Consider the following 57,671-nt stretch of genomic DNA (forward strand, 5'->3'; position numbering starts at 1 on the left):
ACGCTGGTCGCTGGACGTGGACCCGGTGGACTTGTATTGAATGGACCGCAAGCCTGCCCCCCGGTGGGAGCAGGCTCACACAGGGGATCGCGTGCATCCAGGCCAGCAAGAATAGTCACCACACAACCCCAACCGACCCGCTACAGTTGGCAAGCTCGTCCGGGCCACGGATAATGCCCAGTTTTTCCACCAGCGCATCGAAGCGCCGCCGCGCCTGCGGTTGAAAGAGAAGACCATGAAAGACACCATTCGCCAGCTCATCCAGCAAGCCATCACCCAACTCGTCACTGAAGGTGTGCTGCCAGAAGGCCTGTCGCCGGCGATTCAGGTCGAAAACACCCGCGACAAGACCCACGGCGACTTTGCCAGCAACATCGCCATGATGCTGGCCAAGCCGGCCGGCATGAAGCCGCGGGACCTGGCCGAGAAAATCATCGCCGCGCTGCCGGCCGACGAGAACGTCTCCAAGGCGGAGATCGCCGGTCCCGGGTTCATCAATTTCTTCCAGAACACCCAGGCCCTGGCTTCGCGCCTGGACGCGGCCCTGGCCGACGAACGCATCGGGGTTCGCAAGGCCGGCCCGCTGCAGCGCACCGTGGTGGACCTGTCGGCCCCCAACCTCGCCAAGGAAATGCACGTCGGCCACCTGCGTTCCACCATCATCGGCGACGGCGTGGCCCGGGTACTGGAATTCCTCGGCGACACCGTGATTCGCCAGAACCATGTCGGCGACTGGGGCACCCAGTTCGGCATGCTGATGGCCTACCTGCAGGAAAACCCCATCACCAGCGATGAACTGTCGGACCTGGAGAACTTCTACCGCGCCGCCAAGCAACGCTTCGACGAATCCCCCGAGTTCGCCGACCGCGCCCGCGGCCTGGTGGTCAAGTTGCAGGCCGGCGACGCCGAGTGCCTGGCGCTGTGGACCCGGTTCAAGGACATCTCCCTGTCCCACTGCCAGAAAATCTACGAGTTGCTGAACGTCAAGCTGACCATGGCCGACGTCATGGGCGAAAGCGCCTACAACGACGACCTGATCAACGTGGTCAATGACCTCAAGGCCAAGGGCATGCTGGTGGAAAGCAACGGCGCCCAGTGCGTGTTCCTCGACCAGTTCAAGACTGCCGACGGCGAACCGCTGCCGGTGATCATCGTCAAGGCCGACGGCGGCTACCTGTACGCCACCACCGACCTGGCCGCCGTACGCTACCGCAACAGCGTGCTCAAGGCCGATCGGGTGTTGTACTTCGTCGACCAGCGCCAGGCCCTGCACTTCCAGCAAGTGTTCGAAGTGGCACGCCAGGCCGGTTTCGTGGCCCGGCCGATGGAAATGGAGCACATGGGCTTCGGCACCATGAACGGCGCCGATGGCCGCCCTTTCAAGACTCGCGACGGCGGCACGGTGAAGCTGATCGACCTGCTGACCGAAGCCCAGGAACGCGCCTATACCCTGGTCAAGGGCAAGAACCCGGACCTGGCCGAGGATGAGCTGCGCAAGATCGCCAAGGTGGTGGGCATCGACGCGGTGAAATACGCCGACCTGTCCAAGCACCGCACCAGCGACTACAGCTTCAACTTCGACCTGATGCTCAACTTCGAAGGCAACACCGCGCCATACCTGCTGTACGCCTACACCCGTGTGGCGGGCGTGTTCCGCAAGCTCGGCAAAGGCCTCGACGAAGTGGACGGGCGGATCGTGCTCCAGGCCCCACAGGAGCAGGAGCTGGCGGCGAAGCTGGCGCAGTTCGGCGAAGTGCTCAACAACGTCGCCGACAAGGGCACGCCACACACCCTGTGCGCTTATCTGTACGATGTGGCCGGCCTGTTCTCCAGCTTCTACGAGAACTGCCCGATCCTCAACGCCGACACCCCCGAGCAAATGCAAAGCCGCCTGCGTCTTGCCGCGCTGACCGCGCGCACGCTCAAGCAGGGCCTGGAACTGCTGGGCCTGGAAACCCTGGAGCGCATGTAAGTTGGCCGCCAAGAAAAAACCTGCACCCAAGCGCGGCGCCAGTCGTTACCAGCCCCCGGCCAAGAAGCCGATTCCGGGCTGGTTGTGGATGGCCATCGGCCTGACCGTTGGCGCTTTCATAGTGTTCCTGATGAAGCTGGAGCCGGGCCAGGGCGATGACGTCAAGCGCGTCCGCCAGGAGCAACAGAAAGCCACGCGCATCGCCGAGGCCAACAAGACCCCGCCGAGCCCGACGCAACCGGTGAAGCCCAAGTACGACTTCTACACCCTGCTGCCGGAATCGGAAGTCATCGTGCCGCCCGAGGCGGTGCCGGAGAAAACCCTGCCGACTCCGCAAGTACCCGCCACGCCGGTGACACCGGCCGAAGCGGCGAAGATCGACACCGCCCGTGCCCAGGCGGCCCTGGCCGGCATTACGCCGCCACCGGCCCCACCCGTGCAGAAAGCGGCCCCGGTGACGAAGTTCTTTCTGCAGGCTGGCTCCTTCCGCAAGGAAGCCGATGCCGACAAGGTGCGGGCACAGATCATCCTGCTGGGCCAGTCCGTGTCGGTGGAGTCCGGCACGGTGAAGGACGAGACCTGGTACCGGGTGCTGGTCGGCCCGTTCAGCAATCGCGAAGAGCTGACCAAGGCGCAGAAACAGCTGGCTGGCAGTGGTTTCAGCAACCTGTTGTTACAACAACGCCAGAGCCGCTGATCGCACACGGTGGCCACCCGAGCGACCCACTGTGGCGAGGGGATGAGCGAAACGCACCGCTCATCCCCTCTGGGCCCCCACGGTTGAAAAAAACCATACCACCCCCATATGAGTTTTCATCCGGGCATTTTCGCCCCGCTGCGTGGAGACTCTTCCCTTGACCACCATCGTTTCAGTCCGCCGTGATGGCAAAGTCGTCATGGGTGGCGACGGCCAGGTTTCACTGGGCAACACCGTGATGAAAGGCAACGCGAAGAAAGTCCGTCGCCTGTACCACGGCCAGGTCATCGCCGGTTTTGCCGGGGCCACCGCCGACGCTTTCACCCTGTTCGAGCGCTTCGAAGGCCAGCTTGAAAAACATCAGGGCCACCTGATTCGTGCCGCCGTCGAACTGGCCAAGGAATGGCGCACCGACCGCTCCCTGAGTCGCCTCGAAGCGATGCTCGCGGTTGCCAACAAGGACGCCTCGCTGATCATCACCGGCAACGGCGACGTGGTCGAACCCGAAGACGGCCTGATCGCCATGGGCTCCGGCGGTGCCTACGCCCAGGCGGCCGCCAGCGCACTGCTGAAAAAGACCGACCTGTCGGCCCGGGAGATCGTCGAGACTGCCTTGAGCATCGCCGGCGACATCTGTGTCTTCACCAACCATACCCAGACCATTGAGGAGCAGGATCTCGCGCAATAAGCCTGTTCCGGCCCAGCGCCACGGCTCATTCCTGCTCGAGGACCGTCAATTACCATGTCCATGACTCCCCGCGAAATCGTCCACGAACTCAACCGTCACATCATCGGCCAGGACGATGCCAAGCGCGCCGTAGCCATCGCCTTGCGCAATCGCTGGCGCCGGATGCAGCTGCCCGAAGAGCTGCGCGTCGAAGTGACCCCCAAGAACATCCTGATGATCGGCCCGACCGGCGTCGGCAAGACCGAGATCGCCCGCCGCCTGGCCAAGCTCGCCAACGCGCCGTTCATCAAGGTCGAAGCCACCAAGTTCACCGAAGTCGGCTATGTCGGCCGCGACGTCGAGTCGATCATCCGCGACCTGGCCGATGCCGCCATCAAGCTGTTGCGCGAACAGGAAATCACCAAGGTGCGCCACCGCGCCGAAGATGCCGCCGAAGAGCGCATTCTCGATGCGCTGCTGCCGCCGGCGCGCATGGGCTTCAACGCCGACTCCGCCGCGACCCAGGATTCCAACACCCGCCAACTGTTCCGCAAGCGCCTGCGCGAAGGCCAGTTGGACGACAAGGAAATCGAGATCGAAGTCGCCGAAATGGCCGGCGTCGATATCTCCGCGCCGCCAGGCATGGAAGAGATGACCAACCAGCTGCAGAGCCTGTTCGCCAATATGGGCAAGGGCAAGCGCAAGAGCCGCAAGCTCAAGGTCAAGGAAGCGCTGAAGCTGGTACGCGATGAAGAGGCCAGCCGCCTGGTCAACGAAGACGAACTGAAAGCCAAGGCCCTGGAAGCAGTCGAGCAGCACGGCATCGTATTCATCGACGAGATCGACAAGGTCGCCAAGCGCGGCAATGTCGGCGGCGCCGATGTATCCCGCGAAGGCGTGCAGCGCGACCTGCTGCCGCTGATCGAAGGCTGCACGGTCAACACCAAGCTGGGCATGGTCAAGACCGACCACATCCTGTTCATCGCCTCCGGCGCGTTCCACCTGAGCAAGCCGAGCGACCTCGTACCGGAGCTGCAGGGTCGCCTGCCGATCCGTGTGGAGCTCAAGGCCCTGTCGCCGGAAGACTTCGAGCGCATCCTGAGCGAGCCCCATGCATCACTGACCGAACAGTACTGCGCGCTGCTCAAGACCGAAGGCTTGAACATCGAATTCGCGCCGGAAGGCATCAAGCGCCTGGCGCAGATCGCCTGGCAGGTCAACGAGAAGACCGAGAACATCGGTGCCCGTCGCCTGCACACGCTGCTGGAACGCCTGCTCGAGGAGGTTTCTTTCAGCGCCGGCGACCTGGCCAGCGCCCACAACGAAGCGCCGATCCGCATCGACGCCGAGTACGTCAACAGCCACCTGGGCGAACTGGCGCAGAACGAAGACCTGTCGCGGTATATCCTGTAAGCCACCGACAGATGTCCGGCGCCAGTGAGAGCGAGCTTGCTCGCGATGGCGGCATAACATTCAACCCATGAGTTGACTGTCAAACCGTTATCGCGAGCAGGCTCGCTCCCATATGGACCGTGTCGCTTTTGCAGATCAAGGCATCCTTCCGAGACGGATCACAGGCCATGACCAAACTCCCCACCGCCATCAACCTGCACAAAGCCTCCAAGACCCTGACGCTCAGATACGCGCCGGACGAGGAGTACCACCTGCCCGCCGAATTCCTGCGGGTGCACTCGCCTTCCGCCGAGGTCCAGGGCCACGGCAAACCCATCCTGCAATATGGCAAGCTCAACGTTGCCCTGACCAAGGTCGAGCCGGCCGGCCAGTACGCACTGAAACTGACCTTCGACGACGGCCATGACAGCGGACTGTTCACCTGGGACTACCTGTACCAGCTGGCGGTGCGCCAGGAAGACCTGTGGAACGATTATCTGGCCGAACTCAAGGCGGCCGGAAAAACCCGCGACCCGAACGAGTCCGTCGTCAAACTGATGCTCTAGCTCAAGGGCTGGCGCTTTAGGGCGCATTTTCTAGACTCATCTGCTTGAATCCCCCCGCGGCGAGGTCAATGACTGGCCTGCTTGCGAAAAAAATCAAACTCGGGTAACCAATGGACCTGGCAAGTTCCCTGCAAAGGAACTGGGGAGTTCCTTTGCATATGCTTCCTCATTGAGATCGATGCGGAATTAACGGTCACCCGAGCAGCGTACCCACCATGGGCTGTGCGGCTTTTACGGCATGGTCCGGGTACTCGTCTGACAATGGAGCGTCGTAGATGAGCAACAAAAACAACGATGACCTGAAGAACCAGGCCTCGGAAAATACCCTGGGCCTGAATCCCGTCGTCGGCTTGCGCAGAAAAGACCTGCTGGCCTCCGCCAGAATGGTGCTGACCCAGACCCTCAAGCAACCGCTGCACAGCGCCCGGCACGTCGCCCATTTCGGCGCCGAGCTCAAGAAGGTGCTGTTCGGCCAATCCGAGCTGCAGCCTTCGAGCGATGACCGTCGCTTCACCGATCCGGCCTGGAGCCAGAATCCCCTCTACAAGCGTTATCTGCAGACCTACCTGGCATGGCGCAAGGAGCTGCACGCCTGGATCGATGACAGCAACCTCCCGCCCCAGGACATCAGCCGCGGGCATTTCGTGATCAACCTCATGACCGAAGCCATGGCGCCCACCAATACCGCGGCCAACCCGGCGGCGGTCAAGCGCTTCTTCGAAACCGGCGGCAAGAGCCTGCTGGACGGCCTGTCCCACCTGGCCAAGGATCTGGTACACAACGGCGGGATGCCGAGCCAGGTCGACATGGGCGCATTCGAGGTGGGCAAGAGCCTGGGCGTGACCGAAGGCGCCGTGGTGTTCCGCAACGATGTGCTGGAGCTGATCCAGTACCGCCCCATCACCGAGCAAGTCCATGAGCGACCGCTGCTGGTGGTGCCGCCGCAGATCAACAAGTTCTATGTCTTCGACCTCAGCCCGGACAAGAGCCTGGCGCGCTTCTGCCTGCGCAGCAATGTGCAGACCTTCATCGTCAGCTGGCGCAACCCCACCAAGGAACAGCGCGAATGGGGCCTGTCCACCTACATCGAGGCCCTCAAGGAAGCAGTGGATGTGGTCACGGCCATCACCGGCAGCAAGGACGTGAACATGCTGGGCGCCTGCTCCGGCGGCATCACCTGCACCGCCTTGCTGGGCCATTACGCCGCACTCGGCGAGAAGAAGGTCAACGCCCTGACCCTGCTGGTGAGCGTACTCGACACCACCCTGGACACCGACGTGGCGCTGTTCGTCGACGAGCAGACCCTGGAGACCGCCAAGCGCCACTCCTATCAGGCCGGCGTGCTCGAAGGCCGCGACATGGCCAAGGTCTTCGCCTGGATGCGCCCCAACGACCTGATCTGGAACTACTGGGTCAACAACTACCTGCTGGGCAACGAACCACCGGTATTCGACATCCTGTTCTGGAACAACGACACCACGAGGCTCCCGGCGGCGTTCCATGGCGACCTCATCGAGATGTTCAAGACCAACCCGTTGACCCGGCCCAATGCACTGGAAGTGTGCGGCACGCCGATCGACCTCAAGCAGGTCACGTCCGACATCTTCGCCCTGGCCGGAACCAACGACCACATCACCCCGTGGAAATCCTGCTACAAGTCGGCGCAGCTGTTCGGCGGCAAGGTGGATTTCGTGCTGTCGAGCAGCGGCCATATCCAGAGCATCCTCAACCCGCCGGGCAACCCCAAGTCACGCTACATGACCAGCGAGGACATGCCGGCCAAGGCCGAGGACTGGCAGGAAAACTCCACCAAGCACACCGACTCCTGGTGGCTGCACTGGCAGGCCTGGCAGGCCGAACGCTCGGGCAAGCTGAAGAAGGCACCCAGCGTGCTGGGCAACAAGACCTATCCGGCGGGTGAAGCGGCGCCTGGCACGTATGTGCACGAGCGGTGATGGAGGCAACTCGTCTGCTGCGGGGGTGGGATGGCTCACGAATATATCCCGCCAGCCGACACTGAATGCAAGGCCCACAGCACTGGCGAACATAGAACCCATGTTCACAGCGCCCCCCTGTGGGAGCGAGCTTGCTCGCTCCCACAGGGATCCGGGAAAAAATGAATGACAGTGACCCAACCCACAGGGCTTGAAGCATGCCGCAACCGTACATCTTCCGTACCGTCGATCTGGATGGCCAGACCTTGCGCACCGCGGTACGTCCCGGCAAGCCTCACTTGACGCCTCTGCTGATTTTCAACGGCATCGGGGCCAACCTGGAGCTGGTATTTCCGTTTATCGAGGCCCTGGATCCGGACCTGGAGGTCATCGCCTTCGACGTCCCCGGAGTGGGTGGGTCGTCGACGCCCAGCCGCCCGTATCGCTTCCCGGGCCTGGCAAAGCTCGCCGCGCGGATGCTCGACTATCTCGACTACGGGCAGGTGAGCGTGGTCGGTGTGTCCTGGGGCGGAGCCCTGGCCCAGCAGTTCGCCCACGATTATCCGGAGCGCTGCAAAAAGCTGATCCTGGCGGCCACCGCCGCCGGGGCGGTGATGGTGCCCGGCAAACCGAAGGTGCTGTGGATGATGGCAAGTCCGCGTCGCTACGTTCAGCCATCGCACGTGTTGCGCATCGCCCCGCTGATCTACGGCGGCTCGTTCCGCCGCGACCCGCACCTGGCCACCAGCCATGCGGCCAGGGTCCGCTCGGCGGGCAAGCTCGGTTATTACTGGCAACTGTTCGCCGGCCTGGGCTGGACCAGTATCCACTGGCTGCACAAGATCCATCAGCCGACCCTGGTCCTGGCCGGCGACGACGACCCACTGATCCCTTTGATCAACATGCGCCTGCTGGCCTGGCGCATCCCCAATGCCCAGTTGCACATCATCGATGACGGCCATCTGTTCCTGATTACCCGGGCCGAGGCCGTGGCGCCCATCATCATGAAGTTTCTGCAGGAAGAACGTCAGCGGGCGGTCATGCATCCGCATCCCTCGCCGCACGGTGGCGGCTGACACCGCCTGTCGCGCGAGGCAGGACGCCGAAGCGCGCAACTTCCGAAACAGCGGCTATGTTGTCTGGTTCGGAGTGTTTGTTTTCGGGCTTTGCATGACGGGTTGCGCAAGCACTTTTCATCCAGAGCCTCAGCCTGATGACGAAGGAGTTGACTGATGCGCGACAAGCCGACGAAAGATTCGATGCCCGTCCCCGCCAACTTCATGAACGCACAAAGTGCGGTCACCGGCCTGCGGGGCAGGGACCTGCTGTCTACCTTGCGCAGCGTCGCCGCCCATGGCCTGCGCAACCCGGTGCACAGTGCCCGGCACGCATTGAAGCTGGGCGGTCAGCTGGGACGCGTCCTGCTGGGGGAAACCCTGCACCCCACCAGCCCGCACGACAAACGCTTCGCCGATCCCACCTGGCAGCTCAACCCTTTCTATCGCCGGAGCCTGCAGGCCTACCTGAGCTGGCAGAAACAGGTGAAGAGCTGGATCGACGAATGCGACATGAGCGCCGATGACCGCGCCCGCGCTCACTTCGCCTTCGCCCTGCTCAACGATGCCGTGTCTCCTTCCAACACCTTGCTCAACCCGCTGGCCGTCAAGGAGTTCTTCAACTCCGGCGGCAACAGCCTGGTGCGTGGCATCAGCCATCTGTTCGACGACCTGCTGCACAATGACGGGATGCCCCGGCAAATCAGCCCCCATGCCTTCGAAGTGGGCAAGACCCTGGCGAACACGCAGGGCGCGGTGGTGTTTCGAAACGAGATGCTGGAGCTGATCCAGTACCGGCCCATGAGCGAAAAGCAATACGCCAAGCCATTGCTGATCGTGCCGCCCCAGATCAACAAGTTCTACATCTTCGACCTGAGCCCTTCCAACAGCCTCGTCCAGTACGCACTGAAAAACGATCTGCAGGTGTTCATCATCAGTTGGCGCAACCCCGACGTGCGTCACCGCGAATGGGGCCTGTCCAGTTATGTCGAGGCGACGGAAGAAGCGATGAACGCCTGCCGGGCGATCACCGGCGCCCGCGACGTCAACCTGATGGGTGCGTGCGCCGGCGGGCTGATCATCGCGGCCCTGCAAGGCCATCTGCAAGCCAAGCGCCAACTGCGCCGGGTCGCCAGCGCCACATACCTGGTCAGCTTGCTGGACAGTGCGATCGACAGCCCGGCCACGCTGTTCATCGACGAGCAGACCCTCGAAGCCGCCAAGCGCCGCTCCTACCAGAAGGGTGTGCTCGATGGCCGGGACATGGCCCGGGTATTCGCCTGGATGCGTCCCAACGACCTGATCTGGAACTACTTCGTCAACAACTACCTGCTGGGCAAGGAGCCGCCGGCCTTCGACATTCTCTACTGGAACAACGACTCCACACGGCTACCGGCGGCCTATCACGGCGACCTGCTGGATTTCTTCAAGCACAACCCGCTGACCCGCCCCGGCGGGCTCGAAGTGTGCGGTACGCCGATCGACCTGCAGAAGGTGACCGTGGACAGCTTCAGCGTGGCCGGTATCAACGACCACATCACGCCCTGGGATGCGGTGTATCGCTCGACGCTGCTGTTGGGCGGTGAGCGCCGCTTCGTGCTGTCCAACAGCGGCCATATCCAGAGCATCATCAACCCGCCCGGCAGCCCCAAGGCCAACTACGTCGAGAATCCGAAACTGAGCGGCGATCCACGGGCCTGGTACTACGATGCAAAACACGTCGAGGGCAGCTGGTGGCCTCAGTGGCTGGGCTGGATCCAGGAGCGCTCCGGGGCCCGACGGGAAACCCAGATGACCTTGGGCAATGCGAATTACCCGCCTATGGACGCGGCGCCAGGCACCTATGTACGTGTGCGCTGAAGGCCACGACGTGCGGCCTGCTCATCGGCCGTGGCAACCCATCGACAAGAGGACCGGATGAAGACCCATGATCGCATCCTTGAATGCGCCCTGCAGTTGTTCAACGACAAGGGCGAGCCGAACGTTTCCACCCTGGAAATCGCCAATGAGCTGGGTATCAGCCCTGGCAACCTCTACTACCACTTCCATGGCAAGGAGCCTCTGGTGCTGGGGCTCTTCGAGCGTTTCCAGGCCGAACTGTCCCCGCTGCTGAATCCACCCGCCGATGCGCAACTGGCACCGGAAGACTACTGGTTGTTCCTGCACCTGATCGTCGAGCGCCTGGCCCAGTACCGGTTCCTGTTCCAGGACCTGTCGAACCTGGCCGGCCGCCTGCCGAAACTGGCCAAGGGCATCCGCCAGTTGCTCAATGCACTGAAACGAACCCTGGCTTCCCTGCTGGCACAGCTCAAGGCACAGGGCCTGCTGGTCAGCGATACCCAGGCCCTTGGACAACTGGTGGAACAGATCACCCTGACCTTGCTGTTCTCGCTGGACTACCAGCGGATACTGGATCGCGAGGGCGAGGTCCGGCTGGTGGTCTACCAGATCATGATGCTGGTAGCACCGCACCTGCCGCCGTCGGCCAAGGTGGCGACCGAACGGTTGGCGTTGCGCTATCTCGAAGACCACGAATGACACCTGTGGGAGCAAGCCCGCTCAGCGCCGCTCCCCATCTGCCAAGCAAACAAAAACGCCCGACCTGAACAGGCCGGGCGTTTCGTTGTGTCCTGCAATCAGGACTGACTGGTAGGCGTCGATGGAGCCGGCGCTGGAGTCGGGGTGGCGACCGGGGCTGGAGCCGAGGCCGAGTTCGCCGTGCTCGCGACGCTTGCCGGAGCTGCAGGCTTGGCGACCGCTGTTGGCGCCTTGGGGGCGGCAGCTTTTGGCGTGGCCGGTTTTTTCGCTGCGGTTTTTTTCGCCGCGGCGGGTTTCGCGGCTGCTTTCACCGCCGGCTTGGCGGCAGGCTTGGCTGCGGGTTTGGCAGCAGGTTTCGCAGCCGCTGTTTTAGTCGCAGGTTTAGTCGCAGGCTTGGCTGCCGCTTTGGCTGCTGGCTTGGCCGCTACCGGTTTGGCCGCTGCCTTGGCTGCAGGCTTGGCCGCGGCGGTTTTGGTCGCGGGTTTGGCTGCTGCTTTCACCGCAGGCTTGGCAGCGGTTTTTGCCGCAGCCTTGACCAGTGGCTTGGCTGCCGTCTTGGCAGCCGGCTTGGCCGCAGCAGTCTTGGAGGCCACCGGAGCGACCTTGGCCCCGGTGAGTTTTTCGATTTGCTTGGTCAGGGCATCGACCTTGCTGTGCAACGCCTTGACTTCACTGTTGCTCGGCACGCCCAGGCGGGAGATCGCACTGTTCAGGCGCTTGTCGAAAGCCCCTTCCAGCTCGTCCCACTTGCCCAGCGCACGATCCTTCACGCCGCTCATTCGCGACTTGGCGGACCCGGCAGAGTCCTTGGCCGCATCGACCTGTTTGGCGACCGCCGTCTTGGTGAGTTTTTCGGCCTTCTCGCCGTCCTTAACCAGGGACTCGAAGAGTTTGCTGCCGTCAGTGTCGATCTTCGAGTACACGCCTAAACCAGCAAGCCAGATCTTGCGGGAATATTTTTCAATCTTCCCGGCCCACGAGCTGCTTTCTTTTTCGGTGATTTTTTTGCCAGCCATCCCGTTCTCCTTAATGTTTACGCGCCACACGTTCGAGCAATGCCGTCAGCTCATCGAGCTTGGCAGAGAGTGCCTCAACGTCATGTTTAGACGGAATGCCGATGCGATTCAAGGCACTTGCAACACGGGCGTCGAATACCTTTTCGACTTTATCGAGCTGAACTTCAACCCTGGCCTTGAAAGTATTTGCTTCGGCCTTGGCTTCGTTCAGTTCGCTATTGGCTGCCTGAAGTTTCCCGGCGATGTTCTTTTTACCTTTGGTTTCAACAACTTCACCCGCCTTGATCAGCTCCTGGAAGTACTCGCTACCTTCCTGTCCGACTTTGACATAGGCGCCCAGGCCAGCCAGCCAGATCTTGCGCGCATAGGTTTTCACGTCGCTCAGGGTGGAAGATTCGATGTCGGTTTTTTTCTTCAGAACAACTTTGGCCATGGTGCACCTCACTGGAAAACAGATGGGATGAACGGCCCGCTGGGGGTCGGGCTCAGGGCAAAGGTAGTGACAATAATTAGAAACGGCACCCTAACAACGGAACACAAATCCGGATGACGATGATTTCCCTGTGAGAGCGAACCTGCTGGCGATGGCGCAGTGTCAGCCAAACTTGATGTGACTGGCAATGCAATCGCAAGCAAGCTCGCTCCCGCTGGGTGGGGTGGTGAATTTCAACTTTGCATTCACCGCCCTTTCGGTCGATCAAGCCAACGCCTTATCCAGCGCCTTTTCGATTTCGCTCTTGATCGTGCCGCTCACGGCCGACATCAACATGCCCAGTTCCACATCGACGCGGATCGAATCCTCGCCTACATGCACTTCGCCCTTGACCCCGGAGCGCTTGAGTTTCAGGGTATCGCCTTCCCACTGCGGTTCCAGTCCATAGCTGTCGGACAACTTCTGCGCCAGCTTGTCGGCTTTCTCTCGTGCCGCTTCCTTGCCCAGGCCATGGGCACGTTCAACCGTTATACGGGCCATCGGATGACTCCTGTTTTATCGGGACTTGCCGGTAAGCTTCTGACCCTGACTGCGTCAAAACGTCCCGGCGGTGGTTCATCTTACCTTCAGCCTTGCCAAGACAAAGCCCTTCACCGGGGATTAGAATGTCCCGCATTCTTTTTTGGTGACAGCAATATGACTGATCAGCGCAAAGGCAGCGATGCCGAACCCACCACTCACTTCGGCTTCAAGAACGTGCCGGAAAGCCAGAAGGCGGAAAAAGTCGCTGAGGTTTTCCACTCGGTAGCCGCCAAATATGACTTGATGAACGACCTGCTCTCCGGCGGCATGCATCGTCTGTGGAAGCGTTTCGCGATCGAACTGTCGGGGGTGCGCAGCGGCAACCGCGTGCTGGATATCGCCGGCGGCACGGGTGACCTGACGAAGAAGTTCTCCCACATCGTCGGCCCGACCGGCCAGGTGGTGCTCGCCGACATCAACGAATCCATGCTCAAGGTCGGCCGCGACCGCCTGCTGGACCTGGGTGTGGCCGGCAACGTCGAATTCGTCCAGGCCGACGCCGAGAAGCTGCCGTTCCCCGACAACCATTTCGACTGCGTGACCATCGCCTTCGGCCTGCGCAACGTCACCCACAAGGAAGACGCCCTGCGCTCGATGCTGCGCGTGCTCAAGCCCGGCGGTCGCCTGCTGGTGCTGGAGTTCTCCAAGCCGACCAACGCGTTGATGTCCAAGGCCTACGACGCTTACTCGTTCGCCTTCATGCCGCTGATGGGCAAGCTGATCACCAACGACGCGGAAAGCTATCGCTACCTGGCCGAATCGATCCGCATGCACCCGGACCAGGAAACCCTGAAGTCAATGATGGTCGAGGCCGGTTTCGACCGCGTGACCTATCACAACATGACTTCGGGCATCGTGGCCCTGCACCGCGGTATCAAGCCCTGATGCTGCTCACCGGCCTGCTCGCCAGCGTCGAACTCGGCATCAACCGGGTCCTGCGCCTGGACAGCACGGCGCTGGCGCGCCTGACGCACCTGAGCGGCAGGGTGATCGCCGTGGACTGCCGCAGCCCGGCCTTGCGGCTGTTCATCCTGCCCAGCGACGAAGGCCTGATGCTCGCCGCCCACTGGGAAGCCGAGGCGGACTGCACCCTGCGCGCCCCGGCATCGAGCCTGCTGAACCTGGCCTTGAGCAAGGACAAGACAGCGGTGCTGCACAGCCCCGACGTGGAGCTGGACGGCGACAGTGGCGTGCTGCTGGAACTGGCGAAGATTCTCCAGGACCTGGAACTGGACTGGGAATACGAACTGTCCCGCTGGCTCGGCCCGGTGGCCACGCAATTGCTCGGCAGCCACCTGCGCAGCCGCACCCGCTGGTACCGCCAGGGCTTTGCCAGCCTGGGGCAGAATCTGAGCGAATACCTGGCCGAGGAATCGCGTACGCTTGTTGGCCGCCGCGAAGCCGAAGCCCGTTTTAGTGAACTGGACCGGATCAAACTCGATCTGGACCGACTCGAGGCGCGTTTCGAGCGCCTTTCCCGATCCCTTGAACCCAAGCGATAACGCATGAAGCTGCTTGCCGTCCGCCGTCTGTTGCGCATCCAGCGCGTCGTGATCCGCTACCGCCTCGATGACCTGCTGTTCGCCCTGCCGCTGCCCTGGTTCCTGCTGGCACTGCGTTTCGTGCTGCCCTGGCGTTGGTTTCCCCGTCGCACGCTGGAGCTGAGTCGCGGTGCGCGCCTGCGCCTGGCCTTGCAGGACCTGGGGCCGATCTTCATCAAGTTCGGCCAGATCCTTTCCACCCGGCGCGACCTGCTGCCCGAGGACATCGCTGACGAACTCATGCTGCTGCAGGATCGCGTACCACCGTTCGATTCCAAACTGTCGGTGGCGCTGATCGAGGAGCAACTGGGCAGGAAGGTCAGCGAAGTGTTCAGTCGCTTCGACGTCGAACCGCTGGCCTCGGCGTCAGTGGCCCAGGTCCATGCCGCGCAGCTCAAGAGCGGTGAAGAGGTGGTGGTCAAGGTCATCCGCCCGGGTCTCAAGCCGATCATTGCCCAAGACCTGGCGTGGCTGTTCATCCTCGCCCGCGCCGCCGAGCGGCTGTCGGCCGATGCGCGCCTGCTGCATCCGGTGGACGTGGTCCAGGACTACGAGAAAACCATCTACGACGAACTCGACCTGCTGCGCGAGGCCGCCAACGCCAGCCAGTTGCGGCGCAACTTCGAAGGCTCGCCGTTGCTCTACGTGCCGCAGGTCTACTGGGACTGGTGCCGCCCGAAAGTGCTGGTGATGGAGCGCATCTACGGGATCCAGGTGACCGACCTGGCGACCCTGGCCGACCAGCGCACCGACATGAAGCTTCTGGCCGAACGCGGCGTGGAAATCTTCTTCACCCAGGTGTTCCGCGACAGTTTTTTCCATGCCGACATGCACCCGGGCAACATCTTCGTCAGCACTGTGCAGCCCTGGAGCCCGCAGTACATTGCCATCGACTGCGGCATCGTCGGCAGCCTGACACCCGAAGACCAGGATTACCTGGCCCGCAACCTCTTCGCGTTCTTCAAGCGTGACTACCGCCGCGTCGCCCAGTTGCACATCGACTCCGGCTGGGTACCGGCCGAGACCAAGCTCAACGAATTCGAAGCGGCGATCCGTACCGTGTGCGAGCCGATCTTCGAAAAACCGTTAAAAGATATTTCATTCGGTCAGGTGCTGATGCGCCTGTTCCAGACCGCGCGTCGCTTCAACATGGAGGTCCAGCCGCAACTGGTACTGCTGCAGAAAACCCTGTTGAACATCGAAGGCCTCGGTCGCCAGCTGTACCCGGACCTCGACCTGTGGAACACCGCCCAGCCTTTCCTGGAACGCTGGATGCGCGAACGCGTCAGTCCCAAGACCTTGCTGGGCAACGTGCAGAGCCAGTTCGAGCAGATCCCGCACCTGGCCAACATGACCCGAGACCTGCTCGAGCGCATGTCCCAACCCCATGCCCAGGATCCATCGCCCCCCTGGAAACGACGCAAGGACGACTGGTTCCTGCGCCTGCTCGGTGCCGCGCACCTGGGTGGCGGCGCGGTGGTGGCGGCCGGTGGACCACTGAGCGAGCTGGGGCATTGGCCCGCCATTGTCATGATGGTGGTCGGTCTGTATCTGGTCGTTCGCCGATAGCAGGAATCAGCCGCAAGCTTTAAGCTGCAAGCCACAAGCTCCATACATACATAAATCTGCTTTTTACTTGCAGCTTGAAGCGCAAAGCTTGCCGCTGCCGTCAGGACCAACGATGAAAAACTGGCAGGACGAGATCAAATGGGACGCCGAAGGCCTCGTGCCGGCCATCGCCCAGGATCACAAGACCGGACGCGTGCTGATGATGGCCTGGATGAACCGCGAGGCACTGGCCCTGACCGCTGCCGAGAACCGCGCCATCTATTGGTCACGTTCCCGTGGCAAGCTGTGGCGCAAGGGTGAAGAGTCCGGGCATGTGCAGCACCTGCATGAGATGCGCCTGGACTGCGACGGCGACGTCATCATCCTGATGGTCGAGCAGGTCGGTGAGATTGCCTGCCACACCGGCCGTCAAAGCTGCTTCTATCGCGTCTTCGAGAACGGCGACTGGAAAACCGTCGACCCGGTGCTCAAGGACCCGCACGCCATTTATTCAGGACATACCCATGAGTGACACCCTGACCCGCCTGGCCCAGGTGCTGGAAGAGCGCAAAGGCGCCGCGGCCGACAGCTCCTATGTCGCCAGCCTGTACCACAAGGGCCTGAACAAGATTCTGGAAAAAGTCGGCGAGGAATCGGTCGAGACCATCATCGCCGCCAAGGACGCCGCCATCAGCGGCGACTGCAGCGACGTGATCTACGAGACCGCCGACCTGTGGTTCCACAGCCTGGTCATGCTGGCCCAACTGGGGCAGCATCCACAGGCCGTACTGGATGAACTGGACCGTCGCTTCGGTCTGTCCGGGCACGTCGAGAAAGCCTCGCGCCCGTCCGCCTGATCAACTTTTGAGAGGAATAGCCACATGGGCATTTTTGACTGGAAACACTGGCTCGTCATCCTGGTAGTCGTGGTGCTGGTATTCGGTACCAAGAAACTGAAAAACCTCGGCACCGACGTGGGCGAGTCGATCAAGGGCTTTCGCAAGGCCATGAACGACGACGAAAAACCGGCCGACCCGACGGCGGCTCCCGCCCAGCCCGTGCAGCCGACACAGCCGGTACACCCCCAGGCGGCCCAGCCGGTGAATGCGCCACACACCATCGATGTGCAGGCACAGAAAGTCGAAGAGCCGACCCGCAAAGACTCGTGAGCACTGACTAATGTTTGGGATCAGCTTCACTGAACTGCTGCTCGTCGGTCTCGTCGCCCTGCTGGTGCTGGGCCCCGAGCGCCTGCCGGGTGCTGCGCGCACCGCCGGCCTGTGGATCGGCCGTCTGAAGCGCAGCTTCAATGCGATCAAACAGGAAGTTGAGCGTGAGATCGGTGCCGACGAAATCCGTCGGCAACTTCACAACGAACACATTCTGTCCCTCGAGCAGGAAGCGCGGAAAATCTTCACGCCGACCCAGCAGGAGCCGACGCCGGTCCAGCCGGCAGTCGAGCCGGCGAACGCGCCCCAGGCCCAGCCCCAGGTGGGTGACACCGCGCCGGCAGTGGCCGAGCCCGCAAGATCGACGGAACCTGCCCCGACGGCGCCAGCGTCCGCCGCTCCCAACGACCCTACTTTGCCGCCGCGAGCCCCATGAGCGATATCCCAGAGAACGACCAGCCAATGCCGCTGGTATCGCACCTCACCGAGTTGCGCACCCGCCTGCTGCGTTGTGTCGCGGCGGTATTCATCATCTTCGCCGGGCTGTTTGCCTTTACCCAGCAGATCTACACCTTCGTCTCCACGCCGCTGCGCCAGTACCTGCCGGAAGGCGCGACGATGATCGCCACCGACGTGTCGTCGCCTTTCCTGACGCCGCTGAAACTGACGATGATGGTCTCGCTGTTCCTGGCGATTCCCGTGATCCTGCACCAGATCTGGGGCTTCATTGCGCCAGGCCTGTACAAGCATGAAAAACGCATCGCCGTGCCGCTGCTGGTGTCCAGCATCCTGCTGTTCTACACAGGGATGGCCTTCGCCTACTTCCTGGTGTTCCCGCTGATCTTCAAGTTCTTCGCCGCCGCGACCCCGTCCGGCGTCGAGATGATGACCGACATCACCAGCTACCTGGACTTCGTCATGACGCTGTTCTTCGCCTTCGGCGTGGCGTTCGAAATTCCCGTGGCGGTGGTGCTGCTGGTCTGGATCGGCGTGGTGGACGTGGCATACCTGAAGAAGATCCGTCCGTACGTGATCATCGGCTGCTTCGTGGTCGGCATGATCCTGACGCCGCCGGACATCTTCTCCCAGACCCTCCTGGCGGTCCCGATGTGGCTGCTGTTCGAAGTCGGCGTGCTGTTCGGTGGCCTGGTGCGCAAGCGCAGCGAGCATCCGGACGACGAGGCGGACGAACAATCGGCCGACGACCATAACGACCAGCCGCCAGCGACCCAAGCGTGAACCTGCTGCTGCTCGAAGAGGCCGACTTCATCGGGCCGGACCGGGTCATCCTCAGCGATCGCCGGCTGACGCACATGCAGGACGTCCACCGCAGCGCCGTCGGCGACAGCCTGCGGGTGGGACGCATCGGTGGGTTGATGGGCTCCGCCCAGGTGCTGCGCCTGGAAGCCCGCGAGGCTGAGCTGCAAGTCACTCTGGACCAGCCGCCACCGGCCAAGCTGCCGCTGACCCTGGTGCTGGCGCTGCCGCGCCCAAAAATGCTCCGGCGGGTTTTCCAGACCATCGCCAGCATGGGCGTGCCGCGCGTGGTGCTGGTGAACAGCTACCGGGTGGAGAAAAGCTTCTGGCAGACCCCGTTCCTGGAGCCCGAGGCCATTCGCGAACAGCTGATCCTCGGCCTGGAACAGGCCAGGGACAGCGTGCTGCCTGAAGTCATCATCGAGAAACGCTTCAAGCCCTTCGTCGAAGACCGCCTGCCGGCCCTGACCAATGGCACCCTGGGCCTGGTCGGTCATCCCGGCAACTATCCCCCCTGCCCCCGGGCGCTGACAGAACCCGTCACCCTGGCGATCGGCCCGGAAGGCGGCTGGATCCCCTACGAAGTCGACCTGCTGGCCAAGGCCGGCCTGCAACCGGTGCAGTTGGGCGAGCGAATCCTGCGGGTCGAGACCGCGGTCACGGCGCTGCTCGCTCGGCTGTTCTGATCCCCCATTTCACGATCTTCAGTTCATTTCTACAGATCCCTGCCGAGCCGCCGATACAGTCCCCATAAAACCAATTCAATGCTCCAGGGGAGTGACAGCATGTTCCGGTGGCTTGGAAATGTAAGCGTTAATCGCAAACTCGGCGCAGGCTTCGGCCTGGTGCTGTTCCTCACGTTGATGATTGCCTTCACCGGCTGGAGCAGCCTGGGCAATGTCATCAGCCGGGGCGACAAGCTGGGGTTCATTGCCAGTCTCAACGACTTGAGCAAGGACCTGAACCTGGCGAGCATCGACTACAACACCACACGGGGCGAGAAAGGGCCGCAGCAGGTCAACGACCTGCTTGGCAAGCTGGAAGCCGGGCTCAATACCGCCCGCCAGTTGATCGAACAACCGGCCGATGTGGCGCTGATCGACAAGCAACTGGCCGCCGTCGCCGAATACAAGGGCGCCTTTGCCCTGATGACCCGGGCCACCGTCAACCGTGAAGATGCACGCAGCAAGCTGGGCGCCAGCGCCGACAACGCCGTGGCCCGCGTCGCCGAAGTGGAGAAAGCGGCGCTGCAAGCCGGCGATGTCACTCAGTTCAATAGCGTGGTCACCCTGAGCAAAGCGATCCAGCAAGCGCGCTACCAGGTTCGCGGCTACACCTACAGCGGCAAGAGCGATGCCCAGCAACCTGCCCTCGATGCCATCGATAACGTCCTGAAGCTGCTTGCACGCCTGCCCGATCAGTTGCCAGCCGAACACGCCGCCAACCTGCAGCAGGCCAACGACTCGTTCAATCTCTATCGCGCGGCCGTGGCCCAGTTCCGCGACTCGCAGATCGACAACGCCGCCGCGCAACAGCGCATGACCGAGCAAGGCCAGGTGTTGATCGACGCCAGCCAGAAACTGACCGTATCCCAGACCGCCGTGCGTGACCACGACGCGGCCCAGGCCAAGACCGTCCTGATTGCCGCTGCCGCGTTGGCGTTGCTGTTCGGGGTGATTGCCGCCACTTTCATTACCCGGCAGATCGTCGGCCCGCTGGCCCAGACGCTGACGGTGGCCGAACGCGTGGCCGCCGGTGACCTGACCCACAACCTCACCTCCGATCGCCGCGACGAACTCGGCCAGCTGCAACGGGCCATGCAAAGCATGACCGTGGGCCTTCGGCAACTGATCGGGGGCATCGGCGAAGGCGTCACTCAGATCGCCAGCGCCGCCGAACAGCTTTCGGCCGTGACCGAGCAAACCAGTGCCGGCGTCAACAGCCAGAAAGTGGAGACCGATCAGGTTGCCACCGCCATGCACGAAATGACCGCCACGGTGCAGGAAGTGGCACGCAACGCCGAGGAAGCCTCGGAGGCTGCCGTCGCCGCCGACCAGCAGGCCCGTGAAGGCGACAAGGTGGTGGGCGAAGCCATCGCCCAGATCGAGCGTCTGGCGCTGGAAGTCGGCAACTCCACCGCCGCCATGGGCGACTTGAAGCGCGAAAGCGACAAGATCGGCAGCGTGCTGGACGTGATCAAGTCCGTGGCCCAGCAGACCAACCTGCTGGCGCTCAACGCCGCCATCGAGGCCGCCCGCGCCGGTGAAGCCGGACGTGGTTTCGCAGTGGTCGCCGATGAAGTCCGCAGCCTGGCCCAGCGCACCCAGAAGTCCACCGAGGAAATCGAAGAGCTGATCCTGGGGCTGCAGAACGGCACCGAGCAGGTCGCGACCATCATGGACAACAGCCGCAGCCTGACCGACAGCAGCGTCGAACTGACCCGCCGCGCCGGCGGTTCCCTGGAGAACATTACCCGCACGGTCTCGGCCATCCAGTCGATGAACCAGCAGATCGCTGCCGCCGCCGAGCAGCAGAGCGCCGTGGCCGAGGAGATCAACCGCAGCGTGCTCAACGTGCGCGATGTCTCGGAGCAAACGGCATCGTCCAGCGAAGAAACCGCCGCCTCCAGTGCCGAACTGGCGCGATTGGGCGTGCACTTGCAGACGCTGGTGGGGCGATTCAAGGTTTGATCCCCTCGTAGCGAGGCGCCCGTCCTGGGCGCCCTCGCCCGGTGCATCCTATGGGAAGCGTGCTTGCCCGTGAAGACGCCGGCACATCCAACACCCCTGCAAACCGGCCCACCGCTTTCGCGAGCAAGCGCCCTCCCATAGGGATGTGTGGTGAATGCCGTGTTGCCCTGGGCATCCAGCAACTGATCGAGCTCGGTAGTTTGCTGGCAAACCGGGCGCTGGATAGCGTCGACCCTCGACCATAGTCTGACTGGCCAGGGGAAGCCAGGTGCGGATGTGGCGAGGGGATGGTTTCCCTCGCCACAACCACCGGTGCGCTCCAAATCCTGGGCCCAACAAAAAGCCCCGCTTCCTTTCAGAAGCGGGGCTTTTTGGGCATCAGGCCAGTTGAGGCTGGGCACTGACCGGCTGAAGCGGTAGCAACGGCGCATGAGGATCGGCATTGACCGACTCACGCCACGCTGCCAGCCACTCGGGATGGCTCTCGCTCCAGACCTGCTCATGCAGGCGGGACAGGGCGACCGGGTCGCTCAACAGCGCCAGGCGCTCGGCATTGCTGAGGCCGGCCGGACCGACCTTCAGGGCATGGCGAACGCGTTCGCCCCGCAGCCATTCGATCGGCTCGGCCTTGCCGTGCCGCGATGTGGCCAAGGCATACGCCAGGGCGTTTTGCTGTGGGTCGACGACCGCACGAATGAAGCCGTCGTTCAGCGCATGCCAGCGGTTCTCATGGGCATACTGGTCGGTCGACAGCAGTTCCTGTGGCGGAGCGTACTCCTCCGGGATCAGGAACAGGCTTTCATCGCGCGACTTCAAGCCCAGGCCCACGCGGCTGGAGATCACCGAGACCGGGATCGACAGCATCAGCGAGCCGACGATCGGCACCAGCCACCACAGGAAACTGGGGTTCAGCCAGATGACCAGCAACGCCCAGAGGAAGCCCAGCAAGGTCTGCGGACCGTGGCGCTTGACCGCTTCGCTCCATGGCGTCGAGTCATCGTCACGTTTCGGCGAGTTCCAGGTGGCGGCCCAGCCGAGGAACGCGGCCAATACGAAACGGGTGTGGAAGATCATCCGGACCGGTGCCAGCAGCATGGAGAACAGCATCTCCAGCAACATCGACAGCGTCACCTTGAACTTGCCACCGAACTCCTTCGCGCCCTTGGCCCAGATCAGCACGACACTGAGCAGTTTGGGCAGGAACAGCAGCACGATGGTCGTCGAGAACAGCGCGATGGCCTTCTCCGGATGCCATTGCGGCCATAACGGATACAGCTGGCGCGGTTCGAGGAAGTACTGCGGCTCCATCAGCGTATTGACCGCCAGCAGCGCAGTGGACAACACCAGGAAGAAGAACCACAGGGGCGCCGACAGGTAGGACATCACCCCGGTCAGGAACACCGCACGGTGTACCGGGTGCATGCCCTTGACCAGGAAGAGCCGGAAGTTCATCAGGTTGCCGTGGCACCAGCGACGGTCACGCTTGAGTTCGTCCAGCAGGTTCGGCGGCAATTCCTCATAGCTGCCCGGCAGGTCATAGGCAATCCACACGCCCCAGCCGGCACGGCGCATCAGTGCCGCTTCGACGAAGTCGTGGGACAGGATCGCACCGGCGAAGGCACCTTTGCCGGGCAATGGCGCCAGGGCGCAATGCTCGATGAAGGGCTTCATGCGGATGATCGCATTGTGTCCCCAGTAGTGGGATTCGCCCAACTGCCAGAAGTGCAGGCCGGCGGTGAACAGCGGACCGTAGACCCGTGTCGCGAATTGCTGCATGCGCGCATACAGCGTGTCCATGCCCGAAGCCTTCGGCGCGGTCTGGATGATACCGGCGTCCGGCGTGGCTTCCATCAGGCGCACGAGGCTGGTCAGGCATTCGCCGCTCATGACGCTGTCGGCGTCGAGCACCACCATGTACTTGTAATCGCTGCCCCAGCGACGGCAGAAGTCGTCGAGGTTACCGCTCTTGCGTTTCACGCGCCGGCGGCGGCGGCGGTAGAAGATCTTGCCAAAGCCACCGGCCTCGCGGCAGACGTCCAGCCACGCTTGCTGTTCGGCCACGCAGATATCGGTTTCATTACTGTCGCTGAGCACGAAGAAGTCGAAGCGATCCAGGTCACCGGTGGCGGCCACCGACTCGAAGGTCGCCCGCAGGCCGGCGAACACCCGCGGCACGTCTTCGTTGCAGATCGGCATGACCAGCGCGGTACGGGCATCCTTGGGAATCGGCTCGTTGCCGGCACTGGCCCCGGAGATACGATACTTGTCGCGCCCGGTGAGCAGCTCCAGGAAGCCCATCAGGGCGGTCCAGAAACCGGCCGACACCCAGCAGAACAGAATACCGAACAGGATCAGGATGCTGGTCTGCAAGGCGTATGGCAGCACTTGCGTGGCGGTCTGCGACAGCGGCTGGTGCAGCACTTCCTCCAGGTCCACCAGCGACCAGCCCTGGTACGGCATGATGCCCTTCATGTACCAGCCGGCGACGATGGTCTGGCCAAGCATCAACAGCAGCAGGATGTAGCGACGGGTCGACCCCACGGTACGCCAGCGCGCCTCGGGCAGCACGCGTGCGTCCTTGGGCGGCTTCGGCGGGTTGGTGCGACCGGTGAGACGCCGCCAGGCACGCACCAGGATATTGGTGCGCCAAGGCTCCGGCACGACCTTGGTACGACGAATCGGCGGCGTCGCCTTCAGGCACACACGACCACTGGCATCCAGTGCCAGCATTTCGGCGTCTTCCAGCTCTTCGGCAGTGCTCAGGGTCAAACGCCGCCCAACCGAAGCCTGTGCCGCTTCGCCGGGCTCATCGAATGTCGAAGACGAAAGCCGTTTATGCAGTTCGCTGAAGGAAGAGCAGCCCGCCAGCTCGGCGCGCTGCTCGTCGGTCATTGGCAAATGGGCCAGATATTCGCTGAGCGTCTCTGGCTGTACTGGAGTATTACTCATCGGCTGGCAACTGATAGCTCCAGGTCTCGGTCAGGACTTGCTCAGTCGGTTCCGGTTCCTGCGGGGTTGGGGTCGCCTCGACGGCGGCGGACGCCTTGACGGTCGTTGCGACTTCTTTGGCGTGTTCTTTCTCTTTTTCTTTCTCTTTTTCGCTCTGCTGCTTGGCGACCTTGTCTGCCTTGGCAAGGGTCGTGGTCACGGCATGCGACGCGGCAGGGGCTTCGACAGGCGTCAGCGGACGGACCAGCGCCGCGCGCATTTCGGTAGCCTGCTTTGGATCCTTGACCTTCAGGCGCAAGGTCAGGCGCCAGCCCTTGGTTTCGGGGTTGTAGCGAACGTTGTTCTCGACGATCTCGGCGTTGTCGCCGACGCTCACCTGGCTACGCACTTCGGCGTTTTCCGGCAACGCTTGCAGCGAAGGACCTTCGAAATCCACCAGGTAGGCCACGCTGCCATCCGGCTGGCGGATCAGGTTGGATTGCTTCACGTCACCCGTGGAACGCAGGGTCTGCTTGACCCAGGCGCTGTCCGGCGAGTGCAGGCTGGCTTCGTCGAGGGTCCAGTGCAGGCGGTAGGAGAAGTCCAGCGGCTGGCCAGGCTCAGGCAGCTTTTCCGGGCTCCAGAACGCAACGATGTTGTCGTTGGTTTCATCGGCTGTCGGGATTTCCACCAGGTCCACGGTGCCCTTGCCCCAGTCGCCTTTCGGTTCGATCCAGGCGCTAGGACGCTTGTCGTAGCGGTCGTCCAGGTCTTCGTAGTGGCTGAAGTCGCGGCCACGTTGCAGCAGACCGAAACCACGCGGGTTTTCCACCGAGAAGTTGCTCACGGCCAGGTGTTTGGGATTGTTCAGCGGACGCCAGATCCATTCGCCGTTGCCGGCGTGGATCGACAGGCCGCTGGAATCGTGCAGTTCGCGACGATAGTTGAGTACCTTGGACGGCTGGTTGGCGCCGAACAGGAACATGCTGGTGAGCGGGGCAACACCCAGCTTGCTGACACGGTCACGCAGGAACATGCGCGCCTTCACATCAACCACGGTGTCCGTACCCGGACGCAGGGTCAGGCGATAGGCACCGGTGGCCCGAGGCGAGTCCAGCAGGGCGAAGATCACCAGATGCTTGTCGGTCGGTTTCGGGCGCTGGATCCAGAACTCGCGGAAACGCGGGAATTCCTCGCCGGATGGCAACGCGGTATCGATGGCCATGCCACGGGCGGACAAGCCGTAAGTCTGGCCCTTGCCGATGACGCGGAAGTAGCTTGCGCCCAGCATGGTCATGATTTCGTCTTGCTTGTCGGCCTTGTTGATCGGGTACAGCACGCGAAAGCCCGCGTAGCCCAGCTGCTCGGTGGCCTTGGGATCGAACTGCACGTCACCGAAATCGAAGCGCGTCGGGTCGTACTTGATCTCGTCGACAGTGGTCGCTGTGATCTCGTTGATCTTCACCGGCGTGTCGAAATGCATGCCCTGGTGATAGAACGACAGGCGGAACGGCGTCTTCTGGTCGGCCCACTCGGCTTTTTCGGTGCGGAAACGGATTTTTTGATAGTCGGCGAATTTCATATCGCGAAATTCGTTCGGCAGGTTGCTGCGCGGGGCTTCGAATTTTTGCCCGGCCAGTTCCTGAGCCTTCGCCGACACATCATCCAGGCTGAATGCCCACAGTTGGCCGGCGCCAAGCAGGCACAACAGGGCAGAGCCCGCTACCAGAGCGTTTTTAAACCGTTTGGCAGACATTTTTGGTGCATTACAGGGACTAACAATCACGAGCAACCCTCGCCGAAAACAGATCAAGAAACCAACGGCCAGTTAAGGTATCCGCTTGGTAACGGCATTGAAAAACCGACCTTGCGGAGCACTCTTGCCAAGTTGGCGAGCATTGTTCCGACTCCGATGGGACAAAATGATTCCCCAAACGGTCCAGGACAAGTCTCTACCTAAAGTCAAATGGACCGGCGAACGCCGATCCCCCGTAGCGCGCGATTATCTAGCAGGCCGCGTGACAACGCATCAGGGGCAACAAAGTATTTATCGAGAAAACTCCCCGTTTAACCTCGAAAACAGCCTGAAAAGGTGTTTCAAACACTTTCAGACCTGTAACAAAAAGGTTACCGGGCCATCATTTACCAGATGCACTTGCATGTCGGCGCCGAATCTACCTGATGCCACAGTGCCATGCACGTGTTTCGCCTGGGTAACCAGATAAGAAAACAACTCTTCCCCTAATGCTGGCGGCGCGGCCGATGAAAAGCTCGGGCGCAAGCCGCTTCGGGTATCTGCCGCCAGGGTGAACTGCGACACCAGCAGCAAACCGCCACCGACATCCGCCAGGGACAGGTTCATCTTGCCGTCGGCATCGCTGAACACCCGGTAGTTGAGCAGCTTGTGCAGGAGCTTGTCGGCGCTGGCCCGGGTATCCCCGGGCTCGACCGCCACCAATACGAGCAGGCCCTGGTCCACGGCGCCAACAATTTCTCCCGCCACTTCGACCCGGGCGCCGCGGACCCGTTGCAACAGGCCCTTCACGCTTCTTCAGGCGGCAGGTCGAGCAGACGCCGGGCCATTTGCGCGGCGGCGCGCACCAGTGCATCGGTGATGCCCGGCTCCGACGCGGCGTGACCGGCATCGCGGATCACCTGCAGCTCGCTGTTGGGCCAGTTCTGGTGCAGCTCCCAGGCGTTGTCCAGGGGGCAGATCACGTCGTAGCGACCATGGACGATGATGCCCGGCAAATGAGCGATCTTGCCCATGTCGCGAATCAGCTGGTTGGGCTCGAGGAACGCATTGTTGGTGAAGTAATGGCACTCGATCCGGGCGATCGACAGGGCACGCTGCGGCTCGGAGAAGCGATCGACCACCAGCGGGTTCGGACGCAGGGTCGCGGTCCGGCCCTCCCAGATGGACCAGGCCTTGGCCGCGTGCATCTGGGCGATCTGGTCGTTGCCGGTCAGGCGTTTATGGAAGGCGCTGAGCAGGTCGTCGCGCTCGTCCGGCGGAATGGGCGCGATGTAGTCCTGCCAGTAGTCGGGAAACAGGCGGCTGGCGCCGGCCTGATAGAACCACTCGATTTCCTGCGGACGGCAGAGAAAGATCCCGCGCAGAATCAGGCCATGCACCCGTTCCGGATGGGTCTGGGCGTAGGCCAGGGCCAGGGTCGAGCCCCAGGAGCCGCCGAACAGTACCCATTTATCGATGCCCAGGTGCTTGCGGATGCGCTCCAGGTCTTCGACCAGATCCCAGGTGGTGTTGTTCTCCAGGCTGGCATGGGGGGTGGAGCGACCACAGCCGCGCTGGTCGAACGTGACGATGCGATACAGGTTCGGATCGAAGTAGCGACGGCTCTGCGCATCGCAGCCCGCACCCGGACCACCGTGGATGAACACCACCGGGAGTCCTTCCGGGGAGCCGCTTTCATCGACATAGAGCGTATGGGTGTCATCGACAGCCAGATCGTGCCGGGCATGGGGTTTGATCTGCGGGTACAAAGTCTGCATTGCGCGCTCCGTAAGGGGTCGAGTCATCCCTGTGGGGACTTCTATTTAGTCTGCCGTCCGGCATCATAAACCCGAATTACCTTAATGAGCATGTCCCCGCGAAGTCAAAGCGTGTCAGCCAGGTATGCCAGCAGCGTGCGATACATCCGATCGACCTCCGGCACCTGGTTGCGGCCACGCAGGCAGCCGTGGACCAGACCGTCACCGACATACAGCACGGCATTGCCTCCTGCGGCGTTCAGCCGCTCGCTGTAGAGGATGCCGTCGTCACGCAGCGGATCCCATTGCGCCACGATGACCAGCGCCGGCGGCAGGCCAGCCAGGTCGGCGGCGAGCAATGGCATGGCGTAGGGCGACGGCGCGGCGCCGCCCAGATAAAGCTGTTGGCAGTCGTCCAGGTCGTCGCTGCTCAGCAGGGGCGCGTCGGCGCATTCGCGGCGCGAGGGCAAGTCGGCAGGGCCGCCAAGGGCGGGGTAGATCAGCACCTGGCCCTGGGGCAGCGGCTGACCGCCATCACGCAGGGCCAGGCAAATCGCAGCGGCGAGGTTGCCCCCGGCACTGTCCCCGGCCACCCACCGGCGCCTGGGATCGATGGCAAGAGGAGCGGCTGCCAGCCGGTGCCACACGTCGAGGCAATCCTCGAAGGCCGCCGGGAATGGATGTTCCGGGGCCAGCCGATAGTCCACCGCCAGCACCAGTATCCCCAGCTCGGCCGCCAGTTCCATGCAGATGAAGTCATGGGAGTCCAGGTTCCCCACCACCCAACCGCCTCCGTGCAGGTAGAGCATGCACGGCCAGCCTTCGCAGGGTGGCTCGATCCGAGGGTGATAAGCCCGCACGGCCACGCCGGCCAGCTCAAAATCATCGACCATCAACCCTTCCGGGCGCGGCGGGGTGAACGCCCGGCACATCCGGTCGTAGCCCTCGCGCATGCCGGCGATGCCGCCGTCCGGGCTGCTGAAACTCCGGGTCTTGCGGACGAAGGCGGACATTGCCGGGGAGAGTGGATAAGCCATGACAGGGGACCACCAGATATATCCTTGGGTAGGACGCCTCAATGATGAGGCATCATGGCTTGAGACTGGCCTGCACCGCCGCCACGCCGTCCTCGCCGTCGAAACTGGTCACGCCGGCCAGCCAGCGCTGGAGGTCTTCGGGATGGTCCCGCAACCATTGCCGGGCGACGTCCTGGGGTGTCTTGCGCTCCATGATCGGCACCATCAGCTGGCTTTCCTGGGCGGCGGTGAAGGTCAGGTTTTCCAGCAGCCGGTTCACGTTCGGGCAACGCTGGGCATAGTCCGGCGCGGTCACGGTGGAAACGGTGGCAGCACCTTCGTTCGGCCCATAGACATCTTCGCTGCCGGTCAGGTAGGTGATGTTCATGTTGATGTTCATCGGGTGCGGGGTCCAGCCGACGAAGACCACGAATTCCTTGCGATTCACGGCCCGCTGTACCGCCGCCAGCATGCCCGCCTCACCGGACTCGATCAGCTTGAAGTCCTTGAGGCCGAAGTGGTTGGTCTCGATCATGGTCTTGATGGTGGTGTTGGCTCCACTGCCCGGCTCGATGCCATAGATCCTGCCACTCAACTGGTCCTTGAACCGGGCGATGTCGGCAAACGTCCTGAGCCCCGCCGCCGCCACATAGTCAGGCACCGCCAGGGTGGCCTGGGCATCGGCCAGGCTCGGCTTTTCCAGCACCCTCACCTGGTTGGCGGCCAGGAACGGGGCGATGTTCTTGTCCATTGCCGGCTTCCAGTAGCCCAGGAATATGTCGAGGCGCTTGTCGCGGATGCCCGCGAAGATGATCTGCTGCACAGCACTGGTCTGCTTGCTTTCATACCCCAGGCCCGTGAGCAGGACATCGGCCACGCCGCTGGTGGCGATCACGTCGGTCCAGTTGACCACGCCCATGCGCACGGTCTGGCAGGACGCCGGCTCGGCGGCCATCGCCCCGGTGCCCAGCATGACGGTACCGCAGAAGATCGATAGACAGCGCTTGAACAGTCTTTTCATCGGGAAGGTCTCGGCGGCAGCGGATTATTGTGGGCCGGTGTCTTTGTGCACCGTACCGAAACAGTACGCAGCGCCGAGGGGGTAAAGGTGACCTGTGGCGACTCGGTTTTGCACGGTGGCGACAGTTCCCGTACGTGGCTCAAGGACAAACACAATCCTGTGGCGAGGAGATTTATCCCCGCAGGACTGCGCCGCAGTCCCGAAAGCTCTCAGTCCAACCAGTCAGGTCGCAGGAAGACATCCGTTTGGGGCCGCTTCGCGACCCAGCGGGATGAATCCCCTCGCCACAGCAGTACCGCGCGGTGTTTATTTTTTGTAAGCCTGCCGCCCCCACGCCAACAAGCCTTCCAGCAATTGCTTGAGCACCACCTGGGTCGGCGCCGCCAGATCCGGGCGGTAGTTGAACGGTTCGAACTCGTCCATGTAGGTGCTCTGGCACAGCTCCAGTTGCACGGCGTGGATGTCCTGGGCCGGGTTGCCGTAGTGCCGGGTGATGTGGCCGCCCTTGAAACGCCCATTGAGCACGTGGGTGAAACCGCCGTGCTCGGCGCAGATGGCTTCGAGCCGGCTGGCCAGTGTCGGGTCGCAACTGGCGCCGTTGAAGGTGCCGAGGTTGAAGTCCGGCAGCTTGCCGTCGAACAGGTGCGGGATCACCGAGCGGATCGAGTGGGCATCGAACAACAGGGCATAGCCGAACTCGGCCTTGAGCCGGGCCAACTCCTGTTGCAGGGTCTGATGGTAGGGCACCCAGATCTGCTGCAGATACGTCGCCCGCTCCTGGGCGGACGGCTCCAGGCCTTCACAAAACAGCGGCACGCCGTTGAACAGCGTCGCGGGGTACAGGCCGGTAGTAGCACCGACGTACATCGGCTTGTCGTCGGAGGGGCGGTTCAGGTCGACGACGAACCGCGAATATTCGGCAGCCAGGACACTGGCGCCCAGTTCAGAGGCAAACTCGTAGAGCCTGGGAATGTGCCAGTCGGTGTCTGGCAGGCTTTGGGCTTCGGGAATCAATCCGGCCTGCACCGCCGGGGTCAGGCGCAGGCCGGCGTGCGGCATGCTGATCAACAGCGGCACGCGCCCTTGCTTGAAATTCAGGACCTTTTCCACAACCGCTCTCCTCAATCGATTTCAACGCCGTGACGCACGACGCGTTTTTCCAGTTCGCCACCCAGCCAGTACGACAGATCCGCCGGGCGGTCGATGTGCCAGGCGACAAAATCCGCGACTTTGCCGGCTTCCAGGGAGCCGTGGCTGGCGGCCATGCCCAAGGCCTGGGCCGCATGGATCGTCGCCCCGGCCAGGGCCTCTTCCGGTGTCATGCGCAAACAGGTGCAGGCCATGTTCAACATCAGACGCAGCGACAAGGCCGGCGAGGTGCCGGGATTGAGGTCGCTGGCCACCGCGATCTTCACCCCGTGCTTGCGCAAGGCATCCATGGGCGGCAGCCGGGTTTCACGCAGGAAGTAGAACGCGCCCGGCAGCAACACCGCCACGGTGCCCGCCTCGGCCATGGCCCTGGCATCGTCTTCGGTCATGAACTCCAGGTGATCGGCCGACAACGCCTGGTACCGGGCCGCCAGGCTTGAGCCGTGCAACGACGACAGTTGTTCGGCGTGCAGCTTCACCGGCAGGCCCAATCGCTGGGCCGTGATGAACACGCGCTCGACCTGCGCCGGGGAAAAGGCCAGGTATTCGCAGAAGGCATCCACCGCGTCCACCAGCCCTTCGGCCGCCAGGGCCGGGAGCATCTCGGCGCAGATGTGCTCGATGTAGTCGTCGGCGCGGTCGACGTACTCCGGCGGCAAGGCGTGGGCCGCCAGGCACGTGCTGCGCACGCTGAGCGGCAGTTCGACGCCGAGGCGACGGATGACCCGCAGCATCTTGCGCTCGCTGGCCAGGTCCAGGCCGTAGCCGGACTTGATTTCCACCGTGGTCACGCCGTCGTGCATCAGGCTTTCCAGGCGCCTGGCGGCGCTGGCGAACAGCTCGTCTTCACTGGCGGCCCGGGTGGCACGCACGGTACTGGCGATACCGCCACCGGCCGCGGCGATTTCGGCATAGCTGACGCCTTGCAGGCGCTGCTCGAATTCGCCGCTGCGGTTGCCGCCGAACACCGTATGGGTATGGCAGTCGATCAGCCCCGGGGTCACCCAGGCGCCCCTGAGGTCCGTGACCGCCGGGTAGTCACCCGCCGGCAGTTGGGCACGGGGACCGATCCATTGAATATGCTCGCCCTGGGTGATGATGGCGGCGTCTTCGATGATCGAGTAGACGCCCTGGGCCATGGTGGCGGCGTGGCAGTTTTGCCAGAGGGTTTTCATCCCGGTTTCCTCGTCGCATTCAAAATCGAATCGCGAGCAAGCTCGCTCCCACAAGGTTTTGAGTTCATCAGAAATCCTTGTGGAAGCGAGTCTGCTCGCGATGAGGCCCTTACAGGCTCGGCAACAACTGCGCCATGACCAGTTCGTTCAAGCAACGGCTCGCCAACAACTCACTGGCGGCATTGATGTCCGGCGCGAAGAAGCGGTCCTTCTCATAAAAGGGCACTTCTGCACGCAGCAGCCCGCGGGCCTGCTCCAGTTTCGCGGAGGTCTTCAGGCCGCCGCGCAGGTCCAGCCCCTGGCAGGCCGCCAGCCATTCCACGGCGAGAATCCCACGGGTGTTTTCGGCCATTTCCCACAAACGCTTGCCGGCGGCCGGCGCCATGGAGACGTGGTCTTCCTGGTTGGCCGAGGTCGGCAGGCTGTCCACCGAGTGAGGGTGGGACAGCGCCTTGTTCTCGCTGGCCAGGGCCGCCGCGGTGACCTGGGCAATCATGAAGCCGGAGTTCACCCCGCCATTGCCCACCAGGAACGGCGGCAGTTGCGACATGTGCTTGTCCATCATCAGCGAGATACGGCGCTCGCTCAGGGAACCGATTTCGGCGATCGCCAGGGCCATGTTGTCAGCAGCCATTGCCACCGGCTCGGCGTGGAAATTGCCGCCGGAGATCACGTCGCCTTCGGCGGCGAACACCAGTGGGTTGTCCGACACCGCGTTGGCCTCGATCACCAGCACCTCGGCGGCCTGACGGAACTGGGTCAGGCAGGCGCCCATCACTTGCGGCTGGCAACGCAGGGAGTACGGGTCCTGGACCTTGTCGCAATTGTGATGCGAATCGGAGACTTCACTGCGCTCGCCCAGCAGATCGCGATACGCCGCAGCAACGTCGATCTGGCCTTTCTGCCCACGGGCAGCGTGGATGCGCGCGTCAAACGGCGAGCGCGAACCGAGCACCGCTTCCACCGTCAGGCTGCCCAGGGCCAGGGCCCCGGCGAACAGGTCTTCGCCTTCGAACAGGCCACGCAGGGCAAAGGCCGTGGACACCTGGGTGCCGTTGAGCAGCGCCAGGCCTTCCTTGGCGGCCAGGGTCAGCGGTGCGAGGCCGGCCACTTTCAGCGCCTCGACGGCCGGCAACCATTCGCCCTTGTAGCGGGCCTTGCCTTCGCCCAGCAGCACCAGGGACATGTGGGCCAGGGGCGCCAGGTCACCGGACGCACCGACCGAGCCTTTGAGCGGAATATGCGGATAGACCTCGGCATTGATCAGGGCGATCAGCGCATCGATCACTTGCCGGCGGATCCCGGAGAACCCCCGGCTCAAGCTGTTGACCTTGAGCACCATGATCAACCGCACCAGCGCATCGCTGATGGGCTCGCCCACGCCGGCGGCATGGGACAGCACCAGGGAACGCTGCAGGTTTTCCAGGTCCGCGCTGGCGATGCGGGTCGAGGCCAGCAGGCCGAAACCGGTATTGATGCCATAGGCAGTACGGTTCTCGGCGAGGATCTGCTCCACACAGGCAACGCTGGCTTCGATCTGCGCCGAAGCGCTGGCGTCCAGGCTCAGGGTCACCGGCTGTTGATAGATGTCGCGCAATTGAGCCAGGCTCAATTGGCCGGGAATCAGGTTCAAGGCAGTCATTTATTGCTCCTTTTGAGAGTTTTGTTTTAACCCGCCAGTCGCTCCGGAAGGTTCCGTTATCCGTCACCCTCGCTTTTTGGGCGATGGCGCCTTGGCACGCTGGCGCTTTTTTGATCAGTTCAAATTCGGTAACACGTTGTGCAGCACATTCGGGTCTTTGAGGAGCCCGGCGGCGCTGGCGATGTCCGGCGCCAGCCAGCGGTCCTGGTCATAGGCCGGGACAAGTTCGCGCAGCAGCCTCCAGGCAATGTCGGTGCCTGCGCCGAAGCGCTGGGTCTTGAGGAATTCGAAGGCCTGGGCCGCCAGCAGGTATTCGATGGCGAGGATCTGCGTGCAGTTTTCCAGCGTCCGATGCAGTTTCAGGGCGGCATTGGTGCCCATGCTCAAGTGATCCTCCTGCAGGCCCGAGGTGACGAAGTTGTCGAGCACCGCCGGTTGCGCCAACTGACGGTTTTCCGCGCACAGCGACGCCGCGACGTATTGCACGATCATCATCCCCGAGTTCACCCCCGGATTGGCCACCAGGAAGGCCGGCAGTCCGCTGACGTGGGGGTTGATCAGGCGATCGAGGCGGCGCTCGGCGATGGAGCCGATCTCGGCCATGGCAATCGCCAGCAGATCCGCGGCCAGGGCCACGGATTGACCATGGGGGTTGGCCTGGGACATCACCCGGAAATGGTCTGGCGTGCCCAACAGAAGAGGATTGTCCGTCACGGCATTGAGTTCGGTTTCGATCTGTTTGCGGGCATGGGCCAGCTGATCGCGAGCGGCACCGTGTACCTGGGGAATCGAACGGATGCTCAAGGCATCCTGGGTGCGGATGCCCAGGCTGGAGGCGATGACTTCGCTGCCCGCCAGCAAGGCCCGCAGGTTGACTCCCACCTGCTGCATGCCGGGGTGCGGCTTGAGGGCAATGATCTCGCCATCGAACGCGGCGATCTGGCCACGCTGGGCCTCGAAGCTCATGGCACCGATCACATCGGCCCACTGCAGCAGCCGCGTCGCATCGGCCAGGGCCAGGCAGCTGAGGCCGGTCATGCAGGGCGTGCCGTTGACCAGGCACAGACCGTCCTTGGCCCCCAGTTGCACCGGTTTCAGGCCTTCGGCGGCCAGGGCCTGTTGCGCCGTGACGATCTGGCCGCGATAGCTGACCTGGCCGACGCCCAGCAGCGCGATGCTGATATGGGCCATGTGGGTCAGGTAGCCCACCGAACCCTGGGACGGTACTTGCGGCGTGATGCCCCGGTTGAGCAGCGCCAGCAGTGCCTCTACCACCCGCCGGTGGATGCCGGACTTGCCCTGGCTGTAATTGAGGATGGCGGCGCAGAGAATCGCCCGGGTCTGCTCGTCGGACAGCGGCGCGCCCACGCCACAGGCATGGCTGAGCAGCGTGTTGCGCGAGAGCTGGCTGAGCTGTTCATCCTTGAGCGAGACGTTGCACAAGGCGCCCAGGCCGGTGTTGACGCCATAGGCGCGTTCGCCGCTTTCGACGATGCGCTGGACGATGGCCTGGGCATTGTCGATCCGCGCCCAGGCCTGGGCCGACAGCTCGAGCTCGGCACCGAAGCGGGCGACGGCGACGACGTCCTGCCAGCGCAACGGGGCACCGGTGATTACGATTTTTTCAGCCTGGGACATCCTCAACCTCGTCTGTACGACTTGAATATTGATGCAGCTGGGCCGGCCCTATCGCGAACAAGCTCGCGATAGGGCCGGCCCTGCCACCACAAACCCTTCAAACCACCGCAGCCCTGCGCTGCACGAACCGATCGACATACTCATCTGCCGGCGAGTGCAGGATCTCGCGCGGCGTGCCCACCTGGATCAGCTTGCCGTCCTTGAGAATCGCGATGCGGTTGCCGATGCGCACGGCCTCGTCGAGGTCGTGGGTGATGAAGACGATGGTCTTGTGCAGGGTCTTCTGCAGCTCCAGCAACTGGTCCTGCATTTCCGCGCGGATCAGCGGGTCGAGGGCGCTGAAGGCTTCGTCCATCAGGATGATATCGGTGTCCGCCGCCAACGCCCGGGCCAGGCCCACGCGCTGACGCATGCCGCCGGAGAGCTGGTGCGGGTACTTGTTCTCGTAGCCCTTCAGGCCCACGGTATTGATCCAGTGCAGCGCCCGCTCGGCACACACCTGCTTGCTCTCGCCACGCACTTTCAAGCCGTAGGCGACGTTGTCCAGCACATTCTTGTGGGGCAACAGGCCGAAGCTCTGGAACACCATGCTGATCTTGTGCCGACGGAATTCACGCAGGGCGTCCATGTCCAGTTGCAGGATGTCTTCGCCGTCCACCAGGATCGCCCCGCTGGTGGGATCGATCAGGCGATTGAAGTGGCGCACCAGGGTGGATTTGCCGGAGCCGGACAGGCCCATGATCACAAAGATCTCGCCCGTGCCGATGCTCAGCGACAGGTCGTTCACACCCACCACGCAACCGGTCTCGGCCAGCACCTGGTCCTTGGTCTTGTTCTGGCGGATCAGTTCCAGGGCTTCCCTGGAACGGTTGCCGAAAATCTTGAAGACGTTCTTGACTTCGATCTTGCTGACGGCTGCGTTGCTCATTTGCTCACCTCGTGCCGAGGACGACCATAGGCCTGGGTAATGCGGTCGATGACCACGGCGAGAATCACGATGGCCAGCCCGGCCTCCAGGCCGCGTCCGACGTTGAGGGTCTGGATGCCCACCAGCACGTCTTCACCCAGGCCACGGGCGCCGATCATCGAGGCGATGACCACCATCGACAGAGCCATCATGGTGGTCTGGTTGATCCCGGCCATGATGCTCGGCAAGGCCAGGGGCAATTGCACGCCGAACAGCTGCTGCCAGCGGTTGGCGCCGAAGGCGTTGATGGCTTCCATCACTTCGCCGTCCACCTGGCGAATGCCCAGGTCGGTCAGGCGGATCAATGGCGGCGCGGCATAGATCACCGTGGCGAAGATCGCCGGAACCTTGCCCAGGCCGAACAGCATCAACACCGGAATCAGGTACACGAAGCTCGGCATGGTCTGCATGATGTCCAGCAACGGCATCAGCACCGAACGCAGGCGATTGCTGCGCGCCGAGAGAATGCCCAGGGGAATGCCGATCAACACCGAGATCAGCGTCGCTACCAGCATCAGGGCAAGGGTTTGCATCAACTTGTCCCACAGGCCTACCGCACCCACCAGGAACAACAGGCCGACGATGACTGCCGTGGCCACGACCTTGCGCGTGGCGTGCCAGGCAATGCCGCCGACGATGGCCAGCATCAGCCACCAGGGTGCCATGCGCAGCAGGCCTTCGAGGTTGACGATGGCCCACAGCAGGGTGTCGGAGATGTGCCGGAACACATCGCCATAGTTGGTCACCAGGGAGTCGACCCAACCGTTGACCCAATCGGCGATGGAGAAGGTAAAGCTTTCGGGAAACATAAGAGACTCTCGATCAAGTGGATGCGGTGAACGTCCCGGCCAGCCCTGCAGCCGGCCGGGTAGCATTCGACCTACAGAGCCGCGTCGATTTTCTTGGCTGCGTCTTCACTGACCCAGGCGTGCCAGACTTCAGGATGTTCCTTGAGGAAGATCTTCGCCAGTTTTGGCGACTCGATCCGCTCTTTGGCCATGCGCCCCAGGTTCTGGTTCAGGATATCGATGGGCAGGTTGACCTTTTCCAGCACGGCCACCAGCTCCGGAGCCTCGTCGTGGAAGGTCTTGGACAGACCGACCTTGATGGTCACGCTCTTGTCCACGCCCGGCTTTTCTTCCAGTTTCACCAGGTCCACCTGGCCCATCAGTGGCGTTGGCGACCAGTAGTAGAACAGGATCGGCTCGCCACGCTTGTAGCTGGACAACACTGCGGCATCCAGGGCCGGGCCGGTGCCTGGACGGAAGTTGGTGTAGGTTTTTTCCAAGCCGTAGCTCTTGAGCATTTCGCTGTTGTCCAGCTCGCAGGTCCAGCCGGCCGGGCAGTTGTAGAAACGGCCCTTGGACGGCTCTTCCGGATCCTTGAACACGGCGGCGTACTGGCCCAGGTCCGCGATGTTCTTCAGACCCGGCGCCTTGGCTTCGAGCTTGCGCTTGGCGTCGCCCTCGACCACATAGCGCGGTACGTACCAGCCTTCGATGGCGCCGACGACCGGAGCGCCGACACCCACCACCTTGCCGGCCTTCTCGGCCTTGTTCCACACTTCGCTGCGACCGACCCACTCTTCGGCGAATACCTGGATGTCATTGCTGCTCAGGGCGTTCTCCATGGTGATGGAGTTGCCCGGCAGGCTGTCGGTCTTGCAGTCGTAGCCTTTTTCCAGCACCACCTGCAGGACGTCTGTCAGCAACATGCCGCTTTCCCAGTTCAGGCCGGCGAACTTCACCGGTTTGCCCGACTCGCACCAACCGGCCGCCTGCGTGGCGCCGGCACTGGCCAGCAGGCCCATGGACAGCAATGTGGTCAGCAGGGTCTTGTTCGATTTCATTGTGTGACGCTCCTAATCAGTTGGATTGGCATACGGCAGTCAAGAGGCATCCAGCCCTGTCAACGTCCCATCAGGCCGCTTGAATGCGACCCGCCCTGCTCGGTTGTGCGTCAACCGTGTCCTGCTCGACCGGCAGGATCAATCGATCGGGTACTGCGCTGTGCCATTTCCTGGCGGCGATGTAATACAGCGCCGCCGGAACCACCAGGCCGATGATCCAGGAAATGTCCACGCCGCCCATGGCCGCCACCAGCGGACCGGTATAGAACTTGGTGGCAATGAACGGCAATTGAATCAGGACACCTATTGCGTAGACGCTGATACCGAGGCCATTCCAACGACCGTAGCGGCCGTTCGGGTCGGCCAGGGCCGGCACGTCATAGCGCTCGCGGGTGATGCAGTAGTAGTCCACCAGGTTGATCGCGCTCCAGGGCGTGAAGAACGCCAGCAAGAACAGGATGAAGGACTTGAACGCACCAAGGAACGAGTGCTGGCCGAGCAGCGCGATCAGCGTCGCGGCGCCCACGATGAACAGTACGAAGACCAGGCGTTGCAGGCGCGTGACGTTCAGGTGCCCCCGGAAACCGCTGATGATGGTGGCAATGCACATGAAGCTGCCGTAGGAGTTCAGGGTGGAAATCGTGACCTTGCCGAACGCGATGCTGAAGTACAGCAGCGCAGCGGTGGCGCCGGTACCGCCCAGGCCCACGATGTAGGCCACTTCATGGCCCGCGAACTGCCCGTTGGCCGAGGCGGCGGCAAATACGCCGAGGATCATCGCCACCTGTGCGCCGATGACCGAACCGGCGCCTGCGGCAAAGAAGGTTTTCACCGAGGAAGTCTTGCTCGGCAGATAACGCGAATAGTCAGCCACGTAGGGGCCGAAGGCGATCTGCCAGGAAGCCGCGAGCGACACCGCCAGCAGGAAGCTGCTCCAGCTGAAATGGCGGATCTGCAGCAGCGCGCCAACGTCCGTCTGGCTGATCAGGCGAGCGAACAGGTAAACGAAGGCAATGACGCCAATGACGCTGGCGACCCGGCCGATGAAGTGGATCACCCGATAACCCAGCACCGTCACCAGCACGATGACACTGGCGAAGATCAGGATGCCCGCACTGTCGCTGACGCCGAACAACTGCCCCAGCGCCTGGCCGGAAAGCACGGTGCCCGTCGCCGTGAAGCCCAGGTACATCAGGCACACCAGTACGATCGGGATCGCCGCCCCATAGACACCGAACTGCACCCGGCTGGAGATCATCTGCGGCAGGCCAAGCTTGGGCCCTTGCGCGGCATGCAAGGCCATGACGCCACCGCCCAGTACCTGGCCAATCAGCAAGCCGATCAACGACCAGAACACATCACCCCCCAGCACCACCGCCAATGCACCGGTGACAATGGCAGTGATTTGCAGGTTGGCCCCCATCCAGAGGGTGAACTGGCTCAACAATCGGCCGTGTCTCTCCGCTTCCGGGATGTAGTCGATCGAGCGTCGCTCGATCAACGGCTTGCTGCTTGCGCGAGTGCTGGTGACAGCCATGGTTCAACCTCTGTGGATTGTTCTGGAATTCATTGCGCTGCTACTTCCCCTGTGGGAGCGAGCTTGCTCCGGGCGGCGATCCGACGATAGCGGTGGGTCAGCAGACAATGCTGTTGACTGACACTCCCTCATCGCGAGCAAGCTCGCTCCCACAAGGGGCCCGGGGTTATTTGCCAGTGATCATCGGCAGGTTCAGCCCCTGCTCCTTCGCGCAATCAATGGCGATCTGGTAGCCGGCGTCGGCATGGCGCATTACCCCGGTACCCGGGTCGTTGTGCAGCACGCGCGCAATCCGCTCGGCCGCTTCATCGGTACCGTCGCAGACGATGACCATGCCCGAATGCTGGGAGAAGCCCATGCCAACACCACCACCATGGTGCAGCGACACCCAGGTCGCACCGCTGGCGGTGTTGAGCAAGGCGTTGAGCAGCGGCCAGTCGGAGACGGCATCGGAACCGTCCTGCATGGATTCGGTTTCACGGTTGGGGCTGGCCACGGAACCGGAGTCCAGGTGGTCGCGACCGATGACGATCGGCGCCGACAATTCGCCGCTGCGTACCATTTCGTTGAAAGCCAGGCCCAGCTTGGCGCGCTGGCCCAGCCCGACCCAGCAGATACGCGCCGGCAAGCCCTGGAAGCTGATGCGCTCGCGGGCCATGTCCAGCCAGTTGTGCAGGTGGGCGTCATCGGGAATCAGTTCCTTGACCTTGGCGTCGGTCTTGTAGATGTCCTGCGGATCGCCGGACAGCGCGGCCCAACGGAACGGACCGATGCCGCGGCAGAACAGCGGACGGATATAGGCCGGGACGAAACCAGGGAAGTCGAAGGCATTCTCGACGCCTTCTTCCTGGGCCATCTGGCGGATATTGTTACCGTAGTCGAAGGTCGGCACGCCCATTTTCTGGAAGGCCAGCATGGCTTTCACATGTACCGCCATCGATTGCTTGGCGGCTTTCACCACGGCGGCGGGCTCGGTCTTGGCGCGGGCGCGGTATTCGTCCCAGGTCCAACCGGCCGGCAGATAGCCGTTGAGGGGATCGTGGGCGCTGGTCTGGTCGGTGACCATGTCCGGGCGCACACCACGACGGACCATTTCCGGCAGGATCTCGGCAGCGTTCCCGCACAGGGCGATGGAAATCGCCTTGCCTTCGGCGGTGTATTTCTCGATGCGCGCCAAGGCGTCGTCGAGGTCTTTGGCTTGCTCGTCGACGTAGCGGGTTTTCAGGCGGAAATCGATGCTGACCTGCTGGCACTCGATGTTCAGCGAGCATGCACCGGCCAGGGTCGCGGCCAACGGCTGGGCGCCCCCCATGCCACCCAGGCCGGCGGTCAGGACCCAGCGCCCCTTGAGGTTGGAGCCGTAGTGCTGGCGACCGGCCTCGACGAAGGTTTCATAAGTGCCCTGCACGATGCCCTGGCTGCCGATGTAGATCCAGCTGCCGGCGGTCATCTGGCCGTACATGGCCAGGCCCTTGGCGTCGAGTTCGTTGAAATGCTCCCAACTGGCCCAGTGCGGCACCAGGTTGGAGTTGGCGATCAGCACCCGTGGCGCATTGGCGTGGGTCTTGAACACGCCCACCGGCTTGCCGGATTGCACCAGCAGGGTTTCGTCGTCGTTCAGGTGGGTCAGGCTTTCGACGATCTTGTCGTAGCACTCCCAATTGCGCGCCGCGCGACCGATGCCACCGTAGACCACCAGCTCCTTGGGATTCTCGGCCACTTCCGGGTCGAGGTTGTTCATCAGCATGCGCAGCGGCGCTTCGGTCAGCCAGCTTTTGGCGGTCAGGGTGTTACCGCGGGGAGCGCGGATTTCAACGTCACGGTATTTTTCGGTTTTGCGGGTAGCGTCGGTCACAGCAAAAACTCCTCAGCGATCAATCCAGACCAGCCCGGACAGGGCAGCTATTTCTGCGGACGTTGCGCTGAGTGAAGGTGACTCATACGCATACGTCTTTACTTGTATGTACAAGCATATGCAATCAAGCGGCCAACTTGTCGATGAAAGGCTTGCAGGAGACGTTAGGTTTGGCTGAAAGCCCCGTGATTGAGCGGCTCCATAGCCAGATGAAATTTCTGAAGGAGGGATTTGTGAGCAGGACAGGCAGGTTACGAAAGCGCGGTTCTGCGCCACGCTGGGGCATTCGGTAACAAGTTGGTGCAAAGCGGGAACAACGAGAGCGGAGCTTTTATGGCAAGGGAGCTTGTTCCCTCGCCACTAAAGCGCTTCGTCGGAAATCAGCGGGCCGTCAGCTCGATCACACAGCATTGGCCGTGGCTGGTGATGTCCAGCAGCCCGGTGTTGCTCAATTGCAAGCAGTCGTAGAGGCCCAGGTTAACGGCGGACTCGCCAACGCTGATCGCCAACCCCGGGGCCGCGCTGAACACCAGCACCGTCTGCGCCTCGCTGAAAAACCGCTGCTGGCCTCCCAGCCATTGCAACCGCGCATGAAAACGCTGGGGGGCATAGATCAGGTTGAAATCGCGAATCGGCCCGCCCAGCAAGGTGCAATGCACATGGCTCTCGCCGCTGAAGGCAAAGGGGTCCAGCGGATGCAAAGGTCGCGTGGCCTGGCCATCGACGTTCAGCGTCATGCCGTCTCCCTGCAGGACGCTGATGATCCTTTCGTAGCCGGCAAAGGTGGAAAAACCGCCCGACTCGGCGATATCGGCAATCGACAGGCGCCAGCCGAAACCTTCCAGGCCGGTGCCGGCGTCACGGGTGATTTCCTCGGTACTGCCGCCACCGTTTTTCCAGGGCATGCGGGGATAGTCCGCAGCCCGCAGAACTGTCATCTGATTCGTCATTTATGAAACCGACCTTCCAGGCTGTGACGGGAACCGGGGTGGATCAGGCGCGCGGCGGTCACCGGCTGGCGCCCGGACCAGGTGCGGCGACGGATCAACAGGCACGGCTCGCCCCGTTCGATCTGCAGCAGCTTGCACTCGCTCGGCTCGGCGAGGATCGCCTCCACCACATGCTCGCCCTCGGTCAGCGGCGCGACCTGGTTCAGATAGGCATAGGGCGTCTGCAGGGTGAAATCCTGCTTGAGGTAGTCCGGCGCCACCAGCGCATTGACGAAACGGTCCTCGATCTGCACCGGGATGTCGTTCTCGAAATGCACGATCAGAGAATGGAACACCTTCTGGCCTTCGCGCATCTCCAGGGCCAGGGCACGCTCGGAACCGGCGGCCTCTTCTTCCAGGGTGATGACCTTGCAGGTATGGCGATGGCCACGGGAGGCGATTTCGTCGGCGATGTTATGCACTTCGAACAAAGCGGACTGGCTCTTGGGTTCAGCCACGAAAGTACCGACCCCCTGCATGCGCACCAGCAGGCCGTCGGCGGTCATCTCCCGCAGGGCGCGGTTGATGGTCATGCGACTGAAGCCCAACTGACTGACCAGTTCGCTTTCCGATGGCACGCGGTAATGCGGTGGCCAGTTTCCACTGTCGATCTGCTGGGTAATCATCTGTTTGACGCGGGCGTACAAGGGCGCCGGACTGTCGCCCATGTTCGCGGCAATTGGTGGTTTGGCAGGCGGAGTCGGCACGGCGGTTCCTTGTTCTGCGAATGAGATTACAAATGTCCTGTAGCCCAGATACTGTTCCTTCTTGACGGCGTCTCTTGCCGTCATCCTGCGTTGCCGCTCCTCGCCACAGCCTGCTATGACTCGGCGCGGCGCCTGCCTGACGACAAGAGCCACACATCAAAAAAGAACGTATCTATGAAACAGGACATTAGCTTGCCGGAGTTTACCGGCCAGGCAAACGTCTGTATATGTATATACAAATTACGCACGATGAGGTTCGACCATGCCCGCCTTTTTTGCCGAACGCGCGCTGCTGCCTAGTGGATGGGCCAATGATGTACGTCTTGAAGTCGACGCCGCTGGCGTCCTGACTCATGTCCAGGCCGGCTCCCACGCAGACGGCGCCGAACGGCTGGGAGGTCCGTTGTTGCCGGGCATGCCGAACCTGCACTCCCATGCCTTCCAACGGGCCATGGCCGGGCTGGCGGAAGTGGCGGGCAACCCCAACGACAGTTTCTGGACCTGGCGCGACCTGATGTATCGCCTCGTCGGGAAAATCAGCCCCGATCAACTGGGCATGATTGCCCGGCAGTTGTACATCGAAATGCTCAAGGCCGGTTACACCTCGGTCGCCGAATTCCACTATGTGCACCACGATACCGACGGCACACCCTATGCCGACCCGGCTGAACTGGCCTTGCGCATCAGCCACGCCGCCCAGGCGGCCGGCATCGGGCTGACCCTGCTGCCAGTGCTCTACAGCCACTCCGGTTTCGGAGGCCAGGCACCCAACGAAGGGCAACGCCGCTTCATCAACAGCACCGAAAACTACCTCAAGCTGCAAACACGCTTGCAGCCGATTCTGGCCGCACAACCGACCCAGGCGCTGGGCCTGTGCTTCCACTCATTGCGTGCCGTGACGCCCAGGCAGATCCAGGACGTGCTGGCCGCGAGCGACCGCCATTGCCCGGTGCACATCCATATCGCCGAGCAGCAAAAGGAAGTCGACGATTGCCTGGGCTGGAGTGGCGCCCGTCCGTTGCAATGGCTGTACGAAAACGTCGAGGTCGACCCGCGCTGGTGCCTGGTGCATGCCACCCACGCCAACGCCGACGAAGTCGCCCTCATGGCCAGGAGCCGGGCGATCGCCGGCCTGTGCCTGACCACCGAAGCCAACCTGGGCGACGGTATTTTCCCGGCGGTGGATTTCATCGCCCAAGGTGGACGCCTGGGCATCGGTTCCGACAGCCATGTGTCATTGAGCGTAGTGGAGGAATTGCGTTGGCTGGAATACGGCCAGCGCCTGCGGGATCAACGGCGCAACCGCCTGTATCGACCAGACCAGCCAATGGTCGGCCGTACCTTGTTCGATGCGGCCCTGGAAGGCGGCGCCCAGGCGCTGGGGCAAGCGGTCGGTGCCCTCGACGTCGGCAAACGCGCCGACTGGCTGGTGCTCGACGGCAACGACCCTTACCTGGCCACTGCCAGGGGCGACGGGATACTCAATCGCTGGCTGTTTGCCGGCGGGGATCGTCAGGTGCGTGATGTGATGGTCGGCGGGCAATGGGTCGTGCGCGATGGACGTCATGCCGGGGAAGAAGAAAGCGCCCGGGCGTTTGCCCAAGTCTTGCGCGAACTCCTGGACTGACGAAATGCGGGAGCGAGCCTGCTCGCGATGAGGCCTTCGCATTCAACACGAGGTTGACTGGACGCCCGTCATCGCGAGCAGGCTCGCTCCCACAGGGGTTCTTCGAAGCGGTTCAATCCGAGGTTCGGGCCATCTGCCGATCCGACGCACGCCAGATCAACCGTGTCGTGTCGTAGCCTTGCTGGCGCGCCCTGCTGAGCAGTTCTTCACGAACGTCGACATTGACGGTGGGCGTACGGGACAGCAGCCACATGTAGCGTCGGCTCGGGTCACCCACGATGGCGGTCTTGTAGTCTTCGCTGACGTACAGCACCCAATATTGCCCCTTTGCCACACCCGGCAGGATGCGGGAAAACCAGGTATCGAACTCGACCCAGAGCTTGTCGGTCTTGCCCGGCACCTGTGGCTTGGCGGTGCCCTTGGCTTCTTCCCACTGCCAGTCCGAAGTCAGGCAGCGATTGAGTACACCCAGGTTGCCGTCGGGCTTGAGGGTGTAGTGAGCTTCCGATTGCGCGCAGTTGCGCTGGAAATACATTGGCAGGCGGGCCAACTCGTACCAGGTCCCTTGGTAACGCTTGAGATTGACACTGTTGACGGTCTTGGGCGCCAACGGGTCTTCGCCAGAAGTGGCACAGCCGGCCAGTACCAGGCCAGCTAAAAGCACTAACAATAACCGCATCATTATTTTTCTCCCGCAGGCCTCTGGCCTCGGTTTACTTCAGGCCTTGGCCGGAAAACATCAACACTTTGTCACCGGCATACTGCACGCTGATAAAGCTTTTCTGGTCGCCCCAGGTGCAACTGGACATGCCGAGCGCGCCCGAACAATCGGTCGGTTTCCCCAGTAACGTTTCGACTTCGGCCTTGGACATGCCGGCCGACAGCTTCGAATAGTTTTCCTGGTTGACTTTGCTGCAGGCGGCCAGAAAGACGCACAAAGACAACAACGCGATAGAACGCAGGGACATCGGGTAACTCCTGGAGCGGAAGGGAGGTGGCAGGGTGCCAACCAGAACCTTAGAAGAGAAAACCGTCATCTGGTTCCCCGGGGAACCGGCTATTTATTGGGCCAAACCCAGGCACTTCGTCGGTAAATCAACCAGTTTGTGACGGCGTCGTGCATTTCGTCGGGAATACGTCATCAGCACCTGAATCGCGACGCCGGGGAGCCGATAAAAAGACCAGCGCCAAAAATCGCGTTATGGCACATTGACGCCCCCTTCCTGACCAGCTTCTGTTCGGTAGCTTTCTTAATGACCAGAAACATGAAATTCAGCCACAAAATTCTGTTGGCTGCCGCCCTCGTGGTGGCCGTCGCATTCGCCTGTTTCATCCTGTTCAACGACTATCGCCAGCGCCAGAGCCTGCACACCAGCACCGAAACCTCCATGCAGGAACTCGGCAGCCTGACCAGCCGCAACATCCAGACCTGGGTCGAGGGTCGCATCCAGTTGCTCCAGTCGCTGGCACAGCAGATCGCCGTGGACGGCAGCAGCGCCGACAGCCTCAAGCGCGCGGTCGGCCTGCCGGCGTACACCGGCAATTTCCAGCTCAGCTACTTCGGCGGCACCGACGGCGTGATGTTTTCGGTTCCGGCCGGTAATCGCGCCGCCGACTACGACCCCCGTGCCCGTGGCTGGTACAAGGCCGCCAACAGCGCTCAACAGACCATCGTCACCGAACCCTACATCGCGGCCTCATCCGGCAAACTGGTGATCACTGTCGCCACCCCGGTCCAGCATCAGAACCAGATGATCGGCGTGGCCGGTGCGGACATCGACCTGTCGAGCGTCAGCGCCATCATCAACTCGCTGAACTTCGGGGGCCATGGCCATGCCTTCATCGTCAGCGCCGACGGCAAGATCCTGATCCACCCCGACAGCAAGCGTGTGCTCAAGACCCTGGCCGAGGCCTACCCCAACGGCGCACCACAAGTCAGCCCGGGCATGAAGGAAGTCGAACTCGACGGCAAGACCCAGTTCATGTCCTTCACCCGCGTCAATGGCGTGCCGGGCGCCGATTGGTATGTGGCACTGGTACTGGACAAGGACACGGCGCTGGCGATGCTCAGCGAATTCCGCACCTCGGCATTGATCGCCATGGCCATCGCCGTGGTGTTCATCATTGCCCTGCTGGGCATGTTGATCCGCGTGCTGATGCAGCCATTGCTGACCATGGGCCGCGCGATGCATGACATCGCCGAAGGCGAAGGCGACCTGACCCGGCGCCTGACCATCCATGGCCACGACGAATTCGGCGCCCTGGGCACATCGTTCAACCGCTTTGTCGAACGCATTCACACCTCGATCCGCGAAGTGGCTTCGGCCACCGGCCAGGTCAACGAAGTCGCCCTGCGCGTGGTCAGTGCCTCCAATTCCTCGATGTTCAATTCCGACCAGCAAGCCTCGCGCACCAGTAGCGTTGCCGCAGCCATCAACCAGCTCGGCGCCGCCGCCCAGGAAATCGCCCAGAACGCCGCCCTCGCCTCGCAGCACTCCAGCGAGGCCCGCAACCTGGCCGAGGATGGCCAGCAGGTGGTAGACAAGACCATCACCGCCATGCAGCAGCTGTCGGCGAAGATCAGCGATTCGTGCGGCAACATCGAAACCCTGAACAGCAACACCGTGAACATCGGCCAGATCCTGGAAGTGATCACCAGCATCTCCCAGCAGACCAACCTGCTCGCCCTGAACGCGGCCATCGAGGCCGCACGGGCCGGGGAAGCCGGCCGCGGTTTCGCGGTAGTGGCCGATGAGGTGCGCAACCTGGCCCACCGCACCCAGGATTCGGCGCAGCAAGTGCAGAAGATGATCGAAGAACTGCAGGTCGGTGCCCGGGAAGCGGTGCTGACCATGACCGACAGCCAGCGCCAGAGCGAAAGCAGCGTGGGCATCGCCAACCAGGCCGGTGAACGACTGGGCAGCGTGACCCAGCGTATTGGTGAAATCGACGGCATGAACCAGTCCGTGGCCACCGCCACCGAAGAACAGACTGCCGTGGTGGAATCGATCAACGTCGACATCAACGAGATCAACACGTTGAACCAGGAAGGCGTGGAAAACCTGCAAGCCACCTTGCGCGCCTGTGCCGATCTTGAGCAGCAGGCGGCGCGGTTGAAGCAGTTGGTGGGTAGTTTCCGGATCTAGTGCCTGGACATACCCCGTCGCGAGCAAGCTCGCGACGGGGTATGTCAGCCTACGCAAACAGACATTTGGTCAGCGCTACCTGACTCAAGACTGAATTAAGACTAAACTCAGTCCATTCAATCTTTCGAGGCTTACGCCATGAAGCTGTCATCCCAAATCAAACCCATCAGCTATTTGAAAAGCCACACGGCTGAAATCGTAAAGACCATCACAGAGAGTAGAGAGCCTTTGATCATCACCCAAAACGGTGAAGCCAAGCTCGTAGTCATGGATGTGAAAAGTTTCGAAGAACAAGAAGACACCATGGCGCTGTTGAAGCTATTGGCCATGGGCAACCGTGAAATTGAAGAAGGTAATTTTCGGGATGTTGAGGATGTCTTCACTGAGCTGGACAGGGCTGACACTCAATGAGCTTAAAGGTTGTCATCCTTCAATCGGCCGAAACAGATCTTAAAGAGCTCCGCGTTTATCTAATCGAGCGGTTTTCTTCTCAAACATGGCAAAACACCTATGCCAGTCTGAAAGCAGCGATCCGTCATCTAGCAACACTGCCTTTTGCGGGATCGATCCCGGAAGAAATTGAAAGGCTTAATCTCGGTCAATATCGACAGATCCTTTCAGGAATGAATAGGATCATTTATGAAGTGCGAGGCCAAACGATCTACATCCACATCATCGCCGATAGCCGCAAGAGCTTGCCCGCGTTGCTAATGAAACGCTTGCTTCGAAGCGACTCTTAGAACTTCGCTAAAATCGCGACCCAGGCTTGTTCAAAAACTCCATTTCCTCAGCCGTGGACTCGCGCCCCAACACCGCATTGCGATGGGGAAACCGTCCAAACCGCGCAATGATCTTCTGGTGTCGCTCGGCATAGTCCAGGTTGTCTTCAAACACTGCCCGCTCCGCCTCGGGCTGCTCTCGAACCAGCTCGATAAACCGCGACACGGCTTCGTTCTGCACCGCGAGGATTTCGCAGTGTTCCAGTACGAGGTAGATGAATACGCGCTGGATGGGCTTGAGTTGGCGCTCGAACCCCGCCGCCAGGCCTTGGGCCACCAGCGCCTGGGCACGCAGGTCGCCGGCAAAAGCCTTGGGGGTGTCGCGAAAGATCATCCGCGGAAGCTGATCGAGCAGTAGCACCAGGGCCAGCCAACCTTCCGGGCGTTGCGCCCAGTCGGTCAATCCGCCGGCCAGTGCCTGCTCGACCTGATCGCCGAAGCGCTCTTGCGCCTGGCGATCATGGCCTTTGCCAAACCACAGCTTGCCCTTGTCGGCCGCGATTTCGTCCGGCGTTTCGGCTGAACCAAACCACCAATCGAGCAACGGCTGCCAGGGCTCGGCCATGTTTCACTCCTTGTGGTAGGCCGTGGCGCGCGCCACTTCTTGCTTCGAGCCGAGGAACACCGCTACGCGCTGGTGAAGGCCTTCGGGCTGGATGTCGAGGATGCGCTGGTGACCGTCGGTGGAAGCTCCGCCGGCCTGTTCCACCAGGAACGACATCGGGTTGGCTTCATACATCAGGCGCAGCTTGCCCGGCTTGGAGGGCTCGCGGCTGTCGCGCGGGTACATGAACAGGCCGCCACGGGTCAGGATACGGTGCACGTCGGCAACCATGGCCGCGACCCAGCGCATGTTGTAGTTCTTCTTCAACGGGCCTTCCTCGCCGGCCAGCAGCTCGCTGACATAGCGCTGCACGGGAGCTTCCCAGTGCCGCTGGTTGGACATGTTGATAGCGAATTCCTGGGTGGTTTCAGGAATGGTGATGTCTTCGTGGGTCAGTACGAAGCTGCCCATCTCGCGGTCCAGGGTGAAGCCCTTGACGCCGTCGCCCAGGGTCAGCACCAGCATGGTCTGCGGGCCATAGATGGCATAGCCGGCGGCGACTTGCTGGGTGCCTGGTTGCAGGAAAGCCTTTTCATTCAGGGCTTCGTTCTGGCTCAGGTATTCGTTCGGGCAACGCAGTACCGAGAAGATGGTGCCGACCGGCGCGTTGATATCGATGTTCGACGAACCGTCCAGTGGATCGAACACCAGCAGATAGGCACCCTTGGGGTATTTGCCCGGGATCTGGTAGGCATTGTCCATTTCCTCGGACGCCATGCCGGCCAGGTGACCACCCCATTCGTTGGCTTCGAGCAGGATTTCGTTGGACAGCACGTCGAGCTTCTTCTGCACTTCGCCCTGCACGTTTTCGGTGCCCATGCTGCCCAGGACGCCACCCAGTGCGCCTTTGGATACGGCGTGGCTGATTTCCTTGCACGCACGCGCCACCACTTCGATCAAAAAGCGCAGATCGGCAGGGGTGTTGTTGCTGCGGGTCTGCTCAATCAAATAGCGACTCAAGGTAACGCGGGACATGGACGGCTCCGAAGAATAGGGGGCGGAAAAACCTGCGCAGTTTAGCGCGAGTCGGGACTTAATTCCTCCTATGAGACGGGGAATGGAGGATTGAGTTCACGGGGTGGCGGCTCGCTTGGATATTTCTGACGATTGAGAGAACGCCATCGCGAGCGAGCTCGCTCCCACAGTTGACTGAGTTGTTTCGACGAACGCGGTCTATTGTGGGAGCGAGCTTGCTCGCGATCAACGCACCTCAGCTCTTGACCGGCGGTTTGCGCAGCAGACTGAAGGCCATCGCCGCGAGGAACAATACGCTGAGCAGCAACACCGCCCACAGGCCGATCTTCTTCCAGTTGGTCTCGACCGGGGCCGGGGTGGTCGCGGTTGCAGCGGCGGGGATGGCGCGGACCGTGCCATTCACCGTTGCCGTCCCCAGGGTCGCCAGGCGCGCGGGACGGTAATCCGGCACCAGTGTCGTCAAGGGCAGGTTGGCCGCCTTCACGGTGGCACTGCCCAGCGCCAGACTGAAGGGACCTTCTCCACGCGCCAGGAACACCACCTGACTGGGGCGCACCGCAAAGCGCAACGCCGGTGCCTTGTCGCCCAGGCCACCGCCGCGCTCATCGACTGTCAGCTTCAATTGCTGAACGGTCTGGCCGTCGAGCTGCAGTTGGTCCTGCACCACATCCTGGCCGTTCTGGGTCAGGCGATACAGCAAGCCACTGCCCAGCGGCTGCCACGGATGGCTGCTCTCGCGCCGACCGGCCAGGATCACCGGCGCCAGGCTGTTGGCCTGGCTCAGTTCCACCTGCACTTGTTCGATGTCCAGTCCCATGGGCAACTGCCAGGTATATTCACCGGCCTTGGCAGTGCTGCCGGCCAGCGGTTGCGACCAGGCCAAGGGCAGCGGCAGGTTTTCCTGGCGGGTGCTTTGCAACTGCGCCGAGGTCAGCACCGGGGCCGATGACGGCGACTCCCACAGCAATCGCAGGTAACGGGCCGATTGCCCCGGCAGGCTCACCTCATGCTGCTCGACCCGCTCATCGGCGAAGGTCAATCGTGCCACCTGGCCTTCGCCCCATGATTGCCAGTTCTGCAGATCGTCGCTGGCCTCGATGGTGAACCGCTGGAAGCCGTCGCGCTCACTGGTCCAGTCCAGGATCAGTTGCTGCAGGGGCGCCTTGATCGCGCTGGCGTCCAACAGCCAGCCGCGCAGTTCCTCCTCCCCTGCTTCGAGGCGGCTGGACGGCTGGACTTCCACCAGCGTGCCATTGGCGTTCGATTGCACCCGCACGCTGGGCGCACGCTCGTTGTCATCGGCGGCGTTGTACAGGGGAAACCACTTCACCTCGGTCAGGGTCCGGTTTTCCCGGCTCTGGGCGGTTTCGCGAACCAGGGCATAAGCCTGGGCCTGCCCGGCCGCGTTGAATACCCGCAGGTCGCTCAGGTCGGTCTGGCGCGCCTGCAACTGGACCTCCAGGGGCAACGGAAGACGATACCAAGGGCCCTCACCGCTCAAGGCCAGTGGCACCTGGTGGGCGAAGTCCGCTGGCCTCTCCTGGGCCACGACCGACAATGTCGCCCACAACCCCACCACTCCCAGCCCGATCCGACTCAACTTGCGACTCAAGATGACACTCCCCCACTGACAGGCATCGGCGGCTCGGTCGGCGGAACCGTTTCCGGACGCTTGGGCGGCAGTGGCGCGAAGTAGCCCACTACCAGCAACAGCACACCCACACCGATAAACGACACGATCCGCGCCAGACCGCCACGGTTACTCAATTCGACAAAGAACAGCTTGGCCACCACCACGGCAATCAACGCCGCACCGATCAGCCACACCTCGCGCCGATGCCGCAGGTGCCCGCCAATCATCAGGCCCAGGGCGATCAGCGTCCAGACGATAGACAAGCCGGCCTGCACGAACATGGATTCGAGCAGCGCATCCAGTTCGAACGGTACGTCCAGCCAATGGTGGGCGCTGCGCATCACCACCGCCGTGAAGAAATCGAACAGCGACACCCCGGCGACCAACTGCGCCACCTGCCCGGCATGGGCCCAGCGGATCGCCAGTTGCGCCACTGCGCTGCGGGACCACACGTAGACGCCGAACAATGCGAACAGCAGGCCCAGCTCCAGAGGGTTGAGCAGCGGTACATAAGGCAAGGGTTCGGCGGTGCCGTCGCTGAAGGTATTGGCCAGCCAGAACCAGCCCAGCATCAGCAGGGCCAGGGGCGCCGCCGCGTAGACACGGTATTCGCGCGGCTGGGCCGAGACTGGCCACGGCCAGGCGCGTGGCGCGGCCATCAGGACCAGGTACAGGCTCGGCAGAATCGCCCAACCCAGCCAGCGCCAAGCGTTGTACTGCTCGGACAACAACAGCAGGCCGTAACGCAGTTGCAACGCCAGCACGCCGATCGACAGCCAGCAACCGAGCACATGGGCGGTACTGCGCACCTGGGTCGGCAGCATCGTGGCCAGGCGCTTCAGGGAAAGGAAATGCACGCCGAACACCAGCAGCCAGGCCAACCAGCCGTAGTCTGCCGCCGGGTGATAGCGGCTGTGCCAGGTCGCAACCAACACACAGCCCGCCGCAGGGACCAGCAAGGTGCACAGCAGCCCCAGCGCCGGCCATTTCAAACGCTGCGACAGGACGGTCCATACCGCCACGCTCAGCGCTGCGACGATCAACAGCAGGCTGCCCTGCAGGTTCGCCGGGGCGAAGCGCAGCACTTCGCTGACCCACGCCAGGGCCCACCAGCCGGCGCCCCAGACCAGCAGCAATTCGGACAGGCGCTGCAAATTCAAGGCATCGAATGCCGTGCCCGATCGATCCCGCTGCAGCCGCCATGCACCGATCAGCGCCGCCAACCCCAGCACCATTGGCGTCCAGAAGCCACTGTGGGCCAGAGGGCGCAGATCCTCGGCGTCGAGCGGACCCAGCAAGGCCGGCCCCGCCATCAGGAACGCCGCGCCGCCCACCAGTTGCAACAGCAGGCCGAAGACAAAACTCATGCGCTGCTTGAGGTACAGGCTCAGCCAGATGATCAGCAGGCCGCTGGCGGCCCATACCCCGCTCGCCGTCTGCCAGGGCAGGACAAACAGCACGGCCAGGTTGATCAGCACCAGCCCCGCCAGCAGCACGACCGACAGGCCGCGCAACAACCGGACGTCCCTGCGCACCATGTCGTCGCGGGCCGCCAGCAACATGCCGCCGATCAACGCCAGACCGATCAGGGAGGCGCTGAGCAAACCGCTCCAGCCGGCATCGAACACCGCCGCCGAGTCCCCTTCGGCGCCGCGCAGGCGCATCAGGAACAGCGCGCCGCCCAGCAGTTGCACGGCGAACGCCGTGAACAGGAAGCTGCGCGATTGCAGGCGCAGGCCGACGAACAGCGTCACAAGGCCGGCCAATGCCCAGGCGATGGCGGTGCCATGGGTGAAGAAAAACAACGGGGCCAGCAGATAGAGGAAACCCAGGCCCAACACCGCCAGCACCGACTGGCCCTGGCGCTCCCAGGCGTGGGTGTGCGCGGGATCCGCCTTGCGCAACTGAAGGAAGCTGAACAGCAAGGCGCCACCGATCATCAGGCTGCCCAGCGCAGGCGCATCGAGCAGGCTGCTTTCGCCAAGGCTCACCTCGCCGAGGAAGGCACGTGCCGCCCCCAGTTGCAGCAACAAGGCAAAGGCCCTGGCCAGTGGTCGTTGCTGACGCAACCCCAACCAGAAGATCCCGGCGCCTTCCACGGCCCAGGCCGCCGAAGTCCAGCGGGCGTCGAGCCCCAGGGGAATCGCCAGGCTGGCGAAAATCACCCCCAGGGCCAGGCAGGTTTCAGCCAGCAGCAAGGCTCGCCCGCCCATCAATACCCGCGCCAGCCCCATGTAGATCGCACCCAGGGCCAGGGCGCTGAACGCCGCGGCGAGCTCCAGGTGCTGCACCAGGGCGTATTGCAGGCCGAAACCCACCAGCGGCGGACCGAACAGCATCGTGCCGTCCACGTAATCGCCCTTGCGCGCCGACCAGCGCAGCAACGCCTCGCGACTCTCATCCTCAGGCGCGCCTGCGGTTTCCAGCAATTTGCGACGAGTGAACAGCAGGCCGATCGCCAGGTACATCAGGAAGAACACGATCAGGAACGGCTCGGTACTCCAGAACAGCTCCGGCGTGTAGGAGCGCAGGCCCCAGGCGACACCGATGCCGAAGGTGCCGACAAAGCCGATCAGGTTGAGCAGGCGCCAGGCCTTGAACCAGGCAATGGCCAGGATGCCGGTGTTGAGCAGGATGAAATAGCTGAATAGCGCAACGTGATTGCCACTGCCAGTGGAGGTCAGGATCGGCGCGGCAAAACCACCCAGGGCGGCCGCTGCGGCCAGGCCCATGGCGTTCTGGGTGACCGCCAGGATCGCCGAGAACACCGTCACCGCCACCAGCAAGCCCAGCGCCGCCTTCGAGTCGAGCAGCGGGTGCAGGCGCATGGCGGCGAACACCGTCAGGTACAGCACCGCGATGCCGGTGCCCTGGAGCATCAAGGCGTAGTTGCTGTTGCGCTGGCGCAACCACCAGCCGAGGGCCAACAAGCCCAGCGCACTGGCTGCGACGCCGGCGTAACGCAGCTCGATCGGCACCACCATGCCTTCGGTGGCATAACGCAGCAGGAACGCCAGGCCGAGGAATAACAGCACCACACCGACCCGCAACACGGTATTGCCGCCGAACAGCCAGTTTCGCGCCCCCGCCATGGCCCGCTCGATGAAATTCGGGCCACGGGGCGCAGTGGGTTCAACAACCTTCGTTTCCAGGGTTTCCTGTCGGCGCGCTTCGCGCCTGGACACCGTTGGCGCCGGACGCCAGAGGTCGTCGGGCAAAGGTTGGCTGGCTTGTGTGCCGGCCATCGCGGGAGTGGGCGCAAGGTCAGGCGGCAGTTCCCAGACCAGCTCCGGCTCCGGCTCTGGTGTGGGTTGCGTCCGCACTTCGGGTTTCGGCGCCTCGGCCACTACGACCTGCGGTGCTGGCGTCGGTTCGCTCGGCGCGGCAACGGGGCCACGCTCCAGCAGCGCCAGACGGGCCTCCAGTGTCAGCAGGTTTTTCTGGGCGTCCTGCAGCAAGCTCTGTTGCTTGGCGGCCTGGGTGCCGAGACGGCTCAGCCGGACACCCTGGGCGATGCCAAGCCCCAGCAACCCGCCTATCAGCGCGTCGGCCAGCGACTCATCCACCACCCAGCCCAGTGCCAGGCCCAACAACGTCAAGATCCATTGCATGGTCGATATCCCTAAGCGGCCCGTTGCGGGCATGACCGGGGTGATGCGATGCCTGGATCAGTCTAGTGGAAGGGCACAAACCCTGTGGGAGCGAGCTTGCTCGCGATAGCGGCATGACAGACACCATCAGGTTGACTGACACACCGCTATCGCGAGCAAGCTCGCTCCCACATCGGATTGTTATCGCTGCCAATGACTGAGCCCGGCCACACAGCCCGGCGAAACTGGCGCCTAGTATATCGACGAAGCCCAGCCGCCGTTGGGCTTCGCTCACATTTCTGGAAGCCAGGCCTATTCCAGTGCTTTCCAGATATCGGTGGCGTACTCACGGATGGTGCGGTCGGAGGAGAACCAGCCCATGCGTGCCGTGTTAAGCACTGCCGAGCGCCACCATTGCTTGGAGTCGTGCCAACGCTCCTCGACCTTGGCCTGGGCGTTCCAGTACGCATCGAAATCGGCGCAGACCAGGAACCGGTCATAGTCCACCAGCGAATCCACCAGCCCGGCGTAGCGCATTGGATCGTCCGGTGAGAACACCCCGCCACGGATCGCCTGCAAGACGTCGTTGAGACGATGGGATGCGGCGATGTCCGGCGCTGCGCTGAACTCGCCGTTGCGCTTGCGGGCTTCCACCTGCTCGGCTGTCAGGCCGAAAATGAACATGTGCTCGCCACCCACGCGCTCGTGCATCTCGACGTTGGCGCCGTCCATCGTACCGATGGTCAGCGCGCCATTGAGGCCGAACTTCATGTTGCTGGTGCCCGACGCCTCGAAACCGGCGGTGGAAATCTGCTCCGACAAGTCCGCCGCCGGGATGATGCTCTCGGCCAGGCTGACGTTGTAGTTGGGCAGGAATACCACCTTGAGCAGACCGCGCACCGTCGGGTCGTTGTTCACCACCCGGGCGATGTCGTTGGTCAGCTTGATGATCAGCTTGGCCTGGTGATAACTGGCGGCGGCCTTGCCGGCGAAGATCTTCACGCGGGGTACCCAGTCCACCTCCGGCTCGGCGCGGATCGCCTGGTACAGCGCCACGGTATGCAGCAGATTGAGCAACTGACGCTTGTATTCATGGATCCGCTTGACCTGCACGTCGAACATCGCCGACGGGTTCACGGCGATCCCCAACCGCTCGTGGATCAGGTACGCCAGGGCCTTCTTGCTGTGCAGGCGCTGCTCGGCGAATTGTTTGCGGAACGCCTGCTTGTCGGCGAACGGCTCCAGCTCGATCAGGCGCTCCTCGGGATTGTCGAGCACGCTCGGCCCGAGGGCGTCCACCATCATCGATGTCAGCTCGGCGTTGGCCTGGAACAGCCAGCGGCGGAAGGTGATGCCGTTGGTCTTGTTGTTGATCCGCTCCGGATAGAGCTTGTGCAACTCCGAGAACACCGTGCTGCGCATCAGTTGCGTGTGCAGCCCGGACACGCCGTTGACGCTATGGGAGCCGAGGAACGCCAGGTTGCCCATGCGCACACGGCGACCGTTGTCCTCTTCGATCAGCGAAACCGAGCGCAGTACGTCGAAGTCGTGTATGCCCTTGGCCCGCAACGAGTCGATGTGCTGGGCATTGATCAGATAGATGATCTGCATGTGCCGCGGCAGCATGCGTTCCATCAGGCCCACCGGCCAGGTTTCCAGGGCCTCGGGCAACAGTGTGTGGTTGGTGTAGGACAGCGTGTCCTGGGTGATCTGCCAGGCCGCATCCCACGCCACGTCATAGACGTCCACCAACTGGCGCATCAGCTCGGCCACGGCGATGGACGGGTGGGTGTCGTTGAGCTGGATCGCCGCATGGTCGCCCAGGGTCAGCACCGAGGTGTGCATGTTGCGATGACGACGCAGCAGGTCTTGCAGCGAGGCGGCGACGAAGAAATATTCCTGGCGCAGGCGCAGTTCCTGGCCGGCCTCAGTGCTGTCGGCCGGGTACAGCACCCGGGAAATACTTTCGGCCCGGGCCACTTCCGCCACCGCGCCCAGGTGGTCGCCGGCGTTGAAGCGTTCCAGGTGCAACTCTTCCATGGCACGGGCGCGCCACAGACGCAGGGTGTTGACGCTGGCGCCGCGCCAGCCCACCACGGGGGTGTCGTAGGCGATGGCCCGTACGGTTTCTCCCGGGGACCAGACTTGCCGGGTCTTGCCGGTGTCGTCAGTGACGGTCTCGACACTGCCGCCGAAGCCGATCGTATAAACCACCTCCGGCCGTTCGAACTCCCAGGGGTTGCCGAAATCCAGCCAGTGCTCGGTCTGCTCCTGCTGCCAGCCGTCCACCACGGC

The 57,671-nt window shown here is 62.7% G+C and carries 49 protein-coding genes and 3 pseudogenes (2 of these 52 cut by a window edge); 25 read left to right on the forward strand and 27 right to left on the reverse strand.

Annotated features, from left to right (window positions below):
• From BLP99_RS20870 to BLP99_RS20915, 10 genes are all read left to right on the forward strand, one after another.
• Positions 1–40 carry the 3' portion of a primosomal protein N' gene (locus BLP99_RS20870; RefSeq protein WP_076405712.1) on the forward strand. 2,180 nt of this gene lie to the left of the window's left edge, so the window shows 40 of its 2,220 coding nt (coding positions 2,181–2,220); the start codon falls outside the window, past its left edge; it ends in the stop codon at positions 38–40.
• Between the two features lie 195 nt (positions 41–235).
• Positions 236–1,972 (forward strand): arginine--tRNA ligase, encoded by a 1,737-nt coding sequence (gene argS, locus BLP99_RS20875; protein ID WP_072397975.1) that lies wholly within the window; start codon positions 236–238, stop codon positions 1,970–1,972.
• 1 nt (position 1,973) lies between these two features.
• A complete protein-coding gene (locus BLP99_RS20880) occupies positions 1,974–2,669 on the forward strand; it encodes an SPOR domain-containing protein (RefSeq protein ID WP_072397974.1) in 696 nt (231 codons plus the stop codon).
• 157 nt (positions 2,670–2,826) lie between these two features.
• Complete coding sequence (gene hslV, locus BLP99_RS20885) at positions 2,827–3,357, forward strand: ATP-dependent protease subunit HslV (protein ID WP_072397973.1); 531 nt, start codon at positions 2,827–2,829, stop codon at positions 3,355–3,357.
• Between the two features lie 54 nt (positions 3,358–3,411).
• Entirely contained in the window at positions 3,412–4,749 is a 1,338-nt protein-coding gene (gene hslU / locus BLP99_RS20890) for an ATP-dependent protease ATPase subunit HslU (protein ID WP_072397972.1), read from the forward strand.
• A 167-nt stretch (positions 4,750–4,916) separates the two neighbouring features.
• Positions 4,917–5,294 carry a gamma-butyrobetaine hydroxylase family protein gene (locus BLP99_RS20895; RefSeq protein ID WP_072397971.1) on the forward strand — a complete coding sequence of 126 codons (378 nt, stop codon included), beginning with the start codon at positions 4,917–4,919 and terminating at the stop codon, positions 5,292–5,294.
• A 275-nt stretch (positions 5,295–5,569) separates the two neighbouring features.
• Entirely contained in the window at positions 5,570–7,249 is a 1,680-nt protein-coding gene (gene phaC / locus BLP99_RS20900; RefSeq protein ID WP_072397970.1) for a class II poly(R)-hydroxyalkanoic acid synthase, read from the forward strand.
• Positions 7,250–7,446: 197 nt separating this feature from the next.
• Positions 7,447–8,304 (forward strand): poly(3-hydroxyalkanoate) depolymerase, encoded by an 858-nt coding sequence (gene phaZ, locus BLP99_RS20905; RefSeq protein WP_072397969.1) that lies wholly within the window; start codon positions 7,447–7,449, stop codon positions 8,302–8,304.
• A gap of 156 nt (positions 8,305–8,460) precedes the next feature.
• Complete coding sequence (gene phaC, locus BLP99_RS20910) at positions 8,461–10,143, forward strand: class II poly(R)-hydroxyalkanoic acid synthase (RefSeq protein ID WP_072397968.1); 1,683 nt, start codon at positions 8,461–8,463, stop codon at positions 10,141–10,143.
• A 57-nt stretch (positions 10,144–10,200) separates the two neighbouring features.
• Positions 10,201–10,821: a TetR/AcrR family transcriptional regulator gene (locus tag BLP99_RS20915; protein WP_092181620.1), complete on the forward strand. Its 621-nt coding sequence runs from the start codon at positions 10,201–10,203 to the stop codon at positions 10,819–10,821.
• A 98-nt stretch (positions 10,822–10,919) separates the two neighbouring features.
• Here the strand turns inward: BLP99_RS20915 and BLP99_RS20920 are convergent, their stop codons facing one another.
• From BLP99_RS20920 to BLP99_RS20930, 3 genes are all read right to left on the reverse strand, one after another.
• A complete protein-coding gene (locus tag BLP99_RS20920) occupies positions 10,920–11,837 on the reverse strand; it encodes a phasin family protein (RefSeq protein WP_092181623.1) in 918 nt (305 codons plus the stop codon).
• 10 nt (positions 11,838–11,847) lie between these two features.
• Positions 11,848–12,270 (reverse strand): phasin family protein, encoded by a 423-nt coding sequence (locus BLP99_RS20925; RefSeq protein ID WP_072397965.1) that lies wholly within the window; start codon positions 12,268–12,270, stop codon positions 11,848–11,850.
• 264 nt (positions 12,271–12,534) lie between these two features.
• Complete coding sequence (locus BLP99_RS20930) at positions 12,535–12,810, reverse strand: polyhydroxyalkanoic acid system family protein (protein ID WP_092181626.1); 276 nt, start codon at positions 12,808–12,810, stop codon at positions 12,535–12,537.
• Positions 12,811–12,966: 156 nt separating this feature from the next.
• Between BLP99_RS20930 and ubiE the strand changes: the two genes are divergently transcribed.
• The 11 genes and pseudogenes from ubiE to BLP99_RS26940 form a co-directional block, all read left to right on the forward strand.
• Complete coding sequence (gene ubiE, locus BLP99_RS20935) at positions 12,967–13,737, forward strand: bifunctional demethylmenaquinone methyltransferase/2-methoxy-6-polyprenyl-1,4-benzoquinol methylase UbiE (protein ID WP_072397963.1); 771 nt, start codon at positions 12,967–12,969, stop codon at positions 13,735–13,737.
• Positions 13,737–14,361: pseudogene (locus BLP99_RS20940) on the forward strand (ubiquinone biosynthesis accessory factor UbiJ). Before ubiE ends, BLP99_RS20940 begins: the two are co-directional and overlap by 1 nt.
• Positions 14,358–15,962, forward strand: a complete 1,605-nt coding sequence (gene ubiB, locus BLP99_RS20945; protein ID WP_072397961.1) for a ubiquinone biosynthesis regulatory protein kinase UbiB — start codon at positions 14,358–14,360, stop codon at positions 15,960–15,962. Before BLP99_RS20940 ends, ubiB begins: the two are co-directional and overlap by 4 nt.
• Before the next feature lie 112 nt (positions 15,963–16,074).
• A complete protein-coding gene (hisI, locus tag BLP99_RS20950) occupies positions 16,075–16,473 on the forward strand; it encodes a phosphoribosyl-AMP cyclohydrolase (RefSeq protein WP_046064118.1) in 399 nt (132 codons plus the stop codon).
• A complete protein-coding gene (locus BLP99_RS20955; RefSeq protein WP_003186671.1) occupies positions 16,466–16,798 on the forward strand; it encodes a phosphoribosyl-ATP diphosphatase in 333 nt (110 codons plus the stop codon). The genes hisI and BLP99_RS20955 overlap by 8 nt, the downstream gene beginning before the upstream one ends.
• Before the next feature lie 24 nt (positions 16,799–16,822).
• On the forward strand, positions 16,823–17,110 hold the full coding sequence (locus BLP99_RS20960) for a twin-arginine translocase TatA/TatE family subunit (protein ID WP_053147776.1): 288 nt from the start codon (positions 16,823–16,825) through the stop codon (positions 17,108–17,110).
• A gap of 10 nt (positions 17,111–17,120) precedes the next feature.
• Entirely contained in the window at positions 17,121–17,546 is a 426-nt protein-coding gene (tatB, locus tag BLP99_RS20965) for a Sec-independent protein translocase protein TatB (RefSeq protein ID WP_072397960.1), read from the forward strand.
• Positions 17,543–18,349 carry a twin-arginine translocase subunit TatC gene (gene tatC, locus BLP99_RS20970; protein ID WP_072397959.1) on the forward strand — a complete coding sequence of 269 codons (807 nt, stop codon included), beginning with the start codon at positions 17,543–17,545 and terminating at the stop codon, positions 18,347–18,349. Before tatB ends, tatC begins: the two co-directional genes overlap by 4 nt.
• Positions 18,346–19,053, forward strand: coding sequence for a 16S rRNA (uracil(1498)-N(3))-methyltransferase (locus BLP99_RS20975; protein ID WP_072459094.1), 708 nt, complete (start codon positions 18,346–18,348; stop codon positions 19,051–19,053). The genes tatC and BLP99_RS20975 overlap by 4 nt, the downstream gene beginning before the upstream one ends.
• 99 nt (positions 19,054–19,152) lie before the next feature.
• Entirely contained in the window at positions 19,153–21,057 is a 1,905-nt protein-coding gene (locus tag BLP99_RS20980; protein WP_072397957.1) for a methyl-accepting chemotaxis protein, read from the forward strand.
• Between the two features lie 161 nt (positions 21,058–21,218).
• Positions 21,219–21,302 (forward strand): annotated as a pseudogene (locus BLP99_RS26940) (DUF6124 family protein); the annotation flags it as partial.
• Positions 21,303–21,412: 110 nt separating this feature from the next.
• On the opposite strand, the pseudogene mdoH reads toward BLP99_RS26940, so the two are convergent.
• The 17 genes and pseudogenes from mdoH to hutC form a co-directional block, all read right to left on the reverse strand.
• Positions 21,413–24,006, reverse strand: a pseudogene (mdoH, locus tag BLP99_RS20985) (glucans biosynthesis glucosyltransferase MdoH).
• Positions 23,999–25,741, reverse strand: a complete 1,743-nt coding sequence (locus tag BLP99_RS20990; RefSeq protein WP_165887942.1) for a glucan biosynthesis protein G — start codon at positions 25,739–25,741, stop codon at positions 23,999–24,001. The pseudogene mdoH and the gene BLP99_RS20990 overlap by 8 nt, the downstream one beginning before the upstream one ends.
• Before the next feature lie 351 nt (positions 25,742–26,092).
• The gene (gene dtd, locus BLP99_RS20995; protein ID WP_072397955.1) at positions 26,093–26,530 is read right to left on the reverse strand and encodes a D-aminoacyl-tRNA deacylase; all 438 of its coding nucleotides are present in this window, start codon (positions 26,528–26,530) and stop codon (positions 26,093–26,095) included.
• Positions 26,527–27,498, reverse strand: a complete 972-nt coding sequence (pip, locus tag BLP99_RS21000; RefSeq protein ID WP_072397954.1) for a prolyl aminopeptidase — start codon at positions 27,496–27,498, stop codon at positions 26,527–26,529. The genes dtd and pip overlap by 4 nt, the downstream gene beginning before the upstream one ends.
• A 104-nt stretch (positions 27,499–27,602) precedes the next feature.
• Positions 27,603–28,514 (reverse strand): alpha/beta hydrolase, encoded by a 912-nt coding sequence (locus tag BLP99_RS21005; RefSeq protein WP_218124377.1) that lies wholly within the window; start codon positions 28,512–28,514, stop codon positions 27,603–27,605.
• Between the two features lie 52 nt (positions 28,515–28,566).
• Complete coding sequence (locus BLP99_RS21010) at positions 28,567–29,514, reverse strand: choline ABC transporter substrate-binding protein (protein ID WP_092181632.1); 948 nt, start codon at positions 29,512–29,514, stop codon at positions 28,567–28,569.
• 306 nt (positions 29,515–29,820) lie between these two features.
• Positions 29,821–30,624, reverse strand: a complete 804-nt coding sequence (hutG, locus tag BLP99_RS21015) for an N-formylglutamate deformylase (protein ID WP_092181634.1) — start codon at positions 30,622–30,624, stop codon at positions 29,821–29,823.
• A gap of 11 nt (positions 30,625–30,635) precedes the next feature.
• The gene (gene hutI, locus BLP99_RS21020; RefSeq protein ID WP_092181637.1) at positions 30,636–31,838 is read right to left on the reverse strand and encodes an imidazolonepropionase; all 1,203 of its coding nucleotides are present in this window, start codon (positions 31,836–31,838) and stop codon (positions 30,636–30,638) included.
• Between the two features lie 109 nt (positions 31,839–31,947).
• Positions 31,948–33,480 carry a histidine ammonia-lyase gene (gene hutH / locus BLP99_RS21025; RefSeq protein WP_072397950.1) on the reverse strand — a complete coding sequence of 511 codons (1,533 nt, stop codon included), beginning with the start codon at positions 33,478–33,480 and terminating at the stop codon, positions 31,948–31,950.
• A 114-nt stretch (positions 33,481–33,594) separates the two neighbouring features.
• On the reverse strand, positions 33,595–35,118 hold the full coding sequence (gene hutH, locus BLP99_RS21030; protein ID WP_092181640.1) for a histidine ammonia-lyase: 1,524 nt from the start codon (positions 35,116–35,118) through the stop codon (positions 33,595–33,597).
• A 97-nt stretch (positions 35,119–35,215) separates the two neighbouring features.
• Positions 35,216–36,046, reverse strand: a complete 831-nt coding sequence (locus BLP99_RS21035; protein WP_072397948.1) for a quaternary amine ABC transporter ATP-binding protein — start codon at positions 36,044–36,046, stop codon at positions 35,216–35,218.
• Positions 36,043–36,894, reverse strand: a complete 852-nt coding sequence (locus BLP99_RS21040) for an ABC transporter permease (protein WP_003196893.1) — start codon at positions 36,892–36,894, stop codon at positions 36,043–36,045. Before BLP99_RS21040 ends, BLP99_RS21035 begins: the two co-directional genes overlap by 4 nt.
• 71 nt (positions 36,895–36,965) lie before the next feature.
• Positions 36,966–37,934, reverse strand: coding sequence for an ABC transporter substrate-binding protein (locus BLP99_RS21045; RefSeq protein ID WP_072397947.1), 969 nt, complete (start codon positions 37,932–37,934; stop codon positions 36,966–36,968).
• Between the two features lie 70 nt (positions 37,935–38,004).
• Positions 38,005–39,471 carry a purine-cytosine permease family protein gene (locus tag BLP99_RS21050; RefSeq protein WP_092181643.1) on the reverse strand — a complete coding sequence of 489 codons (1,467 nt, stop codon included), beginning with the start codon at positions 39,469–39,471 and terminating at the stop codon, positions 38,005–38,007.
• A gap of 166 nt (positions 39,472–39,637) precedes the next feature.
• Positions 39,638–41,326, reverse strand: a complete 1,689-nt coding sequence (gene hutU / locus BLP99_RS21055; RefSeq protein ID WP_092181646.1) for a urocanate hydratase — start codon at positions 41,324–41,326, stop codon at positions 39,638–39,640.
• A gap of 380 nt (positions 41,327–41,706) precedes the next feature.
• A complete protein-coding gene (locus BLP99_RS21060) occupies positions 41,707–42,264 on the reverse strand; it encodes a HutD/Ves family protein (RefSeq protein WP_256327884.1) in 558 nt (185 codons plus the stop codon).
• Positions 42,265–42,272: 8 nt separating this feature from the next.
• Positions 42,273–42,983 (reverse strand): histidine utilization repressor, encoded by a 711-nt coding sequence (hutC, locus tag BLP99_RS21065; protein ID WP_172679593.1) that lies wholly within the window; start codon positions 42,981–42,983, stop codon positions 42,273–42,275.
• 301 nt (positions 42,984–43,284) lie between these two features.
• Here hutC and BLP99_RS21070 point away from each other — a divergent pair, with 301 nt between their 5' ends.
• Positions 43,285–44,649 carry a formimidoylglutamate deiminase gene (locus BLP99_RS21070; RefSeq protein ID WP_092181649.1) on the forward strand — a complete coding sequence of 455 codons (1,365 nt, stop codon included), beginning with the start codon at positions 43,285–43,287 and terminating at the stop codon, positions 44,647–44,649.
• A 112-nt stretch (positions 44,650–44,761) separates the two neighbouring features.
• Here BLP99_RS21070 and BLP99_RS21075 read toward each other — a convergent pair whose 3' ends face one another.
• Complete coding sequence (locus tag BLP99_RS21075; RefSeq protein WP_072397942.1) at positions 44,762–45,331, reverse strand: lipocalin family protein; 570 nt, start codon at positions 45,329–45,331, stop codon at positions 44,762–44,764.
• 31 nt (positions 45,332–45,362) lie between these two features.
• Positions 45,363–45,617: an outer membrane protein assembly factor BamE domain-containing protein gene (gene bamE / locus BLP99_RS21080; protein WP_072397941.1), complete on the reverse strand. Its 255-nt coding sequence runs from the start codon at positions 45,615–45,617 to the stop codon at positions 45,363–45,365.
• A gap of 285 nt (positions 45,618–45,902) precedes the next feature.
• Here bamE and BLP99_RS21085 point away from each other — a divergent pair, with 285 nt between their 5' ends.
• The 3 genes from BLP99_RS21085 (at position 45,903) to BLP99_RS21095 (ending at position 48,535) form a co-directional block, all read left to right on the forward strand.
• A complete protein-coding gene (locus tag BLP99_RS21085; RefSeq protein ID WP_197685714.1) occupies positions 45,903–47,795 on the forward strand; it encodes a methyl-accepting chemotaxis protein in 1,893 nt (630 codons plus the stop codon).
• A 138-nt stretch (positions 47,796–47,933) separates the two neighbouring features.
• On the forward strand, positions 47,934–48,206 hold the full coding sequence (locus BLP99_RS21090; protein WP_072459099.1) for a type II toxin-antitoxin system Phd/YefM family antitoxin: 273 nt from the start codon (positions 47,934–47,936) through the stop codon (positions 48,204–48,206).
• On the forward strand, positions 48,203–48,535 hold the full coding sequence (locus BLP99_RS21095; protein ID WP_072397938.1) for a type II toxin-antitoxin system RelE/ParE family toxin: 333 nt from the start codon (positions 48,203–48,205) through the stop codon (positions 48,533–48,535). The genes BLP99_RS21090 and BLP99_RS21095 overlap by 4 nt, the downstream gene beginning before the upstream one ends.
• A 7-nt stretch (positions 48,536–48,542) precedes the next feature.
• Here the strand turns inward: BLP99_RS21095 and BLP99_RS21100 are convergent, their stop codons facing one another.
• From BLP99_RS21100 to BLP99_RS21120, 5 genes are all read right to left on the reverse strand, one after another.
• A complete protein-coding gene (locus tag BLP99_RS21100; RefSeq protein ID WP_072397937.1) occupies positions 48,543–49,139 on the reverse strand; it encodes a DUF924 family protein in 597 nt (198 codons plus the stop codon).
• A 3-nt stretch (positions 49,140–49,142) separates the two neighbouring features.
• Positions 49,143–50,153 carry a class 1 fructose-bisphosphatase gene (locus tag BLP99_RS21105; protein WP_072397936.1) on the reverse strand — a complete coding sequence of 337 codons (1,011 nt, stop codon included), beginning with the start codon at positions 50,151–50,153 and terminating at the stop codon, positions 49,143–49,145.
• 235 nt (positions 50,154–50,388) lie between these two features.
• Positions 50,389–51,765 (reverse strand): DUF3999 domain-containing protein, encoded by a 1,377-nt coding sequence (locus BLP99_RS21110; RefSeq protein WP_072397935.1) that lies wholly within the window; start codon positions 51,763–51,765, stop codon positions 50,389–50,391.
• The gene (locus BLP99_RS21115) at positions 51,762–55,397 is read right to left on the reverse strand and encodes a DUF2339 domain-containing protein (RefSeq protein ID WP_092181652.1); all 3,636 of its coding nucleotides are present in this window, start codon (positions 55,395–55,397) and stop codon (positions 51,762–51,764) included. Before BLP99_RS21115 ends, BLP99_RS21110 begins: the two co-directional genes overlap by 4 nt.
• A gap of 291 nt (positions 55,398–55,688) precedes the next feature.
• A protein-coding gene (locus BLP99_RS21120; RefSeq protein WP_072397933.1) for a glycogen/starch/alpha-glucan phosphorylase crosses the window boundary here: on the reverse strand, positions 55,689–57,671 show its 3' portion. The gene runs 468 nt beyond the window's last position; 1,983 of the gene's 2,451 nt are visible here — the last part of the coding sequence; its start codon lies off the right edge, out of view; the stop codon is at positions 55,689–55,691.

This window comes from Pseudomonas sp. NFACC32-1 (assembly GCF_900101215.1).
Classification (GTDB): Bacteria; Pseudomonadota; Gammaproteobacteria; order Pseudomonadales; family Pseudomonadaceae; genus Aquipseudomonas.

Coding starts and splice junctions, on each gene's coding strand:
- ubiB (WP_072397961.1), top strand. CDS start 14,358: ATGAAGCTGCTTGCCGTCCGCCGTCTGTTGCGCATCCAGCGCGTCGTG.
- BLP99_RS21090 (WP_072459099.1), top strand. CDS start 47,934: ATGAAGCTGTCATCCCAAATCAAACCCATCAGCTATTTGAAAAGCCAC.
- BLP99_RS20915 (WP_092181620.1), top strand. CDS start 10,201: ATGAAGACCCATGATCGCATCCTTGAATGCGCCCTGCAGTTGTTCAAC.
- BLP99_RS21085 (WP_197685714.1), top strand. CDS start 45,903: ATGACCAGAAACATGAAATTCAGCCACAAAATTCTGTTGGCTGCCGCC.
- phaC (WP_072397970.1), top strand. CDS start 5,570: ATGAGCAACAAAAACAACGATGACCTGAAGAACCAGGCCTCGGAAAAT.
- BLP99_RS21050 (WP_092181643.1), bottom strand. CDS start 39,471: ATGGCTGTCACCAGCACTCGCGCAAGCAGCAAGCCGTTGATCGAGCGA.
- hslU (WP_072397972.1), top strand. CDS start 3,412: ATGTCCATGACTCCCCGCGAAATCGTCCACGAACTCAACCGTCACATC.
- bamE (WP_072397941.1), bottom strand. CDS start 45,617: ATGTCCCTGCGTTCTATCGCGTTGTTGTCTTTGTGCGTCTTTCTGGCC.
- BLP99_RS21010 (WP_092181632.1), bottom strand. CDS start 29,514: ATGAAAAGACTGTTCAAGCGCTGTCTATCGATCTTCTGCGGTACCGTC.
- tatC (WP_072397959.1), top strand. CDS start 17,543: ATGAGCGATATCCCAGAGAACGACCAGCCAATGCCGCTGGTATCGCAC.
- BLP99_RS20920 (WP_092181623.1), bottom strand. CDS start 11,837: ATGGCTGGCAAAAAAATCACCGAAAAAGAAAGCAGCTCGTGGGCCGGG.
- BLP99_RS21045 (WP_072397947.1), bottom strand. CDS start 37,934: ATGAAATCGAACAAGACCCTGCTGACCACATTGCTGTCCATGGGCCTG.
- hisI (WP_046064118.1), top strand. CDS start 16,075: ATGAAAAACTGGCAGGACGAGATCAAATGGGACGCCGAAGGCCTCGTG.
- BLP99_RS21100 (WP_072397937.1), bottom strand. CDS start 49,139: ATGGCCGAGCCCTGGCAGCCGTTGCTCGATTGGTGGTTTGGTTCAGCC.
- pip (WP_072397954.1), bottom strand. CDS start 27,498: ATGCAGACTTTGTACCCGCAGATCAAACCCCATGCCCGGCACGATCTG.
- hutI (WP_092181637.1), bottom strand. CDS start 31,838: ATGAAAACCCTCTGGCAAAACTGCCACGCCGCCACCATGGCCCAGGGC.
- BLP99_RS20955 (WP_003186671.1), top strand. CDS start 16,466: ATGAGTGACACCCTGACCCGCCTGGCCCAGGTGCTGGAAGAGCGCAAA.
- BLP99_RS21105 (WP_072397936.1), bottom strand. CDS start 50,153: ATGTCCCGCGTTACCTTGAGTCGCTATTTGATTGAGCAGACCCGCAGC.
- BLP99_RS21095 (WP_072397938.1), top strand. CDS start 48,203: ATGAGCTTAAAGGTTGTCATCCTTCAATCGGCCGAAACAGATCTTAAA.
- BLP99_RS21115 (WP_092181652.1), bottom strand. CDS start 55,397: ATGCAATGGATCTTGACGTTGTTGGGCCTGGCACTGGGCTGGGTGGTG.
- phaZ (WP_072397969.1), top strand. CDS start 7,447: ATGCCGCAACCGTACATCTTCCGTACCGTCGATCTGGATGGCCAGACC.
- BLP99_RS21060 (WP_256327884.1), bottom strand. CDS start 42,264: ATGACAGTTCTGCGGGCTGCGGACTATCCCCGCATGCCCTGGAAAAAC.
- argS (WP_072397975.1), top strand. CDS start 236: ATGAAAGACACCATTCGCCAGCTCATCCAGCAAGCCATCACCCAACTC.
- ubiE (WP_072397963.1), top strand. CDS start 12,967: ATGACTGATCAGCGCAAAGGCAGCGATGCCGAACCCACCACTCACTTC.
- BLP99_RS20930 (WP_092181626.1), bottom strand. CDS start 12,810: ATGGCCCGTATAACGGTTGAACGTGCCCATGGCCTGGGCAAGGAAGCG.
- hutH (WP_072397950.1), bottom strand. CDS start 33,480: ATGACTGCCTTGAACCTGATTCCCGGCCAATTGAGCCTGGCTCAATTG.
- hutC (WP_172679593.1), bottom strand. CDS start 42,983: ATGGGCGACAGTCCGGCGCCCTTGTACGCCCGCGTCAAACAGATGATT.
- BLP99_RS20990 (WP_165887942.1), bottom strand. CDS start 25,741: ATGTCTGCCAAACGGTTTAAAAACGCTCTGGTAGCGGGCTCTGCCCTG.
- BLP99_RS21035 (WP_072397948.1), bottom strand. CDS start 36,046: ATGAGCAACGCAGCCGTCAGCAAGATCGAAGTCAAGAACGTCTTCAAG.
- BLP99_RS21040 (WP_003196893.1), bottom strand. CDS start 36,894: ATGTTTCCCGAAAGCTTTACCTTCTCCATCGCCGATTGGGTCAACGGT.
- BLP99_RS20925 (WP_072397965.1), bottom strand. CDS start 12,270: ATGGCCAAAGTTGTTCTGAAGAAAAAAACCGACATCGAATCTTCCACC.
- BLP99_RS20895 (WP_072397971.1), top strand. CDS start 4,917: ATGACCAAACTCCCCACCGCCATCAACCTGCACAAAGCCTCCAAGACC.
- BLP99_RS21070 (WP_092181649.1), top strand. CDS start 43,285: ATGCCCGCCTTTTTTGCCGAACGCGCGCTGCTGCCTAGTGGATGGGCC.
- hutH (WP_092181640.1), bottom strand. CDS start 35,118: ATGTCCCAGGCTGAAAAAATCGTAATCACCGGTGCCCCGTTGCGCTGG.
- phaC (WP_072397968.1), top strand. CDS start 8,461: ATGCGCGACAAGCCGACGAAAGATTCGATGCCCGTCCCCGCCAACTTC.
- BLP99_RS20980 (WP_072397957.1), top strand. CDS start 19,153: ATGTTCCGGTGGCTTGGAAATGTAAGCGTTAATCGCAAACTCGGCGCA.
- BLP99_RS20960 (WP_053147776.1), top strand. CDS start 16,823: ATGGGCATTTTTGACTGGAAACACTGGCTCGTCATCCTGGTAGTCGTG.
- BLP99_RS21005 (WP_218124377.1), bottom strand. CDS start 28,514: ATGGCTTATCCACTCTCCCCGGCAATGTCCGCCTTCGTCCGCAAGACC.
- tatB (WP_072397960.1), top strand. CDS start 17,121: ATGTTTGGGATCAGCTTCACTGAACTGCTGCTCGTCGGTCTCGTCGCC.
- BLP99_RS21075 (WP_072397942.1), bottom strand. CDS start 45,331: ATGATGCGGTTATTGTTAGTGCTTTTAGCTGGCCTGGTACTGGCCGGC.